This is a genomic window from Streptomyces pyxinicus, assembly GCF_024753135.1.
GTDB lineage: Bacteria > Actinomycetota > Actinomycetes > Streptomycetales > Streptomycetaceae > Streptomyces > Streptomyces pyxinicus.
Genome location: NZ_JANUGP010000008.1, coordinates 1 through 57329, shown reverse-complemented (window position 1 = coordinate 57329; position 57329 = coordinate 1). Strand labels below are relative to the sequence as shown.

General features: G+C 73.3%; 48 protein-coding genes and 4 pseudogenes (1 of these 52 running past the window's edge). 21 read left to right on the top strand and 31 right to left on the bottom strand.

Annotated features, from left to right (window positions below):
* Together NX794_RS13110 and NX794_RS13105 are read left to right on the top strand one after the other, a co-directional pair.
* On the top strand, positions 1–150 hold the 3' end of the coding sequence (locus NX794_RS13110; protein ID WP_258778656.1) for a DUF1697 domain-containing protein. It extends 402 nt beyond the left edge of the window; 150 of the gene's 552 nt are visible here — the last part of the coding sequence; its start codon lies beyond the left edge, outside the window; its stop codon occupies positions 148–150.
* Positions 151–701: 551 nt separating this feature from the next.
* Positions 702–995, top strand: coding sequence for a hypothetical protein (locus tag NX794_RS13105; RefSeq protein WP_258778655.1), 294 nt, complete (start codon positions 702–704; stop codon positions 993–995).
* 18 nt (positions 996–1013) lie between these two features.
* On the opposite strand, the gene NX794_RS13100 is transcribed toward NX794_RS13105, so the two are convergent.
* The 15 genes from NX794_RS13100 to NX794_RS13035 form a co-directional block, all read right to left on the bottom strand.
* The gene (locus NX794_RS13100; protein ID WP_258778654.1) at positions 1014–1751 is read right to left on the bottom strand and encodes a sirohydrochlorin chelatase; all 738 of its coding nucleotides are present in this window, start codon (positions 1749–1751) and stop codon (positions 1014–1016) included.
* Between the two features lies 1 nt (position 1752).
* A complete protein-coding gene (locus NX794_RS13095) occupies positions 1753–2637 on the bottom strand; it encodes an ABC transporter permease (RefSeq protein WP_258778653.1) in 885 nt (294 codons plus the stop codon).
* A complete protein-coding gene (locus NX794_RS13090) occupies positions 2624–3403 on the bottom strand; it encodes an ABC transporter ATP-binding protein (RefSeq protein ID WP_258778652.1) in 780 nt (259 codons plus the stop codon). The genes NX794_RS13095 and NX794_RS13090 overlap by 14 nt, the downstream gene beginning before the upstream one ends.
* A gap of 36 nt (positions 3404–3439) precedes the next feature.
* The gene (locus NX794_RS13085) at positions 3440–4543 is read right to left on the bottom strand and encodes an aliphatic sulfonate ABC transporter substrate-binding protein (RefSeq protein WP_258778651.1); all 1104 of its coding nucleotides are present in this window, start codon (positions 4541–4543) and stop codon (positions 3440–3442) included.
* 234 nt (positions 4544–4777) lie between these two features.
* Positions 4778–6112, bottom strand: a complete 1335-nt coding sequence (locus NX794_RS13080) for a sulfate adenylyltransferase subunit 1 (RefSeq protein WP_258778650.1) — start codon at positions 6110–6112, stop codon at positions 4778–4780.
* A 2-nt stretch (positions 6113–6114) separates the two neighbouring features.
* Complete coding sequence (cysD, locus tag NX794_RS13075) at positions 6115–7050, bottom strand: sulfate adenylyltransferase subunit CysD (RefSeq protein WP_258778649.1); 936 nt, start codon at positions 7048–7050, stop codon at positions 6115–6117.
* Complete coding sequence (cysC, locus tag NX794_RS13070; protein ID WP_258778648.1) at positions 7047–7613, bottom strand: adenylyl-sulfate kinase; 567 nt, start codon at positions 7611–7613, stop codon at positions 7047–7049. Before cysC ends, cysD begins: the two co-directional genes overlap by 4 nt.
* The gene (locus tag NX794_RS13065) at positions 7610–8320 is read right to left on the bottom strand and encodes a phosphoadenylyl-sulfate reductase (RefSeq protein WP_258778647.1); all 711 of its coding nucleotides are present in this window, start codon (positions 8318–8320) and stop codon (positions 7610–7612) included. The genes cysC and NX794_RS13065 overlap by 4 nt, the downstream gene beginning before the upstream one ends.
* Complete coding sequence (locus tag NX794_RS13060; RefSeq protein ID WP_258778646.1) at positions 8317–8499, bottom strand: hypothetical protein; 183 nt, start codon at positions 8497–8499, stop codon at positions 8317–8319. The genes NX794_RS13065 and NX794_RS13060 overlap by 4 nt, the downstream gene beginning before the upstream one ends.
* A complete protein-coding gene (locus tag NX794_RS13055) occupies positions 8496–10193 on the bottom strand; it encodes a nitrite/sulfite reductase (RefSeq protein ID WP_258778645.1) in 1698 nt (565 codons plus the stop codon). The genes NX794_RS13060 and NX794_RS13055 overlap by 4 nt, the downstream gene beginning before the upstream one ends.
* Positions 10194–10308: 115 nt before the next feature.
* Positions 10309–10392 (bottom strand): putative leader peptide, encoded by an 84-nt coding sequence (locus NX794_RS35890; protein ID WP_309486338.1) that lies wholly within the window; start codon positions 10390–10392, stop codon positions 10309–10311.
* A gap of 127 nt (positions 10393–10519) precedes the next feature.
* Positions 10520–11092 carry a GNAT family N-acetyltransferase gene (locus NX794_RS13050; protein ID WP_258778644.1) on the bottom strand — a complete coding sequence of 191 codons (573 nt, stop codon included), beginning with the start codon at positions 11090–11092 and terminating at the stop codon, positions 10520–10522.
* A 60-nt stretch (positions 11093–11152) separates the two neighbouring features.
* Entirely contained in the window at positions 11153–12469 is a 1317-nt protein-coding gene (locus tag NX794_RS13045; RefSeq protein ID WP_258778643.1) for a hypothetical protein, read from the bottom strand.
* A 136-nt stretch (positions 12470–12605) separates the two neighbouring features.
* The gene (locus NX794_RS13040; protein ID WP_258778846.1) at positions 12606–13883 is read right to left on the bottom strand and encodes a helix-turn-helix domain-containing protein; all 1278 of its coding nucleotides are present in this window, start codon (positions 13881–13883) and stop codon (positions 12606–12608) included.
* A 581-nt stretch (positions 13884–14464) separates the two neighbouring features.
* A complete protein-coding gene (locus tag NX794_RS13035; RefSeq protein WP_258778642.1) occupies positions 14465–16102 on the bottom strand; it encodes an acyl-CoA dehydrogenase family protein in 1638 nt (545 codons plus the stop codon).
* Between the two features lie 153 nt (positions 16103–16255).
* Between NX794_RS13035 and NX794_RS13030 the strand changes: the two genes are divergently transcribed.
* A complete protein-coding gene (locus NX794_RS13030; protein ID WP_258778641.1) occupies positions 16256–17458 on the top strand; it encodes a YihY/virulence factor BrkB family protein in 1203 nt (400 codons plus the stop codon).
* Here NX794_RS13030 and NX794_RS13025 read toward each other — a convergent pair.
* Both NX794_RS13025 and NX794_RS13020 read right to left on the bottom strand, forming a co-directional pair.
* The gene (locus tag NX794_RS13025) at positions 17455–18264 is read right to left on the bottom strand and encodes a DUF817 domain-containing protein (RefSeq protein ID WP_428985896.1); all 810 of its coding nucleotides are present in this window, start codon (positions 18262–18264) and stop codon (positions 17455–17457) included. The two genes, NX794_RS13030 and NX794_RS13025, sit on opposite strands and share 4 nt — an antisense overlap.
* Positions 18265–18349: 85 nt before the next feature.
* Positions 18350–18981, bottom strand: a pseudogene (locus NX794_RS13020) (VOC family protein).
* 270 nt (positions 18982–19251) lie between these two features.
* On the opposite strand from NX794_RS13020, the gene NX794_RS13015 reads away from it, so the two are divergent.
* From NX794_RS13015 to NX794_RS12995, 5 genes and pseudogenes are all read left to right on the top strand, one after another.
* Complete coding sequence (locus NX794_RS13015; protein ID WP_258778639.1) at positions 19252–19716, top strand: membrane lipoprotein; 465 nt, start codon at positions 19252–19254, stop codon at positions 19714–19716.
* A gap of 30 nt (positions 19717–19746) precedes the next feature.
* Positions 19747–20396 (top strand): annotated as a pseudogene (locus NX794_RS13010) (ThuA domain-containing protein).
* A 158-nt stretch (positions 20397–20554) separates the two neighbouring features.
* On the top strand, positions 20555–21418 hold the full coding sequence (locus NX794_RS13005) for an isocitrate lyase/PEP mutase family protein (protein WP_258778638.1): 864 nt from the start codon (positions 20555–20557) through the stop codon (positions 21416–21418).
* Positions 21415–21672: a hypothetical protein gene (locus NX794_RS13000; protein WP_258778637.1), complete on the top strand. Its 258-nt coding sequence runs from the start codon at positions 21415–21417 to the stop codon at positions 21670–21672. Before NX794_RS13005 ends, NX794_RS13000 begins: the two co-directional genes overlap by 4 nt.
* Positions 21673–22039: 367 nt before the next feature.
* Entirely contained in the window at positions 22040–23587 is a 1548-nt protein-coding gene (locus NX794_RS12995; RefSeq protein ID WP_258778845.1) for a carboxylesterase/lipase family protein, read from the top strand.
* A 263-nt stretch (positions 23588–23850) separates the two neighbouring features.
* Here the strand turns inward: NX794_RS12995 and mmuM are convergent, their stop codons facing one another.
* Entirely contained in the window at positions 23851–24786 is a 936-nt protein-coding gene (gene mmuM, locus NX794_RS12990; protein WP_258778636.1) for a homocysteine S-methyltransferase, read from the bottom strand.
* A 111-nt stretch (positions 24787–24897) separates the two neighbouring features.
* Between mmuM and NX794_RS12985 the strand changes: the two genes are divergently transcribed.
* The gene (locus tag NX794_RS12985) at positions 24898–26631 is read left to right on the top strand and encodes a DUF2264 domain-containing protein (protein ID WP_258778635.1); all 1734 of its coding nucleotides are present in this window, start codon (positions 24898–24900) and stop codon (positions 26629–26631) included.
* On the opposite strand, the gene NX794_RS12980 is transcribed toward NX794_RS12985, so the two are convergent.
* From NX794_RS12980 to NX794_RS12960, 5 genes and pseudogenes are all read right to left on the bottom strand, one after another.
* Positions 26628–27371 carry an alpha/beta fold hydrolase gene (locus NX794_RS12980; RefSeq protein ID WP_258778634.1) on the bottom strand — a complete coding sequence of 248 codons (744 nt, stop codon included), beginning with the start codon at positions 27369–27371 and terminating at the stop codon, positions 26628–26630. The two genes, NX794_RS12985 and NX794_RS12980, sit on opposite strands and share 4 nt — an antisense overlap.
* Positions 27368–27979, bottom strand: coding sequence for a TetR/AcrR family transcriptional regulator (locus tag NX794_RS12975; RefSeq protein ID WP_258778633.1), 612 nt, complete (start codon positions 27977–27979; stop codon positions 27368–27370). Before NX794_RS12975 ends, NX794_RS12980 begins: the two co-directional genes overlap by 4 nt.
* Positions 27980–28071: 92 nt before the next feature.
* Positions 28072–30999, bottom strand: coding sequence for a glycoside hydrolase family 2 TIM barrel-domain containing protein (locus NX794_RS12970; protein WP_258778632.1), 2928 nt, complete (start codon positions 30997–30999; stop codon positions 28072–28074).
* A gap of 46 nt (positions 31000–31045) precedes the next feature.
* Positions 31046–32285 (bottom strand): annotated as a pseudogene (locus tag NX794_RS12965) (ROK family protein).
* A 66-nt stretch (positions 32286–32351) separates the two neighbouring features.
* On the bottom strand, positions 32352–33596 hold the full coding sequence (locus NX794_RS12960) for an FAD-binding protein (RefSeq protein WP_258778631.1): 1245 nt from the start codon (positions 33594–33596) through the stop codon (positions 32352–32354).
* A 129-nt stretch (positions 33597–33725) separates the two neighbouring features.
* On the opposite strand from NX794_RS12960, the gene NX794_RS12955 reads away from it, so the two are divergent.
* A complete protein-coding gene (locus tag NX794_RS12955; protein ID WP_258778630.1) occupies positions 33726–34733 on the top strand; it encodes a hydroxyacid dehydrogenase in 1008 nt (335 codons plus the stop codon).
* 276 nt (positions 34734–35009) lie between these two features.
* On the opposite strand, the gene NX794_RS12950 is transcribed toward NX794_RS12955, so the two are convergent.
* On the bottom strand, positions 35010–35912 hold the full coding sequence (locus NX794_RS12950; RefSeq protein ID WP_258778629.1) for an SDR family NAD(P)-dependent oxidoreductase: 903 nt from the start codon (positions 35910–35912) through the stop codon (positions 35010–35012).
* A 125-nt stretch (positions 35913–36037) separates the two neighbouring features.
* Positions 36038–36616 carry a TetR/AcrR family transcriptional regulator gene (locus NX794_RS12945; RefSeq protein ID WP_258778628.1) on the bottom strand — a complete coding sequence of 193 codons (579 nt, stop codon included), beginning with the start codon at positions 36614–36616 and terminating at the stop codon, positions 36038–36040.
* 226 nt (positions 36617–36842) lie between these two features.
* Between NX794_RS12945 and NX794_RS12940 the strand changes: the two genes are divergently transcribed.
* The 3 genes from NX794_RS12940 to NX794_RS12930 all read left to right on the top strand — a co-directional run bounded on the left by NX794_RS12940 (position 36843) and on the right by NX794_RS12930 (position 40362).
* On the top strand, positions 36843–37301 hold the full coding sequence (locus tag NX794_RS12940; RefSeq protein ID WP_258778627.1) for an SRPBCC family protein: 459 nt from the start codon (positions 36843–36845) through the stop codon (positions 37299–37301).
* A gap of 128 nt (positions 37302–37429) precedes the next feature.
* Entirely contained in the window at positions 37430–38773 is a 1344-nt protein-coding gene (locus NX794_RS12935) for a radical SAM protein (protein WP_258778626.1), read from the top strand.
* A 143-nt stretch (positions 38774–38916) separates the two neighbouring features.
* Complete coding sequence (locus NX794_RS12930) at positions 38917–40362, top strand: cellulose-binding domain-containing protein (RefSeq protein WP_258778625.1); 1446 nt, start codon at positions 38917–38919, stop codon at positions 40360–40362.
* Between the two features lie 101 nt (positions 40363–40463).
* Here NX794_RS12930 and NX794_RS12925 read toward each other — a convergent pair.
* Positions 40464–41742 (bottom strand): annotated as a pseudogene (locus tag NX794_RS12925) (aminotransferase class I/II-fold pyridoxal phosphate-dependent enzyme); the annotation flags it as partial.
* A 459-nt stretch (positions 41743–42201) separates the two neighbouring features.
* Positions 42202–42957 (bottom strand): SDR family oxidoreductase, encoded by a 756-nt coding sequence (locus NX794_RS12920; RefSeq protein WP_258778624.1) that lies wholly within the window; start codon positions 42955–42957, stop codon positions 42202–42204.
* Between the two features lie 188 nt (positions 42958–43145).
* On the opposite strand from NX794_RS12920, the gene NX794_RS12915 reads away from it, so the two are divergent.
* The 3 genes from NX794_RS12915 (at position 43146) to rsgA (ending at position 47050) form a co-directional block, all read left to right on the top strand.
* Positions 43146–44018, top strand: coding sequence for a helix-turn-helix transcriptional regulator (locus NX794_RS12915; RefSeq protein ID WP_258778623.1), 873 nt, complete (start codon positions 43146–43148; stop codon positions 44016–44018).
* Positions 44019–44279: 261 nt separating this feature from the next.
* Complete coding sequence (locus NX794_RS12910; RefSeq protein WP_258778622.1) at positions 44280–45683, top strand: cytochrome P450; 1404 nt, start codon at positions 44280–44282, stop codon at positions 45681–45683.
* Between the two features lie 272 nt (positions 45684–45955).
* A complete protein-coding gene (rsgA, locus tag NX794_RS12905) occupies positions 45956–47050 on the top strand; it encodes a ribosome small subunit-dependent GTPase A (protein WP_258778621.1) in 1095 nt (364 codons plus the stop codon).
* A gap of 51 nt (positions 47051–47101) precedes the next feature.
* On the opposite strand, the gene NX794_RS12900 is transcribed toward rsgA, so the two are convergent.
* Positions 47102–47473, bottom strand: a complete 372-nt coding sequence (locus tag NX794_RS12900) for a PPOX class F420-dependent oxidoreductase (RefSeq protein WP_258778620.1) — start codon at positions 47471–47473, stop codon at positions 47102–47104.
* 185 nt (positions 47474–47658) lie between these two features.
* On the opposite strand from NX794_RS12900, the gene NX794_RS12895 reads away from it, so the two are divergent.
* Positions 47659–48879, top strand: coding sequence for a GDSL-type esterase/lipase family protein (locus NX794_RS12895; RefSeq protein WP_258778844.1), 1221 nt, complete (start codon positions 47659–47661; stop codon positions 48877–48879).
* Between the two features lie 7 nt (positions 48880–48886).
* Here NX794_RS12895 and NX794_RS12890 read toward each other — a convergent pair whose 3' ends face one another.
* Together NX794_RS12890 and NX794_RS12885 are read right to left on the bottom strand one after the other, a co-directional pair.
* Complete coding sequence (locus NX794_RS12890) at positions 48887–49369, bottom strand: DUF456 domain-containing protein (RefSeq protein ID WP_258778619.1); 483 nt, start codon at positions 49367–49369, stop codon at positions 48887–48889.
* Positions 49370–49426: 57 nt separating this feature from the next.
* Positions 49427–50404 (bottom strand): helix-turn-helix domain-containing protein, encoded by a 978-nt coding sequence (locus NX794_RS12885; protein WP_258778618.1) that lies wholly within the window; start codon positions 50402–50404, stop codon positions 49427–49429.
* A gap of 929 nt (positions 50405–51333) precedes the next feature.
* Here NX794_RS12885 and NX794_RS12880 point away from each other — a divergent pair.
* Together NX794_RS12880 and NX794_RS12875 are read left to right on the top strand one after the other, a co-directional pair.
* Positions 51334–52731 (top strand): protein phosphatase 2C domain-containing protein, encoded by a 1398-nt coding sequence (locus NX794_RS12880; protein ID WP_428985900.1) that lies wholly within the window; start codon positions 51334–51336, stop codon positions 52729–52731.
* A 78-nt stretch (positions 52732–52809) separates the two neighbouring features.
* On the top strand, positions 52810–54552 hold the full coding sequence (locus NX794_RS12875; protein WP_258778616.1) for a pyruvate dehydrogenase: 1743 nt from the start codon (positions 52810–52812) through the stop codon (positions 54550–54552).
* A 12-nt stretch (positions 54553–54564) separates the two neighbouring features.
* On the opposite strand, the gene NX794_RS12870 is transcribed toward NX794_RS12875, so the two are convergent.
* Positions 54565–55806 carry a helix-turn-helix domain-containing protein gene (locus NX794_RS12870; protein WP_258778615.1) on the bottom strand — a complete coding sequence of 414 codons (1242 nt, stop codon included), beginning with the start codon at positions 55804–55806 and terminating at the stop codon, positions 54565–54567.
* Between the two features lie 211 nt (positions 55807–56017).
* Between NX794_RS12870 and NX794_RS12865 the strand changes: the two genes are divergently transcribed.
* Both NX794_RS12865 and NX794_RS12860 read left to right on the top strand, forming a co-directional pair.
* A complete protein-coding gene (locus NX794_RS12865; RefSeq protein WP_258778614.1) occupies positions 56018–56506 on the top strand; it encodes a hypothetical protein in 489 nt (162 codons plus the stop codon).
* Positions 56507–56806: 300 nt separating this feature from the next.
* Positions 56807–57298, top strand: coding sequence for an ATP-binding protein (locus NX794_RS12860; RefSeq protein WP_258778613.1), 492 nt, complete (start codon positions 56807–56809; stop codon positions 57296–57298).
* Positions 57299–57329 lie beyond the last annotated feature (31 nt).

Below are 57329 nucleotides of genomic sequence, written 5' to 3'. Positions count from 1 at the left end.
TGCCTCTACCTCTACGCCCCGGACGGCCTCGGCCGCTCCAAACTCGCCGAGGCCCTGTCCCGCCCCCGCCTCACCAAGGACCTGACCGCCACCACCCGTAACTGGAACACCGTCCTCAAACTGGTCGAGCTGACGGCTCCGGGGGTCTGACGGCAGGAGTTCCGGGCTCCCGGTTGGCCGATAATCGACGCTCCCGCGTCCCGCCCCCGCCGCACGTGTGACACATGGGCCCCCACCGGCGCAGAAGGAGTAGCCGTGGTGGTCCGACGCCACAGGGGAGCGCCGGACCACCACGGCCTATACCACGTATCGCCCGCTTCGTGGTCGAGCTCGGGGAACTCCGGGAAAAGGCCGGTGTCCGCTTCCTAGGCTGCACTGCGCGGAACTGCCGCGGTGGGTCGGACGAGGAGAACGGGCGGGCCATGGGCTTCACACGGCTGTACCTGTCTCTCCTCCCGTCGGCACCCGGTACCCGGTCAACGTGCGGCCCTCACCCGGACGGGTGGCCGTTCCCGGGCCACTCCGCACGGGTGTCGCCGCACGCCCCACGTCAAGGCCGTACCGGGCCGCACCGCGCGTTACCCCGGCATGGGTAACGTCGGCTTCCGGCCGTCCGCGCATCAGCCGCAGCGCTTCCCCCCAGCCCCCCCGACGGCCGCAGGACGCGAGCGTCCCGTGGACCAGAAGCGAGGACAGCAGACATGAGCACGTACAAATTCGGAACCAGTTCCGGTCCGGGCGGCTACGGCGGCCTCGACCTGGAGACCCTCATCGACATCGCCGACCGGCTCACCGAGATGCTGCACGCCGAGTACCCGGGACTGGTCCAGTACGGCGAGGTCATCCAGGCCGCGCTGGCCGAGTCCGCCGACGACGGCCTGCCGCCCAACCGGGGCCGGATCCGCACCTCGCTCGACACCATCAGCATCGGCGCCGGGGCCGGCACCGGCAGCCTCGCCTACACCCAGCAGCTGGTCACCGCCTTCGGCCTGTGACCGCCGGGCCGGCCCCGGTCAGGCGCCGAGGGCCGTCAGGCCGTACAGCGGCGTCTCGTCGTAGCGGCGCAGCAGCAGCCGCGCCACCTCCGGGGCCGGGCCCAGCACGTCGGCCAGCACGTCCGCCCCGGCCGCGCCGCGCGCGATGCGGTCCGGCAGGAAGCCGGGGGCCAGGACGTACGGCGCGACCGCGACCCGTTCGCAGCCGAGGGCGCGCAGCTCCCGTACCGCGTCCTCGGTGCGGGGCAGGGCGGCGGAGGCGAACGCCGGCCGCACCGCGCGCCAGCCGGTGTTCCGCCAGCGGCGCGCGAGGCCGTCGATCACCGCGACCGCCTCCGGGTCGGAGGAGCCCGCCGAGGCCAGGACCACGCCGGTCGAGGGCTTGTCGGCGGGCGTCAACCCCGCCTCGTACAGGCGCCGTTCCAGGGCCGACAGCAGCAGCGGCGAGGGACCGAGCACCTCCGCCTGCCTGATCCGCAGCCGCGCGGGCGCCTCGCGCAGCACGGCCGGGATGTCGGCCTTCGCGTGGAAGGCGCGGGTCAGCAACAGGGGCAGGGCGACCACGTTCCGGACGCCGTCGGCCGCCAGTGACTCCAACACCCCCGCCACGGACGGCACGTTGAAGTCCAGGAAGCCGGTCTCCACGCGCAGCCCGGGCCGCAGCGACCGTACCCGCTCCACCAGGGCGTGCACGGTCGCCGCGTGCCGCGGGTCGCGGCTGCCGTGGGCGATGACGAGAAGGACCGGGGCGCGCATGTCAGCCCTTCACCAGCAGACCGCGGCTGCGCAGCACCCACCGCTCCAGCGGGCTGAAGATCAGCAGGTCGATGGCGATGCCGACGAACAGGATGAGCAGGATCGCCTCGAACACCATGGCCATGTCGCTGGCGGTGCGGGCGTTCTCCAGCAACTGGCCGAGCCCTACGCCCAGATCGGGGAAGGACGCGATGATCTCGGCGGCCATCAGCGAGCGCCAGGAGAACGCCCAGCCCTGCTTCAGGCCGGCCACATAGCCGGGCAGCGCCGCCGGCAGCGTGACGTGCCAGACGCCCCGGACGCCGGTCGCGCCCATCGTGCGGCCGGCGCGCAGGAACAGCGGCGGCACCTGGTCGACGCCCGAGACCAGGCCGTTGGCGATGGACGGCACCGCGCCGAGCAGGATCACCGCGTACATCATGGAGTTGTCCAGGCCCAGCCAGATCACGGCCGGCGGCACCCAGGCCACCGACGGCAGGGACTGGAGGCCGGACAGGATCGGGCCGATGGCCGCCCGCACGAACCTCACCCGGGCCACCAGCAGACCCAGCGGGGTGCCGATGAGCAGCGCGAAGGCGAAGCCCAGCAGACCGCGCGAGACGCTGGTCCAGATGTAGCCGAGCAGGTCGCCCTTGAGCCACGCCTCCCGGAACGCGTCGCCGACGGCCGCCGGGGAGGGCAGCTTGGTGGGATCGTCGACGACCGGGTAGAGCAGGGTCCAGGCGACCAGGACCACCGCGACCGCGATGACCGGCGGCAGCACCTTGCCGGTGAGCGTCTGCCGCAGCGACGGGCGGCCGGTGGCGCCGGTCTCCAGGGCGTCCAGGCCCGCCTCGACGCTCCCGGCGTCCTCGGCGGGTGCCTGCGTCGTCTCAGTGCTGGCCATGACGGCGGATCTCCCCACGCAGTACCTCGGTGATCTCGACGGACAGTTCCGCCACGGGCGCGTCCTCGATGCGGCGCGGCTGCGGGATGTCCACCGTCCACTCGCGGGCGATCCGGCCGGGCCGGGAGGACAGCAACACGACCCGCTGGGCGAGCCGTACCGCCTCGCGCACGTTGTGCGTGACGAACAGCACCGACAGGCCGGTCTCCTGCCAGATCCGGGTCAGCTCGTCGTGCAGCACGTCCCGGGTGATGGCGTCCAGCGCCGCGAACGGCTCGTCCATCAGCAGCAGGTTGCTCTCCTGGGCGAGCGCGCGGGCCAGCGCGACCCGCTGGCGCATCCCGCCGGACAGCTCGTGGACGCGCTTGCCGTACGCGCCCCTCAGCCGGACCAGTTCGAGCAGTTCCTCGGCCTTGCCGCGCCGGTCAGACTTGGGAACGCCCCTGAGTTTCAGGGCGAGTTCGATGTTCTTGCCCGCGGTCAGCCACGGGAAGAGGGCGTGCTCCTGGAACATCAGGGCGGGGCGGCCGTCCGTGCTGATGGACCCGGCGGTCGGCCGGTCCAGGCCCGCCACCAGGTTCAGCAGCGTGGACTTGCCGCAGCCCGAGGCTCCCAGGAGGGTGACGAACTCGCCCGGGGCGACGTCGATGCTGATGTCGTCCAGCACGAGCTGCCGGCCGCCCGGCCCGGTGAAGGACTTCGAGACGTGCTCAAGGCGTGCGGCGGACTCGACGCCCGCGTCGGCCTTGGCGAGGGTCGTGGCCATGGTCGTCACCTCCTGGGAACGGATCGGTCGGCGGGGTCAGTCGGTGCCGAGACCGGCCGCGTCGACCGGCTTGGCGCCCTCGGCCTTGAGGATCTTGTTCAGGGTGGTCAGGTCGTAGATCCCGGCCAGGTTCGGCTTGTCCAGCAGACCGGCCTTGACCGCGTGCTCGGCCTCGGTGTTCAGGGTGGCGGCCAGCGGGTCGTCGGTGAACTGGATCGACTTCCACGCCGGGTCCAGCACGTCCGCGGGCAGCGCCTTGCCGGAGTCGGTCTCCAGCTGCTTGTTGGCGGCGGCCTTCGCCTCGCCCGGGTTGGCGTTGATCCACTTGTTGGACTCGACGGCGGCCTTCAGGACGGCCTCGACCGCCTTCGGGTGCTCCTTGAGGAAGGCCTGCCGCACGATGATGTTCGTGATCACGAACTTCTTGTCCGGCCACAGCGAGGACTCGTCCAGCAGCACCTTGCCGCCCTCGGCGACCAGCTTCGACGCGGTCGGCTCCGGCACCCAGGCGCCGTCGATCGAACCGGACTTGTAGGCGTCCGGCGTGATCTTGTTGTCGGTGCGGACGACCGTGACGTCACCCTTGCCGCTCTGCGCGTCGACCTTCCAGCCCTGCTCGGCCGCCCAGTTGAGGAAGGCCACGTCCTGCGTGTTGCCGAGCTGGGGCGTGGCGATCTTCTTGCCCTTGACGTCCTTCAGCGACGTGATCTTCTTCGGATTCACGACCAGCTTCACGCCGCCGGATGCCGAACCGCCGATGATCTTCAGGGACTTGCCGGCGGACTTGGTGTAGCCGTTGATCGCCGGGGACGGGCCGATCCAGCCGATGTCGATGGAGCCGGAGTTGAGCGCCTCGATCTCCGACGGCCCGGCGTTGAAGGTCGCGGTCTTGACCTCGGTGGCGCCCAACTGCTTCTGGAAGAAGCCCTTCTGCACGCCCACCAGCGCGGTGCCGTGGGTGAGGTTGGGGAAGTACCCGATCTTGACGGTGTCGAGGCCGTCGACCTTCTTCGCCCCGGCGGCGACCTTGGTGGTGTCGTCCTTCTTCGAGTCCGACCCGTAGCCGCAGGCGGCCAGGGTGAGCAGGGGCAGCGCGGCTATCACCGCGAGGGTGCGGCGGACGGCGGTTGTTGCAGGCACGGGAGGTGTTCCTCTCGGAGGCCCGGCGGTCACGGTCTCTCAGGTCGTGGCCGGGAGGTCGGCACAGGTCTTCGTCGCTTCCGGGACGACAACGGGTGGGGGGACAGGGCGCGCGAGCGGTGCGCGTACGTCAGCGCACACATCGCGCCACCCCGCCCTCTCCGCTGCCGAGGGCCCCGCTGCCGACGCGGCCGCCCTCCTTCGCGAACGTCGAGTAGAAGTCGGTGTCCATGCTCAGAAGTCCCAGCCCTCGTCGTCGGCCCGGTCCGTGACCGGCTCGGGGGAGGCGAACGACTCGCCGACCATGCCCGCGGTGAGCGTGGTGCCGTCGCTCGGGTCGATCAGGATGAAGGAGCCGGTGCGGCGCGAGTCGGCGTAGGAGTCGACGGGCAGCGGCTCGGCGGTGCGGATCTTCACCCGGCCGATGTCGTTGGCGACCAGCCGCCCCGGGTGCGGGTGCAGGGACAGGTCGTCCAGCGTGAGCCGGGACGGGATGTCCTTCACGATCGCCTTGACCGTGCGGGTGCCGTGCTTGAGCAGCACCCGGTGGCCGACGGTCAGTGGCGCGTCGGCCACATGGCAGACGGTCGCCTCCACGTCCCGCGTGGTGGGCGGCGCGTCCTTCGTCGGCACGATGAGGTCGCCGCGCGAGACGTCGATGTCGTCCTCCAGCAGGACCGTCACCGACTGCGTCGTCCACGCCACGTCCACCGGCTCGCCCAGCAGGTCGATGCCGGAGATCCGGGTCGTCCGGCCGGACGGCAGCACGGTGACCGGCTCGCCGACCCGGAAGGTGCCGGCCGCGATCTGGCCCGCGTAGCCCCGGTAGTCCGGGTGCTCGGCGGACTGCGGCCGGATCACGTACTGCACCGGCAGCCGGGCGTGGCAGTGCGCCAGGTCGTGGCTGACCGGCACGGTCTCCAGGTGCTCCAGCACCGTCGGACCGCCGTACCAGTCCATGTTCGCCGAGGGCTCCACCACGTTGTCGCCGGCCAGCGCCGAGATCGGGATCGCGGTGACCTCCGGGACGCCCAGCTCGGTCGCGTACGCCGTGAACTCCTCGGCGATCGCCGCGAACACCGGCTCCCCGTACCCGACGAGGTCCATCTTGTTGACGGCGAGGACCACGTGCGGGACGCGCAGCAGGGCCGCGATGGCCGCGTGCCGGCGGGTCTGCTCGACCACGCCGTTGCGGGCGTCCACCAAGACCACCGTCAGCTCGGCCGTCGAGGCACCGGTCACCATGTTGCGGGTGTACTGCACATGGCCGGGCGTGTCGGCGAGGATGAACCGGCGCCGGGGCGTGGCGAAGTACCGGTACGCCACGTCGATCGTGATGCCCTGCTCCCGCTCGGCGCGCAGCCCGTCGGTGAGCAGCGCGAGGTCGGGGGCGTTCTGCCCGCGGCTCGCCGAGACCCGCTCGACGGCCTCCAGCTGGTCGGCGAGGACCGACTTGGAGTCGTGCAGCAGCCGCCCCACCAGGGTGGACTTGCCGTCGTCGACGGAGCCGGCGGTGGCGAACCGCAGCAGCGTGGTGGCCGAGAGCGCCTCGGTCGTGATCGTGCTCATGGCTAGAAGTACCCCTCGCGCTTGCGGTCTTCCATCGCGGCCTCGGAGAGCTTGTCGTCGGCCCGGGTCGCGCCCCGCTCGGTGAGCCGGGAGGCGGCGATCTCGGCGATCACCGCGTCCAGCGTCGTCGCGTCGGAGTCGACGGCACCGGTGCAGGACATGTCCCCGACGGTCCGGTAGCGCACCAGCCGCCGCTCCACGCTCTCGCTCTCCCGGGGCCCGCCCCACTCGCCGGCGGTCAGCCACATGCCGGCTCGCCGGAACACCTCGCGCTCGTGGGCGAAGTAGATGTCGGGCAGCTCGATGCCCTCCCGGGCGATGTACTGCCACACGTCCAGCTCGGTCCAGTTGCTGAGCGGGAAGACCCGGACGTGCTCGCCGGGCGCGTGCCGGCCGTTGTACAGGTTCCACAGCTCGGGGCGCTGGCGGCGCGGGTCCCACTGGGAGAACTCGTCGCGCAGCGAGAACACCCGCTCCTTGGCGCGGGCCTTCTCCTCGTCCCGCCGCCCGCCGCCGAACACCGCGTCGAACCGCTCGGCCTGGATCTTCTCCGTCAGCGGCAGCGTCTGGAGCGGGTTGCGGGTGCCGTCGGGACGTTCCTTGAGCACCCCCCGGTCGATGTAGTCCTGCACGGAGGCCACGTGCAGCCGCAGCCCGTGCCGCCCGACCGCGCGGTCCCGGTACTCCAGCACCTCCGGGAAGTTGTGCCCGGTGTCCACGTGCAGCAGCGCGAAGGGGACCGCCGCCGGGGCGAACGCCTTCAGCGCCAGGTGCAGCATGACGATGGAGTCCTTGCCGCCGGAGAACAGGATCACCGGGTTCTCGAACTCGCCCGCCACCTCGCGGAAGATGTGCACCGCCTCGGACTCCAGCGCGTCCAGGTGCGAGAGCGCGTACGGGCTGTCCGTGCCGTCCGCGGCCTTGGCGGTCGCCGTCATGCCAGTCCCCTCTCGCTCAGCAGGGCGTGCACCGAGTCCGCGGACTCCCGCACGCTCTGGTGCTGCGACTCGATGCGCAGGTCGGGTGTCTCGGGCTCCTCGTACGGGTCGTCGACCCCGGTCAGCCCGGTCAGCTCGCCCGCGGCCTGCCGGGCGTACAGCCCCTTCACGTCCCGGACGCTGCACACCTCGACCGGCGTCGCCACATGGATCTCCAGGTACGGCGTGCCGTGCTCGGCGTGCCGCTCGCGCACCGCCTCCCGGCTGTCCGCGTACGGCGCGATCACCGGCACCAGCGCCGTCACGCCGTTGCGGGCGAGCAGTTCGGCGACGAAGCCGATGCGCCGCACGTTGGTGTGCCGGTCCGCCCGGGAGAAGCCCAGGCCCGCGGAGAGGAACTCGCGGATCTCGTCGCCGTCGAGCACCTCGGTCCGGCGGCCCGCCGCGCGCAGCCGGTCCGCCAGCTCGTACGCGATGGTGGTCTTGCCGGCGCTCGGCAGACCCGTGAGCCAGACGGTGGCTCCGGTCGTCACGTGGTTCTCCTGTAGGTGGTCGGTCGTCATCCGTGCAGCCCGCACTCGGTCTTGGCGCGGCCCGCCCAGCGGCCGGCGCGCGCGTCCTCGCCCTCCAGCACCCGGCGGGTGCAGGGGGCGCAGCCGACGGAGCCGTAGCCGTCCGTCAGCAACGGGTTGGTGAGCACGCCGTGTTCGGCGACGTAGGCGTCCACGTCGTCCTGGGTCCAGCGGGCGATGGGGGAGACCTTGACCTTCCGCCGCCGCTCGTCCCAGCCGACGACCGGGGTGCCCGCCCGGGTCGGGGACTCGTCGCGGCGCAGTCCGGTCGCCCAGGCCCGGTAGCCCTTCAGACCCTCCTCCAGGGGCTTGACCTTGCGCAGCGCGCAGCACAGGTCGGGGTCCCGGTCGTGCAGCCGCGGGCCGTACTCGGCGTCCTGTTCGGCGACCGTTTGCCGGGGCGTGAGCGTGATGACGTTGACGTCCATCACCGCTTCCACGGCGTCGCGGGTGCCGATGGTCTCCGGGAAGTGGTAGCCGGTGTCGAGGAACACCACGTCGACGCCCTCGCGCACCCGGGCGGCGAGGTGGGCCACCACGGCGTCCTCCATGGAGGAGGTGACGCAGAACTCCGCGCCGAAGGTGTCCATCGCCCACCGGAGGATCTCCAGCGCGGAGGCGTCCTCCAGGTCCCGGCCCGCCTGCTCGGCGAGCCGCCTCAACTCCTCGCTGTCGCACTCCTGCTGAGTCGCCGTCATGCCGGACCGTCCCCTCCGTCGTCGGCTCGCTGAAGGCCCCGGGCGAGCAGCCCGAGGAACTTCAGCTGGAAGGCGCGGTTGCACGCCGCGCATTCCCAGGCGCCGTGGCCCTGCTCGCTCGGCCTGAGGTCCTCGTCGCCGCAGTAGGGGCAGTAGAAGGGTGCCGCGCGCTCGCTCACGACAGCGCCTCCTCGGAGGCCCGGGTGGTCCAGGTCGCGAACCGCTCGCCGTCCTCACGCTCGTCCTGGTACCGCTTGAGGACCCGCTCCACGTAGTCGGGCAGCTCCTCCGAGGTGACCTTCAGACCGCGCACCTTGCGGCCGAAGCCCGCCTCCAGGCCGAGCGCGCCGCCCAGGTGCACCTGGAAGCCCTCGACCTGGTTGCCGTCCTTATCCATCACCAGCTGGCCCTTGAGACCGATGTCCGCGACCTGGATCCGGGCGCAGGCGTTCGGGCAGCCGTTGATGTTGATGGTGATCGGCTCGTCGAAGTCCGGGACACGGCGCTCCAGTTCGTCGATCAGCGAGATGCCGCGTGCCTTCGTCTCGACGATCGCGAGCTTGCAGTACTCGATGCCGGTGCAGGCCATGGTGCCGCGCCGGAACGGGGACGGGGTGACCGTGAGGTCCAGCGACTCCAGGCCGGCCACCAGCGACTCGACCTGGGCCTCCTCGACGTCCAGCACGATCATCTTCTGCTCGACGGTGGTACGGACCCGGCCGGACCCGTGCGCCTCGGCCACCTCGGCGATCTTCGCCAGGGTGGTGCCGTCCACCCGGCCGACGCGCGGCGCGAAACCGACGTAGAAGCGGCCGTCGCGCTGCCGGTGCACACCGACGTGGTCGCGCCAGCGCTCCACCGGCTGCGCGGGCGCCGGTCCGTCGACCAGCTTCCGCTTCAGGTACTCGTCCTCCAGCACCTGCCGGAACCTCTCCGCGCCCCAGTCGGCGACCAGGAACTTCAGCCGGGCCCGGGTGCGCAGCCGCCGGTAGCCGTGGTCGCGGAAGATGCCGATGACACCCTCGTAGACGTCCGCGACCTCGTCCAGCGGCACCCAGGCGCCGAGCCGGACGCCGATCTTGGGGTTGGTGGACAGGCCGCCGCCCACCCACAGGTCGAAGCCGGGGCCGTGCTCCGGGTGCTCGACGCCCACGAACGCGATGTCGTTGATCTCGTGCGCCACGTCCAGCAGCGGCGAGCCGGAGACCGCGGACTTGAACTTGCGGGGCAGGTTCGAGAAGTCGGGGTTGCCGATGACGCGCCGGTGGATCTCGTCGACGGCCGGGGTGCCGTCGATGATCTCGTCCTCGGCGATACCGGCGACGGGGGAGCCGAGGATCACGCGGGGCGTGTCACCGCAGGCCTCGGTGGTGGACAGGCCGACCGCCTCAAGGCGCTCCCAGATCGCGGGCACGTCCTCGATCCGGATCCAGTGCAGCTGGATGTTCTGCCGGTCGGTGATGTCGGCGGTGCCGCGCGCGAACTCCTGCGAGATCTCGCCGATCACCCGCAGCTGGCGGGTCGTCAGCCGGCCCCCGTCGATGCGGACGCGCAGCATGAAGTACTTGTCGTCCAGCTCCTCCGGCTCCAGGATCGCGGTCTTGCCGCCGTCGATCCCGGGCCGGCGCTGGGTGTAGAGGCCCCACCAGCGCATCCGGCCACGCAGGTCGTTCGGGTCGATCGAGTCGAAACCGCGCTTCGAGTAGATCGTCTCAATGCGTGTCCGCACATTGAGACCGTCGTCGTCCTTCTTGAACTGCTCGTTGCCGTTGAGCGGGGTGAAGTGCCCCGCGGCCCACTGACCCTCGCCGCGGTGCCGACTCACCTTGCGACGGGGCGCGGAGGCGGCGGGATTCTGTGGGGTGGCGGCCATGGTTCTACGTCCTTCGGGGCAGGCGGAAAGCTGCTCTGACCTGGGCATACGTCGGCATGCGGGCGGGCGTGCGCAAGAGCGGCGCGGGTGCGGGGAGAAGGGTGGTGCTGACGGGTCAGCTCGCCGGACAGATGGCGCTGGACATGCGGCCGAGGTCGACGTGCCGCCGACTCACCAAGGCGATTCCAGTTCCGGACATGACGGAAGCGTGGCACGGCGATCTGGACACAGTCCAGCTTCGTCCGTCATCCGGACATTCGTGTCCCACTATGTGGAACAGGGGTGGTGTCGCTCACACGTGCCGCGCGAGGGCTTGTCCCGGCAGGTCAGACCGGGTATGCGCCGGGCCACGGACCCGGGGCCGGGGTGTCCGGCTCCAGCTCGACCTTGGTGTCGAACAGCGCGAAGCCGCGCCGCTGGTAATTGGCCATCGCGAACGCGCCGTCCTTGCTGCACGTGTGCAGCCATACCCGCTTGGTCGGCGTCCGTCCCGGCAGGCGCTCGGCCAGATCCCAGGCGCGGGCCGTGCCGTACGCCAGCAGGTGGCCGCCGATCCGCCGGCCCCGGAAGGCCGGGAGCAGCCCGAAGTAGACGATCTCGACCGCGCCCTCGTCCTGCGCCTCCAGCTCCACGTAGCCGGCCGGGGTCCCGCGGTCGTAGGCCACCCAGGTCTCCACGCCGGGCCGGTCCAGATGCTCCAGCCAGCGTGCGTGCGTCCAGCCCAGCCGGTCGGTCCAGCGGATGTCGCCGCCGACCGAGGCGTACAGGAACCGGCTGAACTCGGGCGAGGGGACCTCGGCGCGGACGATCCGGACGTCGCCCTCGGGCGCGGCGGCGGCCAGGAGGTCGGCCGGTGACGTCTGCTCCAGGGACCAGGTGGTGACGTGGACGCTGCTCATGCGGGCCAGGGAACCATCCCGCCGCCGGATCTGTCGATCGGCCCGGTCACCCGGGCGGGGTCACCGCACCGAGCGGTCCAGGCGGGCCAGCGGCAGGGTGAAGAGCATCCGGTCCGACAGGGACCACACCTCGCCCCTCTCCTGCCAGTAGGAGAGGGAGCCCGCTCCCTCGGCCCAGCAGCGGTGCGTGCCGTCCGCCCCGCAGTGCGCGGCCCGCGCCTCCTTGCCGTCCAGCCGCCACAGGGCGCCGTGCCCGTCCCGCGAGCCGGGCAGTCGTCCCACATACCAGGACGGCCCGAGGGAGAGCACCCCGCGGATGCCGGATGCCCCGGTCCGGTAGGCCCGCACCGCGTCCGCCCGGCCCGCCGGGTCCGTGGCGAGCAGTCCGCCGCGCGCCGGGTCGGAGCTGAACGCGTACCGCCACAGCCGCGCCTTGCGGTCGCTGCCCGGCTCCGTCCACTCCGCGGCGACCAGGCTGTCGGGCGCCGTGCTCCGGTCCAGGGCGAGCGCACCGGGACAGGGCGGCCCGGACGCCGTACACCGACCGGAGGCGAAGCGGTACGAGCCGACCTCCGGCAGCACGAACCGGTAGCCGTCGGCGGACCAGCCGCCGGGCACCCGGCCGATCGCCGAGCCGTCGGCCGTGGTGCGCTGGATGCGGTCGAGGTCGAAGACGTGCAGCGCCTCGGAGCCGCCGGTGTCCGTGCTGACCAGCAGCTTGTCCTGGTACCAGACCATCCCGGAGATCCCGGAGGTCAGCCCCCGGTAGTCCCGGCCGCCGTCGACCGGCACCACCAGCAGCACCCAGCGGTAGGAGAGGTGGTCCGGGTCGTCGGCGTCCGTGAAGGCGACCCGGGCGAGACCGCGCTCGGCGGAGCGCCCGGCGGCGGTGGTGTGACGCCAGCCGGCCAGCACGACCCGGTGCTGCCCCCAGGCGCCGTCGTCGTCGGCGTCACCCGAGGTGGTCACCGCGGCAGGCCGCCAGGCGGTGGACCCGGCGTCGGCCCGGTCCCAGCAGTAGGCCCGGGTGGTGTCGGGGGTGGTGGGCAGCGTGGCGCGGTCACCGGCCGGGCAGCCGGCGCCCTCGCCCATCGTGCGGTCCGTGCTCGCCAGGACGGCGTCCACGCCCACCGGGCGGCCCATCGCGGCGGAGAGCCGGTCCAGGGTGGCCGCCGGCGCGAGCTGCTCGCGCAGTCCGAGCGGGCGGGTGTCCGCCGGGGAGGACAGCGGTTTGAGCGCCCCCGGGCCCTTGGCGACGTCCGCCTGGGACACGCTGATCAGGGTGGCCGCCGCGGTGAGCGCCAGCGCGGTCCCGGTCAGGGCCGCGCGCAGCGCCGCGCCCCGGCGGCGCCTGCGGTGTCTGCCGCGATGTCTCATGTCTCCTCCCGAGTGGGCCAACTGCGCCTGATGGTCGTCGCGTTGACCGAGGAGCAGGTGGGGAGGCCCGGGAGGGATGCTACGGCAGTAACGGGCCGCGTAGGGCGAAGACCCCGCAAATACGCGGAAGACACACTCATGGGACCGCTCCCGCCGCCGCGCGCCGGCGTGCCAGGGCCGGAGCCGTCGACTGGGGCAGCAGGTCACGCGGGTCGTCCGGGAGTACCACCTCGACCTCCGCGTTCTCGTGGAAGCGATAGGGCCGATGCCGCAGAACATCCCCCAGATACCGCCGGATACGTGACATCTCCGCGCGTACGGTGACCGTCCTGGACGGATCGCCGAACAGATCCTCCGCCAGGCCCGCCGCCCCTCGCCCGGACGGGTGTTCGGCGAGCAGGTACAGCAACTCCGCGTGCCGTGGACTCAGTTCCCGGGACCAGGAACCGGCCGGGCTCTCGACGGTCAGTTCACACCGGCCCGGCCGGGCCAGGTCCAGCACGACCCGGGAGCCCGCGCCGGCCGGCACGTCGTCCTCGGCCCGCAGCAGCCAGCCTCCGGCCAGCGGCTCCACCGCGCACGAACCGGGCACCGGCAGCCACCGGCGGCCCGGGGACAGCGACTTGGGCAGCGCGACCCGCCGCACGTACGGCATCCCCGACACCGCCACCGTCCAGCCGTCCCGGTCCACCACCAGCGCCCGCCCGTCCAGCCGGGCCAGCACCGGCGCCGCCACCGCCCGCAGCCGGTCGAGCGAGGCCGCGTGCAGCTCCCGCAGCCGCGCCTCGGCCAGCTTGGCCACCGACTCCACCCAGGCCAGCGTGGCCGGATGCATGGTCTCCAGCGGCCCGCTGACGTCCACGACACCGAGCAGCCGCCCGTCCCGGGGGTCGGTGATCGGGGCGCCGGTGCACGTCCACGAGGTCTGCGAGCGGACGAAGTGCTCACCGCCGAACACCTGCACGGGCCGCCGTACGACCGCCGGGGTGCCCACGCCGTTGGTGCCGACGACGTCCTCCCGCCAGTCGGCCCCGAGTTGGAACCCGAGGCCGTCCGCCTTGCGCAGCACCGGCCGTGATCCCTCCCGCCACAGCACGCGCCCCTCGGCGTCCGCGACGACCATGATGTGGTGCGCGACGTCCGCGACCGAAAGCAGACCCTCGCGCAGCACCGGCAGCACCTGCCGCAGCGGCGACCGCGCCCGCCGGTACCGGACTTCGTCCTCCGACAGCACCCCCGACCTGCGGTCCCGCTCCGGGTCGAGACCGCTGCGCAGCATCCGCTCCCAGGACTGTCCGATCACCGGCCGGGGCGCGATCCGCGCACGTCGCCCGGCGAGCGTGGCCTCGCGCACCTCGCTGAGCACCCGCGCCGCCTGTGCCGCGTCCACGGCGGCCAGACGCGCCACGTTCATCGGCGGGTTCACCAGGGGGGTCCTTCCGGGAGGGGGCTTCGGACTCACACGTCAAGCCGTCCCGACGGCGGTTTCCGGTCCGGCTGCGCCCCCCATACTGCCGGTCCGGGCAGGCCGGAGGCACCCACTCCGCACACGGGCACCGCCGAGTTGCAACCCCTTGCAACCCTGGTGATCCGCCGTGCGGCGGCAGAGACTTGACCGTGGCGTCACTCCCGGGTGGCGTCAGCGGCCCCCAAGGCCCAAGGCGCGAGTGGTGCCGTGTCGGCGCGGCACCACTCCCGCCGGTACCCGCGCCGGCTCGCGGTGCGGAGCGCCGGACGCGTTGCGCCCACTACCGGCTTCGGAGCGCGCGCTCGGTCCACCACTGGCTTCAGACGGCCGGGGCGCTGTGCCCACCACCGGCTCCAGAGCGCGGGGCGTTCTCTGCCTACCACCGGCTTCGGAGTGCCGGGCGCGCTCGGTTTACCAGTGGCTTCAGACGGCCGGGGTGCTGTGCCCACCATCGGCTCCAGAGCGCGGGGCGTTCTCTGCCTACCACCGGCTTCGGAGTGCCGGGCGCGCTCGGTCCACCACCGGCTTCAGACCGTTGGCCGCGCTCGGTCCACCACCGGCTTCAGGTCCAAGCCCGCCGGCAGCGTGCCGAAGGTCGCCCCGTGGTCGCCGCCCAGCCGGGAGGCGCAGAAGGCGTCCGCGACCTCCGGGGGTGCGTGCCGGACCAGCAGGGAGCCCTGGAGAACCAGCGCCAGGCGCTCGGCCAGGCGGCGGGCGCGCGTCTCGATGCCGTCGAGATCGGCGAGTTCGGCGAACAGGTCCTTCACGGCACGGTCCAGGCGGTGGTCGCCGCCGTGCGCCCGGCCGATCTCCGTGAGACAGGCGTCCAGCGCGGCCGGCTCCCGCCGCAACGCCCGCAGCGCGTCGAGCGCCTGGACGTTGCCGGCGCCCTCCCAGACGGAGTTCAGCGGCGACTCGCGCACCAGCCGGGGGAGCCCGGACTCCTCGACGTACCCGTTGCCGCCCAGGCACTCGGCGGCCTCGACGACGAGCGGCGCGCACCGCTTGGTGATCCAGAACTTCGCCACCGGCACCGCGAGCCGCAGGAAGGCCCGCTCCCGCTCGCCGCCGTCGTCGTAGGCGGCGGCGAGCCGCAGCGCGAGGGCCGTCGCGGCCTCGGACTCCAGCGCCAGGTCGGCGAGCACGTTGCGCATCAGCGGCTTGTCGGCCAGTTTCCCGCCGAACGCCTCGCGGTAGGTGGCGTGGTGGACCGCCTGCGCGACCGCCTGCCGCATCAGCCCAGCGGAACCGAGCGCGCAGTCCAGCCGGGTCGCGGAGACCATGCCGATGATGGTCCGCACCCCGCGCCCCTCCTCGCCGACCCAGCGCGCCCAGGTGCCGTCGAACTCGACCTCGGCGGAGGCGTTGGACCGGTTGCCCAGCTTGTCCTTCAGCCGCTGGAGGCGGAAGACGTTCCGGGTGCCGTCGGCCAGCACCCGGGGCACCAGGAAGCAGGTGAGCCCGCCGGGGGCCTGCGCCAGCACCAGGAAGCCGTCCGACATGGGTGCCGAGCAGAACCACTTGTGCCCGGTCAGCGCATAGGTGCCCGCCTCGGCCAGCGGCAGCGCCTCGGTGGTGTTGGCGCGGACGTCGCTGCCGCCCTGCTTCTCGGTCATGCCCATCCCGAACACCGCCCCGGGCTTCTGCCCCGGGGGCCGCAGCGCCCGGTCGTAGACCGTGGACGTCAGCCGCGGCTCCCACTCGGCGGCCAGCTCCGGATCGGCGCGCAGCGCGGGCACGGCCGCGTGGGTCATCGACAGCGGACAGCAGTTGCCCGCCTCGACCTGCGTCCACACCAGGAATCCGGCGGCCCGGCGCACATGCCCGGACGGCCGGGTCCAGGCGCCGGTCAGGCCCGCCGAGACACCCTTGCCGAGCAGCCGGTGCCAGGCCGGATGGAAGTCGACCTCGTCGATCCGGTGGCCGTAGCGGTCGTGGGTGCGCAGCCGGGGCGGGTTCTCGTCCGCCTGGTCCGCCCACTCCTGGAGCTGGGCGGAGCCGGCCGCCCGGCCGAGCGCGGACAGCTCGCCGCGCACCTCGTCCAGCTCGTCCGGCCCGGTGTACCGCTCGACCGCGTCGACGAGCGCCCGGTCCGCCGCGAACACGTCGTATCCGGACAGCGGGGGCGGCTGGTTCGTCACGGAGTGGGTGGGGGTGCCTGCCATGATGCGAACCTACCCGGGACGGCGGCGGTGATGGCCTCCAGAGTGGCACAGCGCCCCCGGTGAGCGCCCCCAGCCGGGGCGGTCCGGGCTCCGGCGGGCGGGTGCCCGCCCCGAAAGGTGAGGGGTGCCCGGTGCTGCGGATACCTTTGGGTCGTGCAGGCAGCAAGTGAATCCCCCCATCGGCCCTCCGGGCGACTCCACCGGGCCAGAGCCCTCTACCGGAACGTCTCCAAACGCAGGACGGCCTGGCTTCTGCTGAAGGACACCGTCAACTCCTGCATGGAGTACCGCATCCTGGGGCTGGCGGCCGAGGCGGCGTTCTTCACGCTGCTGTCCGTGCCGCCCCTGCTGCTGAGCCTGATCGGCCTGCTCGGCTACGTCGACGACTGGACGGGCGCCGACACCATCCACAGCCTGGAGACCAACCTGCTGGAGGCGTCCCGCACGGTCCTGTCCGACCGGGGCGTCAAGGAGATCGCCGAGCCGATCCTGCACGACGTGATGCGGGGCGGCCGGCCCGACGTCATCTCCATCGGCTTCCTGTTCGCCCTGTGGTCCGGCTCGCGCGCGGTGAACGTCTTCATCGACACGATCACCGTGATGTACGGCCTCGACGGCGTCCGGGGCATCGTCAAGACCCGGGTGATGTCGTTCCTGCTGTTCATCGTGGCCCTGCTGATCGGCTCGGTCGCGCTGCCGCTGATGGTGGCCGGTCCGGACGCGGTGGTCCGGGTCGTGCCCTGGTCGGAGACGGTCGTCCAGGTCCTGTACTGGCCGGTCGTGATCGTGCTGTCCATCGCCTTCCTGACGACGCTCTACCACGTCTCGGTGCCGGTGCGCTCACCGTGGATCGAGGACGTGCCGGGCGCGCTGGTGGCCCTCGCCATGTGGGTGCTGGGCAGCTTCCTGCTGCGCATCTACCTCACCCACACCATCGAGGGCGCCACGATCTACGGCTCGCTGGCCGCCGCCGTCGCCGTACTGCTGTGGATCGGGGTGTCCGCGTTCGCCGTGCTCGTCGGCGCGGCGGTGAACGCCGCGATCGACCGGGTCTGGCCCGCCGCCGCGACGGCCGCCGCCCGCGAGGCCAACGACCGGGTCCGCGAGGCACAGGTCGCCGAGTACGTCGCCTGGGCCGCTGCCGCCGCCCGCGAGTCCGGCCCCGACGACCCCGATGACCCGGACATGCCGTCGGAGTTCCCGGAACGCTGGTCCCGCTTCCTGCCCCCGGAGGACGTGACGGCCCGGCTGCGCACCCACGGCAGACCGCCGGCCCACCCGCACAAGGCGAACGGCGGCGGGCCGGGACCCGGCGCCGGTCCGGGCCGGGGCGAGGGGCCGGGGGAGCGGGGTTAGGGCCGTACGGCCGGCGGGCCGGGGCGGCCGGTGCCGGGCGCCGGCCGGGCCGTCGCGAGGTGTTCCACCAGGACGAACGTGACGCTGATCAGCAGTGACCAGGCGCCGAACTTGGTCAGCGGTACCGGCTGCCAGCCGGTGAGCTGCTGCGGGTAGCTCCAGGCGCCGGCCCAGGTGGCGGCGTTCTCGGCGACCCAGAGGAAGAAGCCGATCAGCACGAAGGAGACCGCCAGGGGCATGCGGTAGCGGTGGGCGCCGACGCTGAAGCCGACCCAGGTGCCGGCGGTCGCGGCGATCATCGCCAGCGCCAGCGGCCAGCGCAGGTCCGGCATCCAGTGATGGGTGAAGAAGTTGACGTAGACGGCGGCGGCGACCGTGGTCGTGGCGGCGGCGCGGTAGCGGGTGAACCGCAGCCGGAACAGCCGTCTGGCCCGGCAGACGTAGCTCGCGACCGCCGCGTACATGAAGCCGCCGTACAGCGGCACCCCGCCGATCTTGGTGAGCGCGTCCTCCGGGTAGCTCCAGGAGCCGAGGCGGACCTTGACCAGTTCGAACAGCAGACCGAGCACATGGCAGACGGCGATGACGGCGGTGTCCCGCCGGGTCTCCCAGCCGGCCCTGCGGGCGACGAGCGTGAGCAGCACCCCGTACAGGAGCACCAGGTCGTAGCGGGCCACCGGCAGCGGGGGCAGCAGCCGGGAGCCGGCGATGCCCGCGAGCAGGGCCACGGCGAAGGCGCAGCACCGGACCTGTAGCAGCCCGAACCGCACCAGTTGGTTCACGGCATGACGGACACTCCTCGGCATACGACGCCACCCCCTCCTTCACGCGCCGGCGAGGGTCCCGATCCTAGGGGTGGGATTGAACGCGTTCAAATACCCCGTGCGGGAGTCAGTGGAAGGTCACCGGTCCGTTCGGCGTCTCCAGGGTGAAGGAGAGGGCGGCCGGGCCCGGCGCCAGGCGCAGTCCGGTGTCCAGGGCGGCCAGGGGAGCGCGCACCTCCGCCGGGTCGGGCAGCGTGGCCGACACCTCCAGGAGGGCGGTGTACGGCAGACCGGAGGCGGCGGGGTGCGGGGAGCCGCCCCAGTCGATGAGGAACGGGACGAGACCGGAGGGGTGGGCGTGACCGGTGCCGGTCAGCCGCCAGCGCAGCAGGGTGCCGTCCGGGGTACGGCGGCTCATCGGCCGCGCCGGGCCCGGATCGTGGCCCCGCGCGCGGGCCGGCGCGATCGCCGCGTCCAGGTCGGGGGGACTGATCGCCCAGGTCACCGTGCGCGGCCCGGTCAGCAGGTCGACGCCGAACGGCCGCGGCCCCTTCGGCGGGGGCTGCTCGGGGTCCGGGCCGATGATCTCCAGGTAGCTCCGGCCGCCCAGGGCCACCAGGTGGTTGCGTGTCCCAAGCCCAGGTGCGCCCCACCGGGTGCGGGGCAGACGCCGGTGCGACGGGTGAACTCGGCGACGGTCGCGGCCAAGTCGGGGGTGGTGAGGACGAGATGGTCGAGCAGCGGCGGAACGGGCCTCATTCCGCGCGGGAGGTTACGCGAAAGGGGCGCGGGTGCGATACGGCCGTGCGACACGATGGACCCATGATCCGGACCCGCCGTGCGCCGCCGCTGCTCCTGCTGTCCTGCGTCCTGCTGTTGGCGGGTTGCGGCACGGAGTGGGCGGACACCGGTGCCGGGGCACCGTCGGTGTCGGCGGTCGCGTCATCGGCGCCGGGGGCCGAGTCGTCGGCGTCAGGGGCCACGCCCTCGGCGCCAGGGGCCGCGTCGGCACCCTCGGGGGATGCGGGGTTGTCCACGCCGACGCCCTCGACCGCCGCGCCCGGCAGGGCCGAACTGGAGAGCCGCATCAGGGCCTTGGGGATCGCGCCCGAGCTGGTCCGGGTCACTCACGCGCCCGGCTTCACACCGGCCCAGCAGTCCGTCGGGGCCAACGGGGACGACGGCTTCTCCGTGGCGTACCGGGCCGAGGACGGAGCCGTGCCGCACCGCTACGCCGACCGTCCCGCCTTCGCCGGACACCACGCCCACCAGGTGACGCGGGGCGACTGCGTGGTGTGGCTCAGCGGCGAGCACGTGTCCGACGGCATCCTCCGCGCGGCGCTCGCCGCCGTCCACCGCCCCTCGACCGCCGAACCGGCCGCCCTGCTGCCCTCGTCCGCCCCCGCCGCCGTCCCCACCGGCCCGGTGCGGCGCGGGGACCTCCCCGCCCAGGGGGACGGGGAACCGGACAACCGTGTGCGCGTGCGCGGTTGACCACGCGGCCGCCCGGGACACTGGCGCACCATGACACCACGACTGCTGATCCACACCCGCACCGCCGACTACCGGCACGACTCGATCCCCGAGGCCGTCGAAGCCCTGTGCGGACTACGGGAGTTCACCGTCGAGCACACCGAGGACCCGGCTGCCCTGGAGCGTTCCCTCGACGGTTTCGCGGCCGTCGTCCTCCTCTCCACCAGCGGAGAGGTGCTGACCCCGGCCGGACGGGAGCGGCTCGCGGCGTACGTCGAGGGCGGCGGGGGCTTCGCCGGCGTGCACGCGGCGGCCTGCGCCGAGTACGGGTGGCCGTACTACGGCGAACTGCTCGGCGCCCGCTTCGACCGGCACCCCGAGTTCCAGCCGGGTACGGCCCTCGTGGCGGACCCGGACCATCCCGCCACCCGGCATCTGCCGGCCGCCTGGCACGTCACCGGCGAGTGGTACGACTTCCGGTCCCCCCCCGCGCGCGGGTGCGGGTGCTGCTGCGGGCCGACGAGACGACGTACCGGGGCGGCACGATGGGAGCCGACCGCCCCCTCGCCCGGTGCCGCCGACAGGGAACCGGACGGGTGTTCTCCACGGCCCTCGGACACGCGACAGCGGCCTACCGCGACCCGGACTTCCTAGCCCACCTCGCCGGCGGCACCGGCTGGGCCGCCGGGCACCGCATGTGACGTTTCTGCGGTGAAACCGCTCCGCCATTGGAGTGAGTAAAGCTGGCGTAGTAGGCAGGTCACGTGCGTATCTAGTGTTGCTCTTGTCTTGGCAAAGGGCGTCGAGACGCGGTGGCCCCCTCCGGCCCCGCGCCACCCACCCACAGAGGAGCCGGACCTTGTCCTACGGTAAAAAGCTGCGCGAGCGCATCGCCGGGCCCGGGACCACACCACTGATCGGCGTGTACGACATGTACTCGGCGTCGATCGCGGCCAAGCACTACGACGGGATGTTCGTCTCGGGCTTCGGCTTCGCGGCCTCGTACTACGGGCTGCCGGACATCGGATTCATCGCCTGGCCCGACATGGTGGCCTTCGTCCAGCGGCTGCGCGGCGCGTTCCCGCACCACCACCTGCTGGTCGACATCGACGACGGCTATGTGGACCCCGAGGTCGCCTGCCACGTCGTCGAGGGACTGGAGCGCATCGGCGCCTCGGGCGTGATCCTGGAGGACCAGAAGCGACCCCGCCGCTGCGGCCACGCCGACGGCAAGCAGGTGCTGCCGCTTGAGGAGTACCTGGAGAAGCTGGACAAGGTCCTGGAGACCCGTACGGACCTGGTGGTCGTCGCCCGCACCGACGCCACGGACGAGCACGACATCCTGCACCGCGCCGAGCGGCTGGCGGCGACGGACGCGGACGTCGTGCTGGTCGACGGGGTGCGCAGCGTCGAGTGGATCCGGCGCATCCGCGAGGTCGTCGGCAGCAAGCCGCTGCTGTTCAACCAGATCGCCGGCGGCAAGTCCCCCCGCCTCTCCCTCGGGGAACTGTCCGACCTCGGCGTCGACGTGGCCATCTACAGCACCCCGTGCCTGTTCGCCGCGCACCAGGCGATGGACAGCGCGCTCTTCGGCCTGAAGGCGGCCGACGGCCGGCTGCCGGAGGTGGACCCGGCGAGCGGCGTCGGCGTCGCGACCTCCACCAGCCTGCTGGAGCGCAACATCGCCCGCGAACGGCGCACCCCCGAGGGCGTGGGCGTGTGACCGCTGCCCTGCCCCGGCTCGCGCTGGCGACAGCGTCCGCCGCGGCGGTCCTCGGCGCGGTCGCCGGGCCGGCGGCGGCGTCGGGGAGCCTGATCACGGTGATCGACAACTCCTCCGCCGACTCCATCCTGGAGGTCGACCGCGCGGCCAACCTCCAGACCGGCAGCGGCACGGCGGGCAGTGACCACGACGGCAGCGCCGTGGACGTGGTCGAGGCGCTCGTCGGGTCCGAGAACCGGAACGACGAGGACTGACCGACCGGCGACGGAACGGGCGGACGGTACGACGGCCGGGCATCCCCTACGGGAGCTGCCCGGCCGTTCTCGTCCACCTCCACACCCTCGAAACGATCTCGTGCCACGGAGCGTCACCATCAAGCCCCTGAACGGGCGCGTCTTTAGGGCCCTTTCCTCGTGACCTCCGCCAACCGGTATCCGCACGGGAGTAGTTCGCCGAGCAGAGGCACCCTGTGACACCACGTAGCCGAGGTCCACCGAACGGCCCCGTACGAGCCGCGTGCGCGGGAATACCTCCACGCACTGTGCTGCTCTGGTGGGAACGGCGCGTCGGCGCGGCGAGAACCGCGCGCGGGCGCGCGAACGCGGCGAAGGGCTGGTGGCGATGACGGCAGACCAGACGGGCCCCGTGGTCGGAACGCCCCACGGGGCCGTACGCGGCCGGTACGAGCAGGGCGTCGCGGTGTTCCGGGGCATCCCCTACGGCGCACCGCCCTTCGGACCCCGGCGGTTCCGTCCGCCCGCGCCGCCCGAGCCCTGGGAGGGAGTGCGGGACGCGGGCGCGTTCGGACCGACCGCGCCGAAACCGCCGTACTCCGAGGCGTTCGCCCACTACCTGTCCGACCCGGAGATCCCCGGGGACGACTGCCTCAACCTCAACGTCTGGACCCCCGAGCCGGGACCCGGCGCCCGCCTCCCGGTCCTGCTCTGGCTGCACGGCGGCGCCCTGACCAGGGGCTCCTCGGCCATGCCGGTGTACGACGGCGGTTCCTTCGCGCGCGACGGGGTGGTCTGCGTCTCGGTCAACTACCGGCTGGGTGTCGAGGGCTACGGACTGTTCCCGGACGCGCCCGCCAACCCGGGCCTGCGGGACCAGCTCGCCGCGCTGCGCTGGGTGCACGAGTCCATCGCCGCGTTCGGAGGTGACCCGGACCGCATCACCCTGGGCGGGCAGTCGGCGGGCGCGATCAGCGTCGGCGCCCTGCTCGCCGCGCCGCAGTCACAGGGGCTGGTCCGGCGGGCGGTGCTCCAGAGCGGCGCGCCGGAGGCCTCGGACCGGGACAAGGTGCGGCGCGTGGTGCGCCGGATGGCCGCCCGGCTGCGGATCCCGGCCACGGCGGAGGCCTTCGCGGCCGTCGACCGGGACCTGCTGCTGAGCGCCCAGGCCGAGGTGGGCCGGTTCAGCAGCCCGGTGCTGGGCGGACCCGCGTTCGGGATCGTCGTCGACGGCGACCTCGTGCCCCGCGACCCGCTGGCGGCGCTCCGGTCCGGCGAGGCCGCTGCCGACGTGAACCTGCTGATGGGCTGGACCCGGGACGAGTACCGGCTGTGGCTGGTGCCCGGCGGGCTGCTGGAGCGCGTCGACCGGCTCGGTCCGGTCGCGCTGGCCGGCGCCATGGCCCGCTGCCACGCCGGCCACGAGGTGCCGCGCGGCTACCGGCTGCTGCGTCCCGACGCGGGCGCCGCCGAGATCGTCGGCCAGATGGTCACCGACCACCTGCTGCGTCTCCCGCTGCACCGCCTGGCCGACGCCCGGCCCGGCACCAGCCACCTCTACGAGTTCGCCTGGCCCTCGAACCTGCCCGGCCTCGGCGCCTGTCACGCCCTGGAACTGGGCTTCGTCTTCGACACCGGGGACGTGCCCGAGTCCCGCCTCCTCGCCGGCGAGGGCGCCCCGCAGGAGCTGTCCGACGCCCTGCACGGCGCCTGGGTCCGCTTCGCGACCACGGGCGACCCCGGCTGGGAACCCTGGGACGCCACCCACCCGGTCCGCGTCTTCGGCACCGCCCCACCCCACACCACCCCCGGCCCCCGAGACGCCGACCTCTCCCTCTGGACCACCCCCCACCCCACCAGCCCCGTAAGGGGCGCGGGGAACGGCGCGAGCAACCCCGAACAACCCGCACATGCCCACGGCGGGAAGGCCCCATAAGGGGCGCGGGGAACTGCGCGAACGACCACCGCCAACCCGCACATGCCCACGGCGGGAGGGCCCCGTAAGGGGCGCGGGGAACGGCGCGAGCAACCCCGAACAACCCGCACATGCCCACGGCGGGAAGGCCCCATAAGGGGCGCGGGGAACTGCGCGAACGACCACCGCCAACCCGCAGGTGCTCACGGTCGAGGCCCCGCAGGGAAGCGCGAAGGACCACCGCCAACCCGCACATGCCCACGGTCAAAGCCCCGCAGGACCCGTCACAGCGCCCCCGCCCCCCCCACCCCCGCCGCGATCCCCGAGACAACCCCCGGCCCCACCCGACAGCACCCCCCGATCAACCGCGCCCCCGCCGCCCGCCAGGCCCGCACCTGCTCCACCCCGAACGTCGTGCCCCCGCTCCACGCCCGCGCCCCCGCGTCCCACACCTCGCCGCTGTTGGGATAGACCACCACCGGCTTGCCGGTCACCCGCGCGGCGATCTCCACCGCCGGCCCGACGTCCGCCGGCGCGCAGCAGTTCACCCCCACCGCGAGCACCTCGTCCACGTCGGCCGCGAGGGCGAACGCGTCCTCCAGCGGCTGCCCGGCCCGGGTCCGGGGACCGTCCACGGTGTACGACAACCAGGCCGGCACCCCCACCCCCCGCACCGCCCGCAGCAACGCGCCGGCCTCCTCGGTGTCCGGCACCGTCTCCAGCGCGAGGACGTCGGGACCGCCAGCGGCCAGCGCCTCGATCCGCGGCCGGTGGAAACGTTCCAGCTCGGCCACCGAGAGCCCGTACCGCCCCCGGTACTCGGACCCGTCGGCCAGCATCGCCCCGTAGGGCCCCACGGAGGCCGCCACCCACAGTGGCCGGGCCACGCCCGCGTCCCGCGCCCGCCGGGCCGCGTCCCGGGCGAGGTCCACGCTCAGCGCGAGCAGCCGCGCGGCCTCCGCCCGGCCGACGCCCCGCTTCGCGAAGCCCTCGAAGGTGGCCTGGTAGCTCGCGGTGATCGCCACGCTCGCCCCGGCGAGGAAGTACGCGAGGTGCGCCTCGGTGATCGCCTCGGGCCGCTCGGCGAGCAGCCGCGCCGACCACAGCTCGTCACTCAGGTCGTGCCCGGCCGACTCCAACTGGTTGGACAGGCCGCCGTCGAGCACCACGGTCTTGGTGGCGAGGGCGTCGGCGAGGAGGGGAGTGGGGTCACCGTTCATGTCACGACGCTAGTCCACGCCGCGCCCCACCCGGCCGCCCCGTCCACCAGGTGAGCACCGATCGCCTCGCCCTCTGGAAAGCGCTTGCCCTCTCGCGCTACCGTCGTGCCCGTGCACCTGCCCGCCGAGGACCGGGAGTCCAGCCCGTACACCGGCTACACCCGCGCCCACTGGGAAGCCGCCGCCGACGCGCTGCTCGCCGCCGTCGCGCCGTACGCCACCCCCGACCGCGCCCTCTACCACCTGCCCGGCGACCACGTCAGCCACTCCGGCCGCCTCTGCGACGGTCTGGAGGGCTTCGCCCGCACCCTGCTGCTGGCCGCCTTCCGGCGGGACCCGACCACACTCGGCCGGTACGCCGAAGGACTCGCCGCCGGACCGCGCGGGGTCTGGCCGGTCGTCGAGAGCCGCACCCAGCCCCTGGTGGAGGCCGCCTCGATCGCCCTCGCCCTGCGGCTGACCCGGCCGCTGCTCTGGGACCGCTTGGACGACGCCGTACGCGAGCGGACGGCCGACTGGCTCGCGGACGCCCTGGACGCCGAAGCCTGGCCGAACAACTGGGAGTTGTTCCCCGTGACCGTCGGCGGCTTCCTCGCGGACGTCGGCCACCGGCCTGAGGCCGCGCGCGAGGCCGTCGCCCGTGGTCTGGAGCGCATCGAACGCTGGTACGTCGGCGACGGCTGGTACACCGACGGCGACGGCCGCACGTTCGACCACTACAACGGCTGGGCCCTGCACCTCTACCCGCCCCTGCACGCCTGGCTCACCGGCGACGACGCCCTCCTGGCCCACTACGGCCGACGACTCTCCCGCCATCTGGACGACTGCGCACGGCTGTTCGGCGGCGACGGCGCCCCCCTGCACCAGGGCCGCTCCCTCACCTACCGCTTCGCGACGGCCGCCCCGCTCTGGCTCGGCGCCCTGACCGGACACACCCCCCTGTCACCGGGCGCGACCCGGCGCCTGGCCTCCGGCGCCCTGCGGTACTTCCTCGACGGCGGCGCCGTGGACGAGCGGGGCCTGCTCCCGCTCGGCTGGCTGGGCCCCGACACCTCGCTGGTGCAGAGCTACTCGGGCCCGGCCTCCCCCTACTGGGCGAGCAAGGGCTTCCTCGGCCTGCTGCTGCCCGCCGACCACGAGGTGTGGACGGCACGGGAGGAGGCCGCCCCGGTCGAGCGCGCCGACGCGGTACGACCGCTTCCCGGACCCAACTGGCTGCTCCAGTCCACCCGTTCGGACGGGATCGTACGGGTGCACAACCACGGCAGCGAGGACGTCCGCTACGACCCCTACTACACCCGCCTCGCCTACTCGACCGCGACCGCCCCGGCGGCGGCCCCCGACAACAGCGTGAGCGTCGGCGGCGACGCGAGCCGCACCGCGCTCGAACCGCTCGGCACCGGCGCGGGCTGGATCGCCTCCCGGCACACCGTGCGCGCCGGGGTCACCGTGACCAGCCTCGTGCTCGCCGAGGGCGCGGTGGAGGTACGGGCCCACCTCGTCACCGGGGCCCCGGCCGGCACACCGGTACGGATCACGGGATGGGCCGCGCGAGAGGGGCAGCGGTCCGAACTCGCCCCCGTGCACGCCCTGTCGGAGGAACTGGAGGGAGAGACCGGCGACGACGCCACCCTGTTCGTGGCCCTCGCGCGCCTGACCGCCGACCCCGCTCCCCGGCCCTTCCCGGACCTCGTCGGGGTCGAGGTCCGGGAAGGCCCCGAGGTGCACGTCCACTGGGCATCGGGGGCGGCGGCCCGGTTCCGGTTCACCCCCACGGAGGGGGAGCCGGAGGGGAAGCCGGTGTGGACGGTGACGGCGGCCGACACCGAGGCGTCCCCGGTCTAACGGGCCGGTGTGACCGCCGCTTTCCGGTGCGGCTGGGCGAGGAGCGTGTCGGCGAGCGCGTCCGCGAAGGCGGCCGGATGGTCCAGGGTGCCGAGATGGCCGCCCGGGAACTCGGCGAACGCGCCGCCCAGCCGCTCGGCGAGCAGATGTGCCGTGGTGTGCAGCGGGCCGCCGCGCGAGTCGGTGCCGGCGGCGACCGTGAGCCGGCCCGGGGGAGCGGTGAAGTCGGGGGCGTGGGCGGAGAAGGGGCGCAGGACATGGGCGAGGAAGACACCCATCGGGGTCGCCGACTCACCCTCGGCGGGCGGCCGTCTGGGGCCGTCCAACTGCGCGATCAACTCGGCCCGGCGCTCCGCCCCGTTCGGCAGCAGCGTCACACAGGGCGGTTCATGCGCCACCACGTGCGCCGGCCGTCCCGGGTGCCGGGCAAGCAGGTCCAGGGCCGCGATGCCCCCGGAACTGGTGCCGAACACGTACGCCGGCTCGCCGGCCGGGAGCACGTCGGCCAGCACCCGTTGCGCGCCCTCGCTCCAGTCGGCCACCCGCTGGTCGGCGACCGGGGAGCCGAGCCGGCCGTGGGCGAGGCCGAGCGGGTCGTACGTCACCACGGTGAAGCTCTCGGCCAGCCGCTCGGTCAGCGGTCCGAGCCCCATCGGGTGCCCGGCACCGCCGGGCAGGACCAGCAGGACGGGTCCGCCGCCCGTGACGTCGTAGGTGAGGGGGAGGAGGTGGTCGGTCATCGGTCTTCCGTCTTCTCGTCGGCGGGGCCGGTCCCGGCGGTCTCCCGGGGCCAGTGCGTGAGGGCCAGGTGCAGCGCCTCGACCGCCTTGTCCCAGGACAGCCGTACGTCCCGGTCGGCCCCGAAGCCGCCGGCGGACTCCAGGACGCAGTAGCCGTGGAAGGTGCCGCGCAGCAGCCGGACGGCGTCGGTCAGGTCGGGTTCCGCCAGACCGTAGCCGCGCAACATGCCGTAGGTGATCTCGGCGGTACGGCGCATCGCGGGGGCGTCCGCGATCAGGGACTGGTCGATACGGATCTGCGTGGCCGTGTAACGGCCGGGGTGTTCCAGGGCGTAGGCGCGGTAGGCGCCCGCGAAGGCGGTCAGGGCGTCCCGGCCCGCGCGCCCGGCGACGGCCACGGCGATCCGGTCGATCAGCTCGCCGCCCGCGTGCAGCGCGAGCCGGGCCCGCAGGTCGTCGAGGTTCCGGACGTGCGCGTACAGGCTCGCGTCCTTCACGCCGAACCGCCGGGCCAGCGCGGACAGGGTGAGTCCGTCGAACCCGGCCTCGTCGGCCAGCTCGGCCGCCGCCGCGACCAGTCGGTCGGTGTTCAGACCCGCTCGGGCCACGGGTGACCTCCTCCCTCCGAGCCCTATCCTAGAGCCCCTAGGTTTTCACCTAGGTATACCAGGAAACGGCTTCGGCGGGTGTCGGCTGCCGGTCAGCCCGTAAGGGCGGGTGGGCCCGTAGGGGTGGTAGGGCCCGTTGGGGTGGTCGGGAGCGGGGAGAAGACGAGCGAGAACCCGGCCGGCTCGGCCCGTAGGTGGTATGGGGGGAGCGGGCCCGGGCCGCAGGACTGGGAGCCGATGCCGTGCAGGGCGTGGTCCAGGTGGAGCCAGACCGTGTCGCCGGGGGACAGGTCGGTGCGGTGGGTGGCGGCGTCGAGCTGTTCCGTGGTCCAGCGGCGGGCGGTGAGGGAGAACACCGGGTCGCCCTCGATGCGCAGACCGCCCAGTTCCGCCCAGCGCACACCCGCGCGGGCGCCGTTCTCCTGGGGGCGCACGTAGGGGGTCTGGAGGTCGTCCACGGTCGACTGCCAGCGGCCCAGCTCGGCGGCGGCCCCGGTGTCCGGGTAGGCCTCGCCCGGACCGCCGCCGAACCACTCGACACGGTCGGCCGAGGACAGCCCGATGCGGATACCCAGCCGGGGCAGCGGCACCGTCCAGTCGCCCTCCGGGGCTACGGACACGGTCAGGCGCAGCCGCTGTCCGTCCGAGGTCCAGCGGTACACCGTGCGCAGGCCCAGGTCGGAGGCGGCCGGGGCCACCCGGGTACGGACCGTGAGCGCGTGGTCGGTGTGTTCCACCGCGTCCAGGCGGTGCCGTACGCGGTGCAGGCCGAGCCTGCGCCACAGCGGGCCAAAGCGCCGCTCTGGCTGCCAGGCGGCGCCGTCGTCGTTGTCGGTGGTGGCCCGCCACACGTCCAGGCGCGGCGCGACGACGGCCACCCCGCCGATCGCGGTCAGCGCGCCGGTGCGCGCGTCGAAGGTGCCGGGGCCGAGTACGAGAACGCCGTCACCGTGGGGTGTGGGGCGGGCCGTGGGGGTGAGGTACGGCGGCCGGGTTTCCGACACCGGGATCTGGCCCCAGGCGACCACATGGCCCTCCGGTGCCCAAGGGGTGTCGGAGGCGAGTACCGCCCGGACCGTCCAGAGGGCCTCGCCGGCCGGTGCGTCCGGCGGTGGCGCGGGCAGGTCGAGGCCGGCCGACTCGCGCGGTGCCAGGGCGGGCAGCGGCAGGGTGCCGGACGCCACCGTCTCCCCGTCCACCTGGTACGCCCAGGTCAGCCGCAGCGCCGACAGGTCGGCGAAGTCGTACTTGTTGGTGACGCGGACGGAGCCGTCGGTCCCGGTGATCGCCACCGGCTCGATGACCTTCTTGAACTCGGTCAGGCCGGGGGAGGGGCGGCGGTCCGGGAAGAGCAGGCCGTCGCAGACGAAGTTGCCGTCGTGCAGCTCCTCGCCGAAGTCGCCGCCGTAGGCGAAGCCCAGTTCCGGGTGGGCGATGCCGTGGTCGATCCACTCCCAGACGAAACCGCCCTGGAGTCGCGCGTGCGCCTCGAACAGCCGCTGGTAGTCGGCGAGTCCGCCGGGCCCGTTGCCCATCGCGTGGGCGTACTCGCAGAGCAGGAAGGGGAGTTCGCGGCACTTGCGGGTGCCACCGTCCAGGCCTCGGCCGATCCGTTCGACCTCGGCGTGGTCGGCGTACATCCGGGAGTGGACGTCGGTGTCCCGGCAGGTGTGGTCGCCCTCGTAGTGGACGAGCCGGGAGGGGTCGCGGCCGTGGATCCACTCGGCCATGGCGGTCAGGCCCCGGCCGGTGCCCGCCTCGTTGCCGAGCGACCAGAGGACGACCGACGGATGGTTCTTGTCCCGCTCGACCGTGCGGGCCGCGCGGTCCAGCAGGGCCGGGGTCCAGCGGTCGTCGTCCACGGGGTTGTCGCGCCAGCCCTGCTCGGTGAAGCCGTGTGTCTCCAGGTCGCACTCGTCGATCACCCACAGCCCGTACTCGTCGCACAGGTCGAGGAAGTCGGGGTGCGGGGGGTAGTGGGAGGTGCGGACCGCGTTGACGTTGTGCCGCTTCATCAGCAGCACGTCCTCGCGCATGGTCTCCAGGTCCAGCGCGCGGCCCCGCTCCGGGTGCCACTCGTGCCGGTTGACGCCCTTGAAGAGCACCGGTGTTCCGTTCACCGTGATCAGGCCGTCGGACAGCTTCACGGTACGGAAGCCGACGCGCAACGGCACCCGCTCGCCCTCCGTGGCCAACAGGCCGTCGTACAGGTGCGGTTCCTCCGCCGACCAGGGTGTCACCGGCACCGTCACCGGCTCCCCGGTGGGCACGTCGATGCCGAGGGCGGGGACGGTGACCCGGCCGGCCACGTCGGAGTCGACGCGCAGGGTGCCGGTGCCGTCGCGGTGGTCGTAGGAGGCGTGCACGAAGAAGTCCCGGGCGCAGCCTCGCGGTTGGTGCAGCAGGGTGACGTCCCGGAAGATGCCCGGCAGCCACCACTGGTCCTGGTCCTCCAGATAGGAACCGGCCGACCACTGGTGCACCCGCACCGCCAGCACGTTGCCGGCCGGCCGCAGCAGCGGGCCGACCGCGAACTCGTGCGGCAGCCGGGAGCCCTTGAACTCGCCCAGGCAGGTGCCGTTCAGCCAGACGCGGGCGCAGGACTCGACCCCGTCGAAGCGCAGTACGGCGCCGCAGCCGTCGTCGTCCGGTACCGGCCAGTCGCCGGGCAGGTCGAAGACGCGCAGGTGGTCGCCGGTCGGGTTCTCGGTCGGGACGCGCGGCGGGTCCACCGGGAACGGGTAGCGGTGGTTGGTGTAGATCGGCGAGCCGTGGCCCTGGAGCACCCAGTGGCCCGGGACCGTCAACTCCGCCCAGCCGTCGGTGTCGTGACCGGGCTCGGCGAAGGAGTCGTCCTCGGCGTCGGCGGTGTCCGACAGCCGGAAGCGCCAGCTGCCGTTCAGGGAGAGGGACTTGGCGTCGGAGGACGTGTACCGGGCGCGGGGCGGCAGCGTCCCGGAACCGGGCGAGACGTCCTCGACATAGGCGGTGGCGGTGGCTTCGGCTGCGGCTGTGCGCATGGTCGTCGGTCTCCTGGCTCGGCGCGAGTGGACGTACGACGTGTTCTCACGCGGTCGGCGCGGTTCGGCTTCTCGTGGGGGCGGCACGTCTGGCGGCGGTGCCCGATCCCAGCGCCCCTTCCAGCGCGAACGTCGCCGCGCCCAGGGACACCGGGTCGGTCGGTATCGGGGAGAGCACGATCTCGGTGGCCTCCAGAGGGCGGCGCAGAGCGTGTGGGGCGGCGGCCCGGCGGACTCCGTCCAGAAGGGGTTCGCCCAGGCGGGCGGCGACCCAGCTGCTGAGCACCACCACCTCGCGGTTCAGGAGGTTGACCAGGCCGGCGATGCCCGCACCCAGCCGGCGGGCGGTCTCCTCGACCGCCTGGAGCGCCACCGCGTCACCCGCCGCGACCCCGTCGGCGAGTGCGCCGATGGTCGCCGTCTGGTCGTCGGGACGCAACAGAGGTGACTCGGGGGCGAGTTCGCGCAGGGTCCGCATGATGCCGGGCGCGCCGGTGTACGCCTCCACGCAGCCGTGTCCGCCGCAGTGGCACGGCCGCCCGGCCGGCACGAGCGTGGTGTGCCCCCATTCGCCGGCGCTGTTGCTGATCCCCCGGTGCAGCCCGCCGCCGAGCGTGAGGCCGACGCCGACCCCGGTGCCCAGGTTGACCACCACGGCGTCCTCGCGCCCGCGCGCCGCCCCGAACCACAGCTCGGCCACCGTGCAGGCCCGCAACGGGTTGTCCAGGTACAGGGGGTAGGGGATGTGCTCGGCCGGCAGATCGAGCAGCGGTACGTCGTGCCGGCCCAGGTTGGGCGCGTACGCGGCGACCCCGGCCTCCCGGTCCACCTGGCCCGGCACGCTCACCCCGACGCCGAGCACCCGGGCCGCCCCCGCCCCGGCCCGGACCACCACCGAGGCGACGACGGCGGCGACCCGGCCGGCCACGCGCAGCGGGTCGGTGCCGCCCGGCCGCAACTCCTCGTCGGCGCGGGCCAGCACGATCAACACCAGGTCGAACAGCTCGACATGGACGTACGTCTCCGCGATGTCGACACCGATCAGCGCGCCTCCGGACGCGTCGACGGCGACCAGCCCCCCGGGGCGGGCCCCCGGCGGAGTCCTCGTACCCGACCTCGGTGATCAACCGGAGGTCCAGCAGCTCACCGACGAGCGTGGCGACCGTGGCCAGGCTGAGCCCGGTGGCCTGCGCCAGCTCCTGCCGCGAGACCGGGCACGCGGCGATGATCCGGTGCGGCACCTCGTAGCGGTTCGCGGTGCGGATGTCGCGAGACGTGCGCTTCACGCGGCTGCCTTCCCGGCAAGGGGTTGGGAAAGGGGTCGTAGGAAGTGGGGCGGCTCTGTCGTGACCTCAGTTCCTCATGAGTTCCCGCACGAACGCGTTGGCGAACTTGCCGTCCGGATCGAGCGAGTCGGCGAGTGACCGGAAATCGGGCAGGCGGGGGTAGCGCGACCGGACGACGGCCGCCGGTATCGCGTACACCTTCCCCCAGTGCGGGCGCGGGTCGAAGGGCGCCAGCGCCTCCTCCAGCGGGCGCACGGCCGCGTGTACGGCCTTTTCGTCGCGCACCCAGGTGAAGTGCAGGGCGACGGAGTCACGGGCGTGGGCCGGGCTGAGCCACTGCGGATCGGCGGCGACGGTGCGCACCTCGCAGGTCTGGAGGGGGCCGGCGATCGTGTGCCGGACCGCGTCGACGGCCCGCAGCGCGTCCACGGCCGCCGCCCGGGGCAGCAGGTACTCGGACTGGATCTCCGCGCCGCTGCTCGGCGTGAACTCGGCCCGGAAATGCGGCAGTCGCTGATGCCAGGGCCCGGGCACCCCCAGCTGCTCGGTGCAGTTGACGGCGGGCAGGCCCGGTACCGGATGCACCGGGGCCGTCGCGGGTGCCGCCCACGGGAAGTCCACCGCCGGCCGGTCGGTGCGCCGCTTGACCCACACCTGCCGGAAGCCCGGCTCCCGCCAGTCGGTGAACAGGCTCACGCTGTACCCGGCCGCCGCCACGGCACCGAAGTCGATTCCCTCCAGCGGAAGTTCGCCGTACACCTGCTGTGCCACCTCGAACGCCGGCTCCAGGCCGAGGGTCAGCGCGGTGACGACCCCGAGCGCGCCCAGCGAGGTCACGGCCCCGTCGAAGCGCGCGTCGTCCCGGGCGATCGTCACCGTCGAGCCGTCCGCGACGACCAGCTCCACCTCCCGTACCGCCGACGCCAGCGGACCGTTGCCCACCCCCGAACCGTGCGTACCGGTCGCCACCGAACCGGCCACCGAGATGTGGGGCAGCGAGGCGAGGTTGGCGAGTGCCAGGCCGCGCGCGTGGACGGCGGCGGCCAGTTCGGCGTACCGGACCCCGCCCGCCACCCGGACCGTGCGCGCGGCCGTGTCGACCTCGATCACCGGAGGCAGACCGGCGGTCGACAGCAGGACACCGTCCGGGCCCGGATCGGCGATGCGGTTGAAGGAGTGCCCGCTGCCCAGCACCCGCACCGCCGTGCTGCCCGACACCAGGGCCCGCAGCGCGTCGAGGGTGCCCGGCCGCTGGTACTCCTTCACCGTGTAGGTGATGCTGCGGGCCCAGTTGGCCGCCGTGTCCGTCATGGGCGCCGTACCTCCCCGAGAGTGCGTGTCCGTTGACCCTCTCATCCGCGGCGACCTACCGTAGAGACCGCTTGCTGTCCGTCGGGGACCGCTTGCCGCCCGAGCGCCACCGAGCCGGAAGGTCCGTAGTTGCCCCAGCGCCCGCACGCCGTATTCGCCCTGGCCGCCCAGAACGTCCCCTACCTCTTCCCGCCGGACCTGCTCGCCCGGCTGGGCGCGGCCGTGGACATCGACCCCGCGCTCGTGGCACAGGACCTCACCGAGCCCGGCGTCCGCGAGGCGCTGGCCCGCACGGAGATCCTCGTCACCGGCTGGGGCTGCCCGCGCCTGGACCCGGCTTTCCTGGACGCGGCACCCCGGCTGCGGGCCGTGCTGCACGCGGCGGGCTCGGTCAAGGGCTTCACCACCCCCGAGGTGTGGCGGCGCGGCATCACCGTCTCCTCGGCCGCCGACGCCAATGCCCTGCCGGTGGCCGAGTACACGCTCGCGATGATCCTGCTCACCGGCAAGGACGTCCTCTCCTTCCGCCAACTCCTGCGCACCCGGCGCACCTTCCCCTACGGGGAGATCATCCCCGGCATCGGCAACCACGGCCGCCGTGTCGGCGTCGTCGGCGCCTCCAGGACCGGCCGCCGGGTGATCGAGCTACTGCGCCCGCACGACTTCGCCGTCACCCTCGCCGACCCCTACGTGGACGAGGCGGAGGCCGCCCGGCTCGGTGCCCGGCTGCTGCCGCTGGACGAGCTGCTGCGCACCTCCGACATCGTCACCCTGCACGCCCCGCACACCCCAGAGACCGAGCGTCTCCTCGGCGCCCGGGAACTCGCCCTGATGCCCATCGGCTCCGTGCTGCTCAACACCGCGCGCGGCGCCCTGGTCGACCACGCGGCGCTGACGGAGGAGCTGCGCTCGGGGCGGCTCAGGGCAGTCCTCGACGTCACCGACCCGGAGCCACTGCCCGCCGACTCCCCGCTGTTCGACCTGCCCAACGCCTTCGTCACCCCACACCTGGCCGGCTCCCAGGGCAACGAGGTGGCCCGGCTCGGCCGCACGGTCGTGGAGGAGGCGGAACGCCTCGCGGCGGGCCGGGAACTCCTGCACACCGTCGCCCTCGCGGACCTCGAACGGGCGGCGTGAGGGTGGGCGGCTGCCCCCTGCCAATGCCGGTGCCGGTGCCGGTGTCGGTCGGGGGCTGAGTCCGAGCTTTTTGGCGTCGGTCCCGGTGTCGGGCGATGCCGGCCCCGGGTCGGCCCGAGCCACCGACGGAGTCCGAAGACCTCGGGGAGGACCGGGCGTCGGGTGGTGTCGGCCCCCCCGCCCATGTGAGCCGCCGGTTGTACCCGACGGTCCGTGGGGGGCCTCGCGTTGGCGTGAGCCGCCGGCTGTACCGGACGGTCTGTGCGTCGGGTCGGGTCAGACCCCCGTCGGCGCCAGTCGCCGGCTCAGCCCGAGAACCTCGGCCACGATCCGCGCGTCCGTGCTCCCCCGGTAAGCCGGGACAGGTCGGCCCTCCGGACCGATGAGCAGGCCGGTGTCGCCGTCCAGCGCCGGGTCGGTCGCGGCCGTCACGGAGGGGCGGGCGGCCACGGACGCCGGGCCCGCGGTGGAGCGTGCGAAGCGGCGGCGGACCAGCGGCCACAGCAGCCGCAGCCCGGGCGACACGATCCGCGGCGAGGTCAGGGTGCCGTCGGTCATCGCGGTCGCCGCACCGCCCGGGTCGGCCGCGAACACCCCGACGCCGCTGCCGCGCAGCCGCTCGGCCAGGTCGAACGTGTAGGCGAGGTGGGCCAGCTTGGCCCGGCCGTACCAGTGGAAGCCGTAGTAGCCGCCCGGCGGCTCGACGGCGGCGAAGGTGCGCCGGGCGAGCTGGACCGAACCGGAGGTGACGTTCACGATCCGGCTCGGAGCCCCCTCCCGGAGGCGGTCCAGCAGCAGTTCGGTCAGCAGGTAGGGGGAGAGGTGGTTGACCGCGAAGGACGCCTCGATCCCGTCGGCCGTCCGCTGCCGCCGCGCGAACATCCCGCCCACGTTGTTCACCAGCACCGCCAGCGGCCCCTCGTCGGCCAGCCGCGCGGCCAGCGTCCGTACGGCACCGAGCGAGGCCAGGTCGGCCGCGACGAACCGGGGCTGCTCCCCGGTCGCCACCGCCGCGATCTCCTCCACCGCGCGGGCACCCCGCCCGGCGTCGCGTCCCACCACAGTGACCGTCAGTCCCCGCGCCGCCAGTCCCTTCGCGGTCTCCAGCCCGATGCCGCCGGTCCCCGCAGTCACTACCGCCCGCCGCTCCACGCGCCCGCCCTCCGTCGTACCGCCCATGACGCAACCGGATGACTATCCGTTTGCCTGCGGGCACGCTAGCACGACCGGATACCTATCCGTTTACGGAAGTCGGCTCGGTCCAGGGCGAAAGGGCGGGTGTCTGGCGTGGGGGCCCCGGGGGGCTAGCGCGGAGGACGCAGGCCTTCGAGGAGGACGTCGAGATAGATGCCGGTGCGTACGGGGTCGCCGGGGCCGGAACGCAGCGCGTGCTCGATGCCGCAGAGCAGTCGGCGCAGGTCGTCGGCCCGCAGGTCGCGCCGGATGGCGCCGGCGAGGCGGGCGCGGTCGAGCAGCTCGGCCACGGCCCCGTCCAGCTCGGCCTTCAGCGCCGAGGTCCGTGCCTCGGCGTCGCTCGCGGATTCCAGGACCGCGGCGAACCCGGAGTCCTCCAGGGCCCGGTCGAGAGTGAAGCGCAGCAGCCGGTGCAGGCCCGCCAGGGCGTCCTCCTCGGCGGCGGCGGCTTCCGCCTCCTCGACCAGCTCGCGGAAGCGCTCGGCCGACAGGGCCTCGCGCAGCGCGTGCCGGTTGGGGAAGTGCCGGTAGACGGTGCCCACGCCGACGCCGGCCAGCCGGGCGATGGTGTTCAGCTGGAGCGAGTCGTCGCCGGCGGCCAGTTGCTCGCGGGCGACCCGCAACACCCGGGCCCGGTTCCGGGCGGCGTCCGCCCGCAGCGCGGGGCCCTGCTCGGCTTTCGGTGTCACCGGGCCAGCATAAATGGGGAGGTGCGGGGCGGACCCTGCCCGGTCGGCCGGAGCCTGTTCGGGCGGCGTCGACCGGCGGGTGTGGAGGGTGTGTTGTTCGTCTCGCGCCCCGCTCCTCGTTCCCGTAGGGTCGCGGTGCCATCGCGACCGGGCGGCCGGCGCGGTCCCGGCGTGGGGCCGTCGTGGGGCCGCCGGACGTGCCGCGGCTCAACTCTCGGGAGTGTGCATGTCAGGACGGTTCGACGCGACGGCGGAGATCGACCGGCCGATCGAGGCGGTGTTCGACTACCTCGCCGACGGACGCAACGACCCCCAGTTCAGCCCCCGTGTCCTGCGGATCGACCGGGAGCCGGACGGCCCCACCGCCGTCGGCACGGTCTTCCGCAGCACCGTCAAGGACGCCGGTATGAAGAGCGCCCGCGAGTTCCGCATCACCGAACTCCAGGCTCCGGTGCGCATCCGCTGGGCCGAGATCTCGAAGAACAGCGTGACCGCGCGCGAGGGCGGCTACGACCTGGAGCCGCTGGGCGACGGCCGCACCCGGGTCCGCCTCCACAACGTCCTGGAGGGCCACGGCCTGGGCAGACTCCTCGTCGGCCTGGCCCTCGCCGCCAACCGCAAGGACGCCGACGCCTTCGGTGCCCGGATCAAGGCGGCGGCCGAGGCGGCCATCCCACCCGCCTGACCCATCTCTGCCGGGCACTCCCGACATTTCCGACTGATCGGACACGTTCCACCGGACCCGGTACCGCCCGGCCGCAGGCGGGGGCTTACGGTGAGAGGCGAACGCCTGAGCCGGGAGGAGACAGACGGATGGGCAGTCGCACCGCGCTGGTCGAGGATCTGATGGAGCGCTTCCCGCATGTGCCGCGGGAAGCGGTCTTCAAGGAGGACCTGCTCCGGGGAGGTGTCGCCTTCGACCCGTCCGCCCTCAGTGACAACGAGAACGGCGAGGTCAAGCCGAAGTCGTACTTCATCTTCTCCTTCGACCACGGCACCCTGCCCGAGCTGGGCGAAGCCGCCCTCAGGCGCCCCCCGGAGGAGATCATCCTCACGGGCGGCCCGTACGACCTGAGGCGTACCGTCGTCTCCGTACGGGTGAACCCCGCCTCTCCCTACCGGGTCGCCGCCGATGACGCGGGCATGCTCGGCCTCTACCTCGACGGCAAGCGGATCGCCGACGTGGGCGTGCCGCCGATGCCCGAGTACTACCGGCACAAGCTCGCCAACGGGAAGTCCGTCATGGAGGTGGCGCCCACCATCCAGTGGGGCTACCTCATCTACCTGACCGTCTTCCGGGTCTGCCAGTACTTCGGCGCCAAGGAGGAGTGCCAGTACTGCGACATCAACCACAACTGGCGCCAGCACAAGGCGGCCGGGCGGCCGTACACGGGCGTGAAGGACGTCGAGGAGATCCTGGAGGCCCTGGAGATCATCGACCGCTACGACACGGCGAAGGCGTCCACCGCCTACACCCTCACCGGCGGCGCGATCACCAAGACCGTCGGCGGCCGGGACGAGGCCGACTTCTACGGCCACTACGCCAAGGCCATCGAGGAGCGCTTCCCCGGCCGCTGGATCGGCAAGGTCGTCGCGCAGGCGCTGCCCAAGCCGGACGTGCAGCGGTTCAAGGACTACGGCGTCCAGATCTACCACCCCAACTTCGAGGTGTGGGACCGGCGGCTGTTCGAGCTGTACTGCCCCGGCAAGGAGCGGTACGTCGGCCGGGACGAGTGGCACAAGCGGATCCTGGACTCCGCCGACGTGTTCGGCGCCCGCAACGTGATCCCCAACTTCGTGGCGGGCGTGGAGATGGCCGAGCCGTTCGGCTTCACCACGGTCGACGAGGCCATCGCCTCCACCACCGAGGGCCTGCGCTTCTTCATGTCGCACGGCATCACGCCCCGCTTCACCACCTGGTGCCCGGAGCCCACCACGCCGCTCGGCAAGGCCAACCCGCAGGGCGCGCCGCTGGAGTACCACATCCGTCTGCTGGAGGCCTATCGCGCCACCATGGACGAGTTCGGGCTCGCCTCGCCCCCCGGCTACGGCCTGCCCGGACCCGGTCGCGCGGTGTTCTCCGTCAGCTCCTTCATGGACAGCCTGCCGGCCGGCGCGCCGGTCGCGGACGAGCGGGAGGCGGCGGCCGAGGTGTGACCGCCACGGTCGGTGACCGGATGTGAACAGCGCGCTTGTCAGTGGCGGCGGGGACGTGAAAAGGTCGGTGCCCTGCCCGAGGTTCCGTACAACTCCCTACCTGCCTGCGGTGAGTTGACCTCGCTCGTGGACGCGGGAGTTCCATGCCCGACCTGCCCGGCCCCCAGGACGCCTCCGAGACCGTGCTGTTCTCGGAGGCATGGGACGCGGTGCTCTCCTATGCCGACCTGTGCACCTCCGGTTCGCTGACGGCCCATCAGCTGGCGACCGAGGCGTTCACGCGCGGCATGCGCGAGGTCCGAGCCGCCGCCCGCGTCCCTACGCGCGGTGCGGGCCGTCGGGCGCCACGGCTCCCGTTGATCCCGGCGCTGCTCACCGCCGTACGCGACACCGCCGTCCGCTGGGAGGCCGACGGGCAGGGCCAGCGGCTCGACCCCGACCTGCGCCTGTGGCTCAACTCCCCGCAGGCGGCGAGGTTTTCCGGGCTTCCCCTGCAACGGCCGGTCGCCCTGCGCGGGCTGCGCGATCTCCCGGAGGCCGACGCCTCTCTGCTGTGGCTGGCCGAGGCCGAGGCGCTGCCGCTGTCCGCCGTGGCCCGCCGCCTCGGCCTGGACCCGGCTGCCGTCGCCGACGAACTCGACCAGGTCCGCGCCCTGTTCCGGGACCGCTGCCACCGCGCCCACCTGGACAGCCCGCTGGACCCCGAGTGCCGAAGCTACGCCGGGCTGCTGGACGCCGTCACCCGCGCGCCCGGCACCCGGACGCCCGACGACCTCTCCCGGCACCTCGCCACCTGCCCGCGCTGCGCCGAGGCCGCCGCCTGCCTGCGCCCGGGCGGCGGCCTGCCCGCCGCGCTGGCCGGCGGAGTCGTCGGCTGGGGCGGCCTGGCCTACCTGGAGCGCCGCCGCCGCGCCGCCGAGGCCCGCCTCGGCCCGGCCGCCGTGCCGGAGACCGCGCGGCCGGCGGACGACGCGGGCCGCGGCAGGGTCGTACGGCGCGGCCTGCTCGCCACCGCCGTCCTGCTGTCGGCACTGGCGCTCGGCGCGTCCCTCATGCCGTTCGGCGAGTCCGCGGCCGACGACACGACCGCCGCCCTCGAAGGCCGCCGCCCCGTCACCGGCCCCTACCTGCTCGGGCCCACCACCCGCGCCCCGAAGCCGACCCGTACCCACGCGCCCACTCCCACCGCGACCGTCACCCAGACCGCACCCGAACGCGAGAAACCCGCCCCGGAACCCCAGGACGCCTCCGCCACCCCCGCGGCCACGAAGGCACCGGCCTGTCGGGTCGACTACGCCGTCGACAGCCAGTGGGCCCAGGGCTTCCAGGCGACGGTCACCGTCACCACCGACCGGCCGCTCACCGGCTGGCGGTTGTCCTGGACCTTCCGCGACGGCCAGCGACTCGGCCGCACGTGGGACGCCGCCGCCGGCCAGGACGGCTCCCGGGCCACCGCCACCGCCCTCGGCTACAACAAGTCCGTCACCGCCCACACCGGCCTGACCTTCGGCTTCCTCGGCACCTGGCAGGACGCCAACCGCACACCCCGGGACTTCACCCTCAACGGGACTCCCTGCACGGTGGGATGAGCCGGCGGGAGTCCGCCGGGAGGCGTGTTGACGCGCCGCACACGCATCCGGTTTCACGCAGCTGCCTCCGCGCGGCTACGTCGGCGAACGACGAACGCGGTTCAGGGCTCCTCGGTGGCGACCCGGATGGTCGTGACGTCCATGTCGGCGGCATCGGGGACGACCATCCCGGCCTCCACGCCGCCGCGCAGGTAGCGGAGCACCTCCGTGGTGAGCCGCTCGCCGGGCAGGGCGGCGGGGATCCCGGGCGGGTACGGGGCGAGCATCTCGGCGCAGACCCGGCCGGCCGCCTTTTCCCACGGCACCTGTTCGGATCGGCCGAAGAAGGCGTCGCGCGGCAGCATGACTTGTTCCAGACGCAGTGCGGCCGGGTCCGGTACCTCCACGCGCCGGGCCGGCCGCAGCCGGTCCGCGTGCCGGGCGGCGTCCTCCAGCGCGGCTACCAGGACGTCCGCGGTGTCGCGGTTGTCGGCGTGGGTGAGCTGGGCGCTGCTGCGCCGGTGGTCGGACAGGCGCAGGTTGACGTGGTGGTGCTCGCGGATCCAGTCGGCGACCGCGTAGCCCGTGGTACCGAGTGCGCTGATGTCCACGATGACCTGGAGCGGGTCGAGGTCGGCGGCGCGTCCCGGGCCGCAGAAGTCGTCGTGGCCGTGCACCCGCGGGCCGTCGGCGGCGGTGATACGCGCGCGGGTCTCGCGGGCGAGGGTGAGGGCGTCGCCGAACAGCGCGTGACCGCGTTCCACCATCTGCCGGCGCCGGCCGTCGACTGCCGCGTACATCAGCACGGACGGGCTGGTGGTGCCCAGGAGGTCCGCGCGCTGTTTCAGTACCTCGGGCTCGATGAGGTTGCCCTGGAGGTGGAAGACGGAGCCCTGTTCGAGGCCGGAGCCCGTCTTGTGGACGCAGGTGACGCAGATGTCGGCACCCGCGTCCATCGCCCAGGCGGGCAGGTCCGGGTGGAAGGGCAGATGGGCGCCCCATGCCTCGTCGACGATCAGTGGCAGGCCGTGTTCATGGCAGACCTGGACGATGCCGGCGAGGTCGGAGCAGGTGCCGTACGGGGTGGGCGCGGTGACCAGGGCGCCGCGCGCGTCCGGGTGTTCGGCCAAGGCGGCGCGGAAGGCGTCGGCGGACGGCGGATGAGCGAGGTGCAGTCCCGGGTCCCACTGCGGGTCGACCCAGATCGGCACGATCCCCGCCAGGATCAGACCGGAGACCACGGACTTGTGGGCGTCCCGCCCGATGATCAGCTTCTCGTGCGGCCCCGCCACGGACAGCATGGCGGCCTTGACGGACAGGGAACTGCCGCAGGTGGAGAAGGAAGAAGGTGTGCTCAGCGCTGACGGCGTCGGCCATCAGCGGGAGAAGTCGGGCCAGAACGTCGTGAGGCCGTGCCGTTTGGCGGTCTCCCGGGAGTTCACGGACTCCGTGGTCCCGTCGATTTCGGCCTGCTCACGTATCGGCTGGGCGGTGACTTCCTCGAAGACGGCCGCGGATGGCTTCCGTCCGACCCCTTGTGTGGAGAGGAGCGGGTGTTCGATGTCCCACCGGACGAGCGGTGGCTTCCGGAGGGGCGTCAGAAGCACCCTTCGGCGACCAGGGCGGTGTATGCGGCGGCCACGGCCTGGTGGTGACAGCGCGCTCCCCAGGCGACGGCCCGGGGGCGGCATCCGGTACTGCTGCGGCCAGGCTTCGGACTCGGCCCGCCCCTCCGCTCGATCGACGCGTCCGAGCAGGGGCAGGCAGGCTCTGGTCTGTCTCCACGAGGCAGCGACGGAATGATGCGCACGTGGCTTCGACCGCGCCTGTGGGTGTCCGAACCCGAACGCTGATGACGCGCTACCGCTGGGGGAGCATGGCCAGGGCCTGGGAGCGCTGTGCGACGAGGCCGTCGTAGGTGCCGTCCCGCTCGGCCCAGCGGTGCATGAGGACGCCCTTGACGAGGATTTCGTGAGGGGTGGGATCCGCCGAGAGCAGGTTCATGACCTCGGTGGCGAAGTCGTCGAGCGGCAGTGCGTGCGGGTTGACCTTCTCCTGGCCCGCTGTGGCGACGGCCGGGGGGACGAGTTCGACGACGCCGACGCCGGTGCCGTCGAGTTGCGCGCGCAGTGCCTCGGAGTAGGCGTGCACCGCGGCCTTGGACGCGGCGTAGCTGGGCATGGGCGGGAACGGCAGGAAGGCGATGCCGGAGGTGACGGTGATGAAGGTGCCGGTACCCCGCCGGACCAGGTGCGGGGTGAAAGCGTCGATGACCCGGATCGTGCCGAGCAGGTTGGTGTCGATCGTCGTCCGTGCCGCCTCGAAGTGCGCGGGGTCGCGCAGATCCTCCAGGAGCATGACGCCCGACATCGTCACCACCGTGTCCAGCTCGGGGTAGCGGGCGAGTACGGCGTCACGGGCAGCCGCGACCGAGGAACTGTCCGTGACGTCGATGCTGATCGTGCCGAAACCCTCCCCGGCGAGTTCCGACAGGGCCTTCGGGCTGCGGCCGGCCACGGCCACGGTGCTGCCCGCCGCGGCGAACCTCCGGGCCAGCTCCCGCCCGATACCCGAGGTGCCGCCGACGACGAGAACGGTACGGCTGGAGAGATCCACGAGATCTTCCCTTCAGTGCAGGGCGCCGACGGCGTGTGTACCCGCGGCGCGGCCAGTGCGGTCCGCTGTCCTTCTCGGACAGCGCAAGCACAGTCTCGACGCCCTCCGCCGGGTGCGGCAGGGCCCGCATCTTGCCTGGTCCTGCCAGGACCCCCGGTGAGACCGCTGCACCGCATTACGGTGTCGGTATGACAGACGAGGAATCCGGCAACCGGCTCGGCAGCTATCTCCGTGCCCGGCGTGAGCTGGTCTCGCCGGCTCACGTGGGGCTTGCGCCGGGCGGCAAACGCCGCGTGCCGGGCCTGCGCCGTGAGGAAGTCGCCCTGCTCGCCGGAATCAGCCCCGACTACTACCTGCGCCTGGAACGGGGCCGGGACAAGAACCCCTCACCCCAGGTCCTCGAATCACTCGCGCGCGTCCTCCAGCTCGACGACGTCGAGCGGACCTATCTGCTCGGCCTGACGGCCGCACGCCCCAGGGCACCGCGCCGCAAGCGGCCCGAGCATGTGCCGGCCCGGGTGCACGAGCTGCTTGCCCACCTGCAGATCCCCGCGTTCGTCGAAGGCCGCGCGTTCGACGTTCTGGCGTCCAATCCCATGGCCCTCGCGCTCTCCCCCCGCCTGCGGCCCGGTGAGAACCGGCTTCGTTCTCTCCTCCTCGACCCCGAGGAACAAGCCTTCCACCAGGACTGGCCGCAAGCCACCGCCGATTTCGTCGCGGCCCTCCGGACCACCATCGGAGACGACACCGACGACCCCCGGTTCGTCGAACTCGTCGGAGAACTCTCCCTGTCCAGCCAGCGGTTCCGTACCCTGTGGGCCCGCCATGACGTCCGCACCCTCGACGGAGGCACCACCACCGTCCACCACCCCGTCGTCGGCGAACTCTGCCTCCACCGGGACAAACTCCCCGTCGGCGATGTCATCCTCGTCGTCTACTACCCCGACAAGGACAGCGACAGCGACGAGAAGCTGCGACTCCTCGCCTCAGTCGCGCACACCGAGGCCGTCGGTACAGCACACCGCGGACCGGCGGACGCGCCCCGCCCCGATACACCTTGATGACCACACGTCGTCCCCGGCACCGCAACCAGAACGCCCGCGTCCTGTCGCACTGGCCGCGCCGCCCGCGGCCCTTCACACGGCGACCGGCAACCACGCGGACAACAAATGTGGCGTACGAGAGCACGGCGCGTTCCGCCCCAGGGAACAACTCGCAGGTAGCAACTGTGCTGTACAGACAGCCGGACAGAGAGGAACGCGATGGGTACCGAGGGCTCTGTGGGTCATGCGAACCAGGGTCAGAGCGCACGGGTGTTGACCGTGTCCGACCTTCCCGAGCCCCCAGGACTCCCGCTACTGGGTCATGTGCCGGCGCTGGTCCGCGGTCCGGCCATGCACCGGGTGCTGTACGCGTGGCGGGAGAGTTACGGACCGACCTTCCGCATACGTCTGGGCCGTACCACCGCGGTGGTCATATCGTCGCCGGACATCATCGCCACGATGCTGCGCGAGCGGCCGGAGACCTTCCGCCGCGCCCGGGCCATGTCCGAGCTGATCAAAGAGATCGGCGGGCACGGACTGTTCGACGCCGAGGGCGACGAATGGCGGCGGCTCAGACCGCTCGCGATACGGGGGCTGAAGACGGCGTATCTGCGGAATGCCTTCGACACGATCACCCGGTCGGCCGCTCGGCTGCGGGACCAGTGGATGGCGGCTGCGACAGGCGAACGCATCCCGGTCCTGGACGACCTCATGCGCTACACCCTGGAGGTGGCGGTCGGCCTGACCATGGGCCATGACCTTGACGCCATCGGTCGTCGCGACGAGCCCGGGCCGCACCAGCAGCTCTCGCTCGTGCTCGACACCCTGACCCGGCGCATGAACAGTCCGCTTCCCTACTGGCGATGGGTGCGTCTGCCGGCCGACCGGCGAACCGAGGCCGCGGTCACCCAGCTCAGTGAGCTGATCAAAGAGCGCTACGCCGACGCGGAACAACGGGTGAGGACCGGCAAGCAGCCGGACAACTACGTGGAATCACTGGCTGAGGCCTGCCTGCGGAACGGCGATCGCATCAGCGAACAGGACGTGACCGGAAGCGTCCTCAACATGATCGTCGCCGGTGAGGACACCACCGCCGCGACCGCGGCGTGGGCGATGCACTATCTCGCGACACACCCTCAAGTACAGGAGCGCGTACGGGCCGAGGCCGCAGAGGTTCTGGGACGTGACCACTACCCTGCTGACACGACCGCTCTGTCCCGTTTGACGTACGCCGAAGCGGTGGTGAACGAGGTCATCCGTCTGCGGCCGGCATCTCCGTTCTTGATGATGGAGACCACGACGGACACCACGGTCACCGATGGCAGGACGGAGCTGCGAATCGACCGCGGCACCGTTCTCGTCCCGCTGCTGACCTACGGATCGGACAGCGACCCGGAAAGATTCCCCGACCCCGGCGTGTTCGACCCGGACCGATGGTTGTCCGCTGCGGCCCGGCAGCCCTCGCACGCACAGGGCTTTCTTCCCTTCGGCAGTGGTCCACGCTTTTGCCCGGGCCGAAATCTGGCGCTCATGGAAAGCACCCTGATCGTCTCCATGGCATGCCACAACTTCGTGATCGACCCCGACACTTCTGCCGGTCCGGTCGGCGAACGGGTGACCTTCGCGGTGCTCCCCACTCGTCTCGGTGTCCGGCTGAGCCCCATACCGGCCCCGGCGCGGTGATCCGTCGTCGGGGCGGTCCCGGTGGGGGACTTGCCGGTGCCGTAATTCGATGGCGCTCGCCCGAGTGCCTCTCTAGGCTGACCACTGCTTCATACGGCGACCGCAGGTCGCCATTGTCTGCTCTGTGAGGAATGGGAGGTGTGACCGATGGCTGTCACTGTGCCGGGCGCTGCCCGCATCCAGGAACTCCTCAAGTCCACCTCCGTGGCCACCGGCTGATCCGACCGCGCGACCGACGCGCCCGCCCGGGGCCACCCTGTGAAGGGTCTCCCTTGACTTCCTCCTCTGCTGTGCACTCCACGCTGACCCGCTACGGCTGGGACGCCGCCTGGGCCGACGCGTTCACCCCCTACGCGGCCGAAGGGCTGCTCCCCGGGCGGGTCGTCCGGGTCGACCGCGGCCAGTGCGACGTCGTCACCGCCGGCGGTGTGCTGCGCGCCGACACCGCCTTCGTCACCCCGCACGACCCGCTGCGGGTCGTCTGCACCGGCGACTGGGTCGCCCTCGAAGCCGGCGGAAACCCCCGCTATGTGCGCGCGTACCTGCCGCGCCGCACGTCCTTCGTGCGTTCCACCTCCTCCAAGCGGTCCGAGGGGCAGATCCTCGCCGCCAACGTCGACCACGCCGTGGTCGCCGTGTCCCTCGCCGTCGAACTCGACCTCGGCCGGGTCGAACGCTTCCTCGCCCTCGCCTGGGAGTCCGGCGCCCAGCCGGTCGTCGTCCTCACCAAGGCCGACCTCGTGCCGGACCCGGTGACCCTCGCCCACCTCGTCCAGGACGTGGAGACCAGCGCGCCCGGCGTCCCGGTGCTCACGGTCAGCGCCCTGCACGGTGACGGGCTCGACACCCTCGTCGCGCTCGTCGGCTCCGGGACCAGCGTGCTGCTCGGGCAGTCCGGCGCGGGCAAGTCCACGCTGGCCAACGCGCTCGTCGGCACGGACGTCATGGACGTGCGGGCCGCCCGGGACGTCGACGGCAAGGGACGGCACACCACGACCACCCGCAACCTGCTCGCCCTGCCCACCGGGGGTGTGCTCATCGACACCCCCGGGCTACGGGGCGTCGGCCTCTTCGACGCCGAGGCCGGGGTCGGCCAGGTGTTCGCCGAGATCGAGGAACTCGCCGAGCGCTGCCGCTTCCACGACTGCGGCCACGACAGCGAGCCGGGCTGCGCGGTGCGCTCTGCCGTCGAGGACGGCGAACTGCCGGTGCGCCGGCTGGAGAGCTACCGCAAGCTGGTCCGCGAGAACCAGTGGATCACGGCCAAGACCGACGCCCGGCTCCGCTCGGAGCTCAAACGGGACTGGAAGCGCAGGAACGCCGAGGGGAGGGCGGCGCTGCGGGCGAAGCGGGGGCACGAGCGCTGACGGCACCTTGATCGCGCGGTCCCCTGGGGGCACAGGGGACCGCACGCGCGTTCAGGCTTCCTCAAGTCCCCAGCTGTGCACCCGGCGTGGATGGACGCGGATCACCTCCTCGCTCAGCCGGTCTCCCAAGTCGTGCGGGCCGACGAGGAGTTCCGCCTCGCCGCGGATGTCGACGCCCCGCACCCGCCAGGGCCGGACGCTCGCGATGTCGTCCACCACCAGCGCGACCTTCGGGTTCTCCCGGAGGTTGCGCCACTTCTTCGTGGTGCCCATGGCGTAGCCGCCGATCAGGATCGTGCCCTCCTCCTGGAGGACGAAGCCGACGGGGTTCGCCTGCGGCTGCCCCTGCGGATCTACGGTGGCCATCCTGCCGAGCCGCTGCGTGACCAGGTACGCGCGCTCGGCCTCACTGAATCCGGTCATGACGGCAGCCAAGCACGCCCGGCCGCCCCGCACATCGGCTGCCGGTCCCACGACAGTGTCTCAGGACCGCCGGACCGACCCCTGGTTGCGCCGAGCGGGTGGACCCTTGTCGATTTTGCCGGGCCCCGGTCCCGCCGTGTGACACGGTCGCCTGCGACGGGCCACGGGGAAGGGCGGGCGTGCACATGGTCAAGATCGGACGGGCCCTGGTGGTCCTGCTGCTGGCGCTGCCGGCCGGCACGGCGGCACCGGCCGTCGCCGGACCGGCCCAGGCCGTCGCCGGACCGGCGCACCGGCCCTGGACCGGCAGCTGGGAGACCTCGCCCTCGGGCACCACACGCGCCCTGCCCGGCGCCGCCGTCCGCAACGTCGTCCACCTCAGCGTCGGCGGCAGCGCCGTGCGGATCCGGCTCGGCAACCGGCTCGGCACCGCGCCCCTGAACGTCGGCGCGCTCACCGTCGCGCTGCGCCGCGCCGCCGGCCCCGACGCCGTGCCCGGCACCGTGCGCACCGCCACCTTCCGGGGCGCCCGGACCGTCACCGTGCCGCCCGGCGAGGACACCGTCTCCGACCCGGTGCCGCTGCCCGTGCCGGCCGCCGCCGACCTGCTCGTCACCGTCTACACCCCCGGCGACAGCGGCCCCGCCTCCTACCACCGCACCGCCCTGCAGACCAGCTACCTCGCACCGGCCGGCGCCGGCCGGGCCGCCGACGAGCGCGGCACCGCGTACCCGAAGCGGATCAGCAGCTGGTACTACGTCACCGGCGTCGACGTGCGCGGAGACGCCCGGGGCAGCGTCGTCGCGTTCGGCGACTCCCTCACCGACGGCACCGGCTCCACCCCCGACACCAACCACCGCTGGCCCGACCGGCTGGCCGAGCGGCTGCGCGCCCACCGGTTCGGCGTCCTCAACGCCGGGATCGCCGGCAACCGCCTGCTGCTGGAGGGCACCGGCCCGAGCGGGCTGACCCGACTGGACGTGGACGCCCTGGACCGGGACGGGGTGCGCGCCCTGGTCGTCTTCGAGGGCATCAACGACATCAAGGCGACACCGGCGGGCGGTGAGGTCGCCGCCTACCTCGACGGCTACCGGGGCCTGGTCGCCCGCGCCCACGCCCGCGGCATCCGGGTCGTCGGCCTCACGCTCACCCCCTACGGGGGCTACCGCGCCCACACGGACGCCGGGGAGGTCGTACGGCAGCGGGTCAACGACCTCATTCGCACCGCAGGCGTCTTCGACGCGGTCGCCGACGCGGACGCCGCCGTGCGCGACCCGGCCGACGCCGCCCGCATCCGGCCGGACTACGACCCCGGCGACCACCTGCACTTCAACGACGCCGGCATGGCCGTCATCGCCGACACCGTCCGCCGGGCACTGGCCCGGCACCTGGGCATCGGCGGCTGAGCGGCGCTCAGGCGGCCAGCACCGCCCCCAGCCACGCGCCCGCGACCAGCAGACACGCGAGCAGTTCCGCCAGCACACTCGACCCGCCCGAGCGCATCGCCGTACGCAGGGCGGTCATCGCCTCGCCGCGCGTACCGAGCCGAAGCCGCTCGTGCAGGTAGATCCCCGCCAGGAAACCGGGCACCGCGCCCACCACCGGCAGCAGCACGAACCCGAGAACGGCGCCGACGCCCGCGTACACCGCCATCCTCGGCGTGGCGCCGCTGCGCCGCAGCCGGCGCGGCGGCAGCGCCCGGCGCACCACCAGCGACAGCAGCAGGACCGCGGTGGCACCCACCAGAACGCCCCACGCCACCGGCCGCGGGTCCTGCACCGCCCACCACAGCACCGCGGCCCACACCAGCCACGACCCCGGCACCCCCGGCACCAGCACCCCGCACAGGCCGAGCGCGAGCACCGTGCCGGCCGGCAGCAGCTGCCACACTCCCATCTGCCCAGGGTGCCGGACCCTCGGCGAAGCCGCAGGTCAGCGAGGACGGCGGGGCAGCTACCTGGCCACCCAGCCGCGCTCGAAAGCGTGCCAGCCCAGTTGCAGCCGGGTCGTCACCCCCGCCAGCTCCATCAGCCGACGCACCCGGCGCTGCACGGTCCGCAGCCCCAGGTCCAGCTGCTTGGCCACGCTCACGTCGGTCAGCCCGGCCAGCAGCAGCGACAGCACCTCCAGGTCGGTGGCGTCCGGGCCGTCCGGCCGCTCCTCGGCCACCCCCGAGGCGCCGAGCCGCAGCGGCAGCGCGTCCCGCCACACCGACTCGAACAGCCCGGCCAGCAGCTCCAGCAGCCCGCTGGCGTGCACCACCAGCGCGGCCGGCTCCGCCGTGCGCGAGGTCAGCGGCACCATCGCCAGCGAGCGGTCGGCCACCACCAGCTTCGTCGGCACCCGGTCCACCACCCGGACCTCTTCCTCCCGGCCGAGCGCCGCCGTCAGCTCGGTCATCCCGTGCGGGAGATCCAGTACGGCACGCTCCACCACCACCCGGTAGCGGACCCCGCGCCCGGCGGCCTGTTCCTCGGCGTCGTTCTCCATGCCGGAGACGACCACCGGGTTGCCGGTGACCAGCGCGCACACCTCCTCGGCCGCGCCCAGCTGGAGTTGCAGGAAGCGCTGGGCGACCGCCGGGGCGCCGGTCACCACCTCCACCAGGTCGTGCACCGCCGGCTCGGCCGCCGCCGCCCGGTACTCCTCCGCGAGCAGCACCGCCGCCAGCTCCGCCTTCTCCAGCTCGTGCCGCTGCCGGGTGAGCAGCGCGCCGAGCGCCACTCCGGGCGGGGCCGCCACCCAGCGGCCCGGCCGCGCCGAGGACTGGGCCGCGAGCCCTCGCCGTTCCAGGCGGCGCAGCGCGCGTTCGGTGTCCTGCTCGGCCAGCGTCAGGCGCCGGGCCAGATCGGCCACTTCGGCAGCGCCGACGGACACCAGTGCCCGGTACGCCGCCTCGTGCGTCTCGTCCAGGCCTATCGCTGCCAGCATCGACGTACGTCCCTCTCCCGTGCCTCGGCCATCCGAAACGGCCACCGTGGCGGAAAACAGCCACGGCGTGAACCCGCCGCCGGACATCATCGCCGGATCCGTGGGGACTCTGCCAAGGTGGCAGCACCGGAAGACGCGCGGTCGTACCCACGGTCCCCATACGTGTCCCGGAAGCCAAGCCGCGATCCGGCCATTCGCCCGGCGCCGAGAGGTGCCCCGGCCGGCCGCCGCAGACGTCGCCGGGCGGTCCTCCCGTGGGGGGTGGGGCCGCCCGGCGGCCACTACCCGGGCGCCGTACGGCAGTTCGAAGTGGCCTCATTTTCCCGATGCCCCGTTTCCGCGTGGCCCGTGCGGTGACAATGCAGGGCATGAGCCAGCAGGGGGGAAGGCCCGCCCGTCCCGAGGACGACTGGTGGGGACAGCTGTACGACGACTCCACCCCGGACACGGGCCCCACACCCGCCCCGGACACCCTGGACGACCGCTTCGCCTCGGCACGGAACACGGTGACGGGGCGCCCGCACGGGTCGGCGGGGGGTGGCGGGGGCTCCGAGGGCCCGGGCGCCGCACCGCCACCGCCGGTTCCGGCACCCCGGGCGCCCTCCCTGAGGGAGGCGAAGCCCGGCCCGCCGGAACCCCCGCTCCCCGCTCTGCGCCCGGCACAACCTCCCCCTCCGCCCTGGCCGCCCGTGCCCACGGTGCCACCTCGTGCCGATGCTGCGGGGGCCGCGCGGGGGGCGGGTGGTGACGACGGCGTCGCCGACGCGGTGGGGGCCGGCGGACCCGGGGGAGACGACGGGGTTGACCCCTACGGGACAGGCGGGGTCGAGGACCTGGCCGACTCGGGCGGGAGCGCCGGCACCGAGCCGGGCGGGGTCGGCCCTTCCGGGGTGGCCGGGGCCGATGCGCTGGCCGACTTCCCCGGGGCCATGGCGGCGCCCGCCGACCCGCGCGGGGCAGCGGCTCCCGACGATCCGCCGGGGGCGGCGAGCCGCGCCGACCGGCCCGAGAACACCCCTCCCTCCCCCCCGCCCGAGAACACCCCTCCCTCCGCCCCGCCCGAGAACACCGCTCCTTCCGCCCGGCCCGGAGCCTGGGCCGCTGCCGGTCCGGCCGCGTCCTCACCTCCCGCCGCTGGGGCTGACAGCGCGGCGCCCGCCGACCCGCGTACGGCAGGGGTGTCCGGCCCCGGTCGACCGGTCGGTGGGGTTGCCTGGTCCGCTGCGGCCGGTACGTCGGGCGGCGGGTCCGGGCTGCCGTCGCGGCGGCGCGGGGCCGAAGCGGCGCGCGGCGAAGTGGCGTCTCCGGATCCCGGATCGCCGCGAGATGCCGCAGGCGGGGCTTCCGCGCCGGAGGGGGGCGTCGACTACGTCGGCTCCGGGCCGCCCACATACGACCCCGAGCCCACCGCGCTGCCGGCCGCCGACCCGGACGGGCTCGGGGACTTGGTGTCGGACACCGTGCTGGAGGGGGCCCGGTACGGGGCGTGCGCCGTGCGGGCGGTGTCGTTGCGGGGGGACTCGGGGCGGTACCGGGGGGAGCCGCGGCGGGACGCGTTGCTCGTCGCGCGGTTCGGCAGCGGGGACCACGCCCTGGTGCTGGTCGCGATGGCCACCGGCGCCCGCGCCGCGTCCGGTGCCCATCTCGCGGCGGCCGAGGCGTGCCGCTGGATCGGGCAGGCCGTGGGCCGCAGCCACCAGCGGCTCGGCGAGGACATCCGGGCGGGCCGGCGCGGCGAGCTGAAGTCCGGCCTGCACCGGCTGACCGACCGCAGCCTCGGCCGGCTCCGGGCCACGGCCGACGAACGGGGCGTCGACCCGGAGCAGTACGGCGCGAGCCTGCGCTGCCTGCTGCTGCCCGCCGACCCCGACTGCCGTACCCGGGTGTTCTTCGGGGTCGGTGAGGGCGGCCTGTTCCGGCTGCGGGACGGCGTCTGGCAGGACATCGAACCGCAGCCGGTGCCCGCGGAGCCCGGCGGCGCCCCCGTCGTCGGATTCGGCTCACCGCCCGCCGAGACCCCCGAGGGCGACCGGCTCACCCTCGACCTCGGCATCCCGGCCCCGCCGAGACCCTTCGAACCGGCGCCCGCGCCACCCCGCGAGCCGTTCCGCTTCCGCGCCTCGCTAGCCCGCCCGGGTGACGCGCTGGTGATGTGCACGCCGGGCCTGGCCGACCCGCTGCGCGGCGAGCCCGCCCTCTGCGCCTACCTGGCCCGCCGCTGGTCCGGCCGTACCCCGCCCGGCCTCGCGGCCTTCCTCGCCGACGCCCAGGTGCGGGTCAAGGGCTACGCCGACGACCGTACGGCGGCGGCCGTGTGGGAGGCGTAACCGCGGCCCCTGTGGATTGATGGAACGGGAGGGCCGTACCGGGCCCCTCCCGGGACACCGAAGGGGCAGACGCGCGCCATGGCCAGACAGAACGTAGCCGAGCAGTTCGTCGACATCCTCGTCCGCGCGGGCGTGCGCCGGCTGTACGGCGTCGTCGGCGACAGCCTCAACCCGGTCGTGGACGCCGTCCGCCGCACCCCCGCGATCGACTGGGTGCACGTGCGCCACGAGGAGACCGCCGCCTTCGCGGCCAGTGCCGAGGCGCAGCTCACCGGGAAGCTGGCGGCCTGCGCGGGCTCCTGCGGCCCGGGCAACCTGCACCTGATCAACGGCCTGTACGACGCCCATCGTTCCATGGCCCCGGTGCTCGCCCTGGCCTCCCAGATCCCGTCCAGCGAGATCGGGCTCGGCTTCTTCCAGGAGACCCACCCCGACCGCCTCTTCCAGGAGTGCAGCCACTACAGCGAGCTGATCTCCAGCCCGAAACAGATGCCCCGGCTGCTCCAGACCGCCATCCAGCACGCGGTGGGCCGAAGCGGCGTCAGCGTGGTCTCCCTGCCCGGCGACATCGCCGCCGAACCCGCCCCCAAGGAAGCCGCGCGGAGTGCCCTCGTCACCTCCCGGCCCACCGTCCGGCCCGGCGACGCCGAGATCGACCGGCTCGCGGCCATGATCGACGCGGCCGGCAAGGTCACCCTGTTCTGCGGCGCGGGCACCGCCGGCGCCCACGCCGAGGTCATGCGGTTCGCGGAGAAGATCAAGTCCCCGGTGGGGCACGCCCTGCGCGGCAAGGAATGGATTCAGTACGACAATCCCTTCGACGTCGGGATGAGCGGGCTGCTCGGCTACGGTGCCGCCTACGAGGCCACCCACGAGTGCGACCTGCTGATCCTGCTCGGCACCGACTTCCCGTACAACGCCTTCCTGCCCGACGACGTGCAGATCGCCCAGATCGACGTACGGCCCGAGGTGCTCGGCCGCCGCTCCCGGCTCGACCTCGCGGTGTGGGGCGACGTGCGCGAGACGCTGCGCTGTCTGATCCCGCGCGTGACGGAGAAGTCCAACCGGCGCTTCCTGGACCGGATGCTGAAGAAACACGCCGACGCGCTGGAGGGCGTGGTCAAGGCGTACACCCGCAAGGTCGACAAGCACGTCCCGATCCACCCCGAGTACGTGGCCGCCGTACTCGACGAAGTCGCCGACGACGACGCGGTGTTCACGGTCGACACCGGCATGTGCAACGTCTGGGCCGCGCGGTACGTCTCGCCCAACGGCCGCCGCAGGGTCATCGGTTCGTTCTCCCACGGCTCGATGGCGAACGCGCTGCCGATGGCGATCGGCGCCCAGTTCACCGACCGGCGCCGACAGGTGGTCGCCATGTCCGGCGACGGCGGGTTCGCCATGCTGATGGGCGACTTCCTGACCCTCGTGCAGTACGACCTGCCGGTCAAGGTCGTGCTGTTCAACAACTCCTCCCTCGGCATGGTCGAGTTGGAGATGCTGGTCGCCGGCCTGCCCTCGTACGGCACCACCAACACCAACCCCGACTTCGCCGCCGTCGCCCGGGCCTGCGGTGCCCACGGGGTGCGGGTGGAGAAGCCGAAGCAGCTCGCCGGCGCCCTCAAGGAGGCGTTCCGGCACAAGGGACCGGCCCTGGTGGACATCGTCACCGACCCCAACGCGCTGTCCATCCCGCCGAAGATCAGCGCGGAGATGGTCACCGGGTTCGCCCTGTCCGCCTCCAAGATCGTCCTGGACGGCGGAGTGGGCCGCATGCTCCAGATGGCCCGCTCCAACCTCCGCAACGTGCCCCGCCCTTAGGGGCCTTGTGGCTCAGCCGGTCAGGGGCACCCAGCGGCGCCGGCCGCCGTCGGAGCCGTACCAGTAGTGGGGGAGGCCCTTGATGGCGCTGGTGCGGAAGGGACCCCCGTGGTCGTCGATACGGACGGTCCCGGTGCGGCCCTGGCTGGACCAGTCCAGCTCCAGGTACCAGCGGCAGTCGCAGCCGTCGGTGGTGGCCCGCACCAGCAACTCCTCGGGGTCCTTCGCCGAGACGCGGTAGGGGAGGGAGACGGGGTGCTCCGCGGTGCCGGGGTCGGCGGGCGCCGGCCGGGCGATCGGGCGGTCCTTGTCGAGGTTCACGGCGAAGTAGCGGGGGCTCATGCCGCCGCCGCACCCCTGCGCCATCGAATAGGCGGTGCCCTGCGCGGGTGCCGTACGGCCGACGACCCGCACCCGCAGCGCCTCCAGCACCACGGCCGCGTCGGACCGGCCCTGCACCGTGATCCGCACGTCCGTCTCCCGCCCGTGCACCGCGCCCTGCGTCGCCGCCCAGACCCCGGCGTCCTGCGGAGCGGGCGGCGGGGGCACGCTGCCGGGCTCCTTGGCGATGACGTAGTCATGGTCGCAGCCCAGCCGCCACACCTGGGAGTCGACACTCACGGCGAGCGGCGGCCCGGACCGGGGTTCCGGTCTCGTGGTGCGCGGAGTGGCCGAGGGAGAACCCGACGGCTTTCCGGACGCCGAGGAGGAGGGGGAGGGCGGTGCCGTACGGCGGCCGGGGGAGCGGCTCTGCCGGCCGGACGGGCTCAGAGCGGTGCCGGACACGGCCGCCCTCGACGGTCCGCCGCCGGTCGGCGCGTCCCGCCCGTCGTGCAGCGCGGCCGAGACGCCGCCCCACGCCGCCACCAGTACGACCGCCGTCCCGACACCTACGACCCAGCGCCGCCGGGCCCATCCGAACCGAGCCCCTGCCACACCGGCGTCCGCCTCCGCCGCCGGTGGCCGGTCCCCCGTACCGTCGGCCGGACTCGCGCTCCGCTGACGCGCGGCCAGGGCCCGGAGCCAGTGGTGGTGCAGGGTCACGCGTTCGTCCGGGGTCGCTCCGCAGAACGCCGCCAGACGTTCCACGGGGGCGTAGTCCTGGGGCACCGCGTCGCCCGCGCAGTAGCGGTGCAGGGTCGAGGTGTTCATGCCGACCCGGCGGGCCAGGGAGCTGTAGCTGCGCTCCGTGCGGTCCTTCAACTGCCGCAAAAGTGCGGCGAACTCCCTGACGTCGTCGTGCTCCGCCGACATCGTGCCCCGTCTCCCGATAGCCGTCCCACCCGGGACACGCATCCCAGGCACTCCCTGTACCTGCACGTCAAACGGGGTGGGATGGTTCCAGGTCCGGCAGACGTTGCGGGCGTCTCCCGGGACTGCCGATGCTCATCGGGCAACACAGCGACAACAGGCAGCACAGCAACACCGACCGCACGTACCACTCACCGGAAACGGGGAACCACAGATGAACTGCACCGCCCGCACCCGCCGCCGCGCCGCCGGCACCGCCGTCCTCGCCCTCGCCCTCGGGCTCGGCGTCACCGCCCAGGCCGCCGCGGGCGGCCCCCGCACGGTCAGCGGCAAGCCGGCCGACCCGATCACCCGCGTCGCCGACTTCTACGGCGCCTACATCGACGCCCAGAGCGACCCGGACCACGGCGGCCGGCTCGCCGCCGAACTGCGCGCGCAGTACATCGACGCCGACTACCTCAAGCAGCTGAAGAAGTGGGAGGACGGCAACCACGCCGACGGCGTCCTGCGGGCGCAGAACGTCCCCGTCGCGTGGAAGGTCACCGACAACGGCACCGCCGACCACACCGAGGCCGGCATCACGCTGACGTGGGGCGGCGGCGAGACCACCAAGCTCGTCGTCGACATGACCCGCGGCAGCCACAAGATCCTCCACATCGGAACGAAGGGGATCGACGGAACGAAGGGGATCGAGGGCAAGTAAACCTCCCTCGGCAGGGGCGGATTTCGGCCAGTTTCACGACCCGTGACGATGTGCCGACCGCCCGTGCCGGGCGCCGCCGCGCCGCCCTCCCGGGGCGCATGTGGCGCCCAGCGATGGTCCGGGGCCCCGCGGCACGGGGGTCCGGGGGGTTCCGGGCCACAGCACGCCGAAGGACGACCGTGGCCGAACCGCCGGTCATGCGGCATATGCGATGACTGCCCGTGAGCCCGCTGGGCAAGCATGCCCCCGTGAACGTGTTCGACCAGGAGGGGCAGGGCGGGCGGCGTGCGGGCGGGGGTCATGAAGAGGCAGGCGCGAGGGGGCGGTCCCGCGGTCATCGGGGCGTCCCCGGCGGTCACGGGGGAAGCGACCGACACGGGGGAAGAGACCGACACCATCACGGAAGACGCGTACCGGCTGCGGCGCAGGCTGGGCCGGGCCGATCTCAAGGCGGTGCCGGAGGCCCGCCGGGAGTTACGCGAGTTACTGCGGCACTGGGGCAGGCCCGGCCGCTCGGAGATAGCCGAACTGCTCACCAGCGAACTGGTCACCAACGCGCTCGTGCACACCGACGACGACGCCGTGCTGACGGCGGTCCTCGAACCGGGTGGACTCCGGGTGGAGGTCCGGGACTTCGTGGCCCGCAGACCCGAGCTGCAGGCCCCGGACGCCCGTGAGGACACCCACGGCCGGGGCCTGGTGCTGGTGCAGTCCCTCGCGGACTCCTGGGGCGTACGGCCGCACGGCGTGGGCAAGTCGGTGTGGTTCCAGCTCGGGGCCGAGGCGGCCTGAGTCACGGCGACCGACGTACGGAAACGGGGCG

Coding starts and splice junctions, on each gene's coding strand:
- NX794_RS13105 (WP_258778655.1), top strand. CDS start 702: ATGAGCACGTACAAATTCGGAACCAGTTCCGGTCCGGGCGGCTACGGC.
- NX794_RS13100 (WP_258778654.1), bottom strand. CDS start 1,751: ATGCGCGCCCCGGTCCTTCTCGTCATCGCCCACGGCAGCCGCGACCCG.
- NX794_RS13095 (WP_258778653.1), bottom strand. CDS start 2,637: ATGGCCAGCACTGAGACGACGCAGGCACCCGCCGAGGACGCCGGGAGC.
- NX794_RS13090 (WP_258778652.1), bottom strand. CDS start 3,403: ATGGCCACGACCCTCGCCAAGGCCGACGCGGGCGTCGAGTCCGCCGCA.
- NX794_RS13080 (WP_258778650.1), bottom strand. CDS start 6,112: ATGAGCACGATCACGACCGAGGCGCTCTCGGCCACCACGCTGCTGCGG.
- cysD (WP_258778649.1), bottom strand. CDS start 7,050: ATGACGGCGACCGCCAAGGCCGCGGACGGCACGGACAGCCCGTACGCG.
- cysC (WP_258778648.1), bottom strand. CDS start 7,613: ATGACGACCGACCACCTACAGGAGAACCACGTGACGACCGGAGCCACC.
- NX794_RS13065 (WP_258778647.1), bottom strand. CDS start 8,320: ATGACGGCGACTCAGCAGGAGTGCGACAGCGAGGAGTTGAGGCGGCTC.
- NX794_RS13055 (WP_258778645.1), bottom strand. CDS start 10,193: ATGGCCGCCACCCCACAGAATCCCGCCGCCTCCGCGCCCCGTCGCAAG.
- NX794_RS35890 (WP_309486338.1), bottom strand. CDS start 10,392: ATGTCCGGAACTGGAATCGCCTTGGTGAGTCGGCGGCACGTCGACCTC.
- NX794_RS13050 (WP_258778644.1), bottom strand. CDS start 11,092: ATGAGCAGCGTCCACGTCACCACCTGGTCCCTGGAGCAGACGTCACCG.
- NX794_RS13045 (WP_258778643.1), bottom strand. CDS start 12,469: ATGAGACATCGCGGCAGACACCGCAGGCGCCGCCGGGGCGCGGCGCTG.
- NX794_RS13040 (WP_258778846.1), bottom strand. CDS start 13,883: ATGAACGTGGCGCGTCTGGCCGCCGTGGACGCGGCACAGGCGGCGCGG.
- NX794_RS13035 (WP_258778642.1), bottom strand. CDS start 16,102: ATGGCAGGCACCCCCACCCACTCCGTGACGAACCAGCCGCCCCCGCTG.
- NX794_RS13025 (WP_428985896.1), bottom strand. CDS start 18,264: ATGCCGAGGAGTGTCCGTCATGCCGTGAACCAACTGGTGCGGTTCGGG.
- NX794_RS12995 (WP_258778845.1), top strand. CDS start 22,040: ATGACGGCAGACCAGACGGGCCCCGTGGTCGGAACGCCCCACGGGGCC.
- mmuM (WP_258778636.1), bottom strand. CDS start 24,786: ATGAACGGTGACCCCACTCCCCTCCTCGCCGACGCCCTCGCCACCAAG.
- NX794_RS12980 (WP_258778634.1), bottom strand. CDS start 27,371: ATGACCGACCACCTCCTCCCCCTCACCTACGACGTCACGGGCGGCGGA.
- NX794_RS12970 (WP_258778632.1), bottom strand. CDS start 30,999: ATGCGCACAGCCGCAGCCGAAGCCACCGCCACCGCCTATGTCGAGGAC.
- NX794_RS12960 (WP_258778631.1), bottom strand. CDS start 33,596: ATGACGGACACGGCGGCCAACTGGGCCCGCAGCATCACCTACACGGTG.
- NX794_RS12950 (WP_258778629.1), bottom strand. CDS start 35,912: ATGGGCGGTACGACGGAGGGCGGGCGCGTGGAGCGGCGGGCGGTAGTG.
- NX794_RS12940 (WP_258778627.1), top strand. CDS start 36,843: ATGTCAGGACGGTTCGACGCGACGGCGGAGATCGACCGGCCGATCGAG.
- NX794_RS12935 (WP_258778626.1), top strand. CDS start 37,430: ATGGGCAGTCGCACCGCGCTGGTCGAGGATCTGATGGAGCGCTTCCCG.
- NX794_RS12930 (WP_258778625.1), top strand. CDS start 38,917: ATGCCCGACCTGCCCGGCCCCCAGGACGCCTCCGAGACCGTGCTGTTC.
- NX794_RS12915 (WP_258778623.1), top strand. CDS start 43,146: ATGACAGACGAGGAATCCGGCAACCGGCTCGGCAGCTATCTCCGTGCC.
- NX794_RS12900 (WP_258778620.1), bottom strand. CDS start 47,473: ATGACCGGATTCAGTGAGGCCGAGCGCGCGTACCTGGTCACGCAGCGG.
- NX794_RS12895 (WP_258778844.1), top strand. CDS start 47,659: ATGGTCAAGATCGGACGGGCCCTGGTGGTCCTGCTGCTGGCGCTGCCG.
- NX794_RS12890 (WP_258778619.1), bottom strand. CDS start 49,369: ATGGGAGTGTGGCAGCTGCTGCCGGCCGGCACGGTGCTCGCGCTCGGC.
- NX794_RS12885 (WP_258778618.1), bottom strand. CDS start 50,404: ATGCTGGCAGCGATAGGCCTGGACGAGACGCACGAGGCGGCGTACCGG.
- NX794_RS12880 (WP_428985900.1), top strand. CDS start 51,334: ATGGCGGCGCCCGCCGACCCGCGCGGGGCAGCGGCTCCCGACGATCCG.
- NX794_RS12875 (WP_258778616.1), top strand. CDS start 52,810: ATGGCCAGACAGAACGTAGCCGAGCAGTTCGTCGACATCCTCGTCCGC.
- NX794_RS12870 (WP_258778615.1), bottom strand. CDS start 55,806: ATGTCGGCGGAGCACGACGACGTCAGGGAGTTCGCCGCACTTTTGCGG.
- NX794_RS12865 (WP_258778614.1), top strand. CDS start 56,018: ATGAACTGCACCGCCCGCACCCGCCGCCGCGCCGCCGGCACCGCCGTC.
- NX794_RS12860 (WP_258778613.1), top strand. CDS start 56,807: ATGAAGAGGCAGGCGCGAGGGGGCGGTCCCGCGGTCATCGGGGCGTCC.